Source organism: Luteibacter sp. P1_D3 (genome assembly GCF_056406135.1).
In genome coordinates this window covers 1-55712 of record NZ_JBFUAT010000003.1, presented here as the reverse complement: position 1 = coordinate 55712, position 55712 = coordinate 1, and the positions used below count along the sequence as shown (strand labels likewise).

Here is a 55712-nt window from a genome sequence, read left to right as displayed (position 1 = left end):
GCGTCGAGCGTCCGTACACCGCCGAAGACGTGATCCGTCTTCGTGGCACGGTGCAGATCGAATACACACTGGCCCGCCGCGGCGCCGAGCGCCTCTGGCGCTCGATCCACGACAAGCCGTACGTGAACGCGCTCGGTGCGCTCACGGGCAACCAAGCCATGCAGCAAGTGAAGGCCGGACTGCAGGCGATCTACCTCTCGGGCTGGCAGGTCGCCGCCGACGCGAACACGGCAGGCACGATGTATCCCGACCAGTCCCTGTATCCGGTCGACTCCGTGCCGAACGTGGTCCGCAAGATCAACAAGACCCTGCTTCGCGCCGACCAGATCCATCACGCTGAGGGCAAGGACAACATCGACTGGCTGGTCCCGATCGTGGCCGATGCCGAGGCCGGTTTCGGCGGCGTACTCAACGCGTACGAGCTGATGGCCCACATGATCGAATCGGGCGCCGCCGGCGTGCACTTCGAAGACCAGCTGGCCAGCGCCAAGAAGTGCGGGCACATGGGTGGCAAGGTGCTCGTGCCGACGCAGGAAGCCGTACAGAAGCTGATCGCTGCGCGCCTCGCTGCGGACGTCGCCGGCGTGCCGACCCTGATCGTCGCTCGCACGGACGCCATGGGCGCYGGCCTCGTCACGACGGACATCGATGACAACGACAAGCCCTTCCTCACCGGCAAGCGCACGGTCGAGGGCTTCTACGAATCGAAGCAGGGCATCGAACAGGCCATCAGCCGCGGCCTGTCCTACGCACCGTACGCCGACCTGATCTGGTGCGAAACGGCCACGCCCGACATGGAGCAGGCGCGCCGCTTCGCCGAGGCGATTCATGCGAAGTATCCGGGCAAGAAGCTGGCCTACAACTGTTCGCCGAGCTTCAACTGGAAGAAGAACCTCGACGAGAAGACCATCGCCACCTTCCAGAAACAGCTGGGCGAGATGGGCTACGCGTTCCAGTTCATCACGCTGGCCGGCTTCCATGCGCTGAACTACTCCATGTTCCAGCTGGCGCGTGGCTATCGCGATCGCCAGATGGCGGCTTACGTGGAACTGCAGGAGGCCGAGTTTGCCGCGGAGAAGGATGGCTACACCGCGGCGAAGCACCAGCGCGAGGTCGGCACGGGCTACTTCGACACGGTGAACCAGGTGATCTCGGGCTCGTTCAGTTCACTCTCGGCTTTGAGTGGCTCGACCGAAGAAGAACAGTTCCATCCTGCGTCGGCCGCCTGATTCAGACTCATCGCTGGCCGCGCCCGAGTCACCGGGCGCGGCCAACTCGATGCGTCGACGTACGGCGCCGCGCGACACTTCACGGCGCGCCACGTCGATGACGACGAAGTCCTCAGCGCGCCGCAGGTACCAGGGCAATGACGGTCCAACCCGGACGCGGCTCGAGCTCATGACGGCTCGAGGCGATACGCAGGTCGCCCTTCTCTTCCACGCCGAACAGCAGCACCGTGCGCGAGCCGTACTGCTCGATGAAGTGAGGCCAGTCGAAGGTTTCGGTCAGGCGCGTGGACTTGATCCGCCAGCCCTCGTGGAGCATCTCGACGAAACGGGCGTGGGTCATGTCATCGGCGAACAGCGCCGTCGCCAGCAGGCTGCCAGCAAGCGACGCGCGGCCATGACTCTCTTCCGGTGAAAGGTTGCGCAGGCGATACACCTTGTCGCGCCCGAACTCTTCGCGGTAATGCACGCAGGCCAGCGAATTGAGCTCGCGGTGCGTCGACATGGCCAGCAGGTTGCCGATACCCGCGAGGTCGAGGTTACGATCGGCGGCCTGTGAGTGCGGATTCCCGAAGAACGTTGTCAGACCCTCCATACGCGCGGTGCGGATGCCATTCCAGTCATCGTCGGCGACGACCACGCGCAGGCCATCGATCGCTGCGAGGGCACGGGCCACGTCGAGCGCCACCGTGTCGGAACCGTAGATCAGTACACCGCGTGGCTCCGGATCCGCGACCTTAAGCCAGCGTGCCAGCGGACGCGCCGTCRCACTCTGGAACACGACCGTACCGATGATCATCAGGAACACGAGCGGAACCATCCTGTCCGCGCCGGCCATGCCGATCTTCTCGAGCCGGATGGCAAAAAGCGCGGACACGGACGCTGCCACGATACCGCGCGGTGCGACCCAGGCGATCAGCGCACGCTCGCGCCAGGACAGTGCACTCCTGAAGCTCGACAACAGCACCGAAAGGGGCCGGATGAACAGCTGCGCGACGACGAAGATCAGGATGCCGGCAAGCAAGGCACCGTCGGGAAGCGGCCAGTCCAGTCGCGCCGCCAACAGGATGAACAAGGTTGACACCAGTAACGTCGTCAGGTGCTCCTTGAAGTCCATGATGTCGTCCATGTGCACGTCACGCATGTTGCCCAGCGCAATGCCCATCACGGTCACTGCCAGCAACCCGGACTCGTGGGCGACGGCGTTCGATGCACTGAAAGCGCCGAGCACGGCGGCCAGCGTGCCGTAGTTCTGCAGGTATTCCGGAATGATCTGCCGACGCAGCAGCCTGCCAAGCACGAAGGCGGCGATGCCGCCAACGATGACGCCACAGGCCACCGTGCCCAGGAATACCTGGATGGAATGCCCTTCGCGATGCGACACGATTCCTTCATAGACCAGCACCGCGAACAGCGCGCCGATCGGATCGATGACGATGCCTTCCCAGCGCAGCACGTTGGCGATGCGGGCGTTCGGCCGCACCGTGCGCAACATCGGCGCGATAACAGTGGGTCCCGTGACACACGTGAGCGCTCCAAAGAGAAAGGACAGGTCCCAGCTCAGCCCACCGATCCAGTGGGCGGCAGCGGCCAGCATCAACAAGGCCAGAACCGCGCCATAAGTCACCAAGCCGCGCACGGCCTGCCCGATGCCCTTCAGCTCGTGAAAGCGCAGCGTGAGGCTTCCCTCGAACAGGATCACCGCCACGGCCAGCGACACGATGGGAAAGAGAAGGTCACCCAGCACCTTGTCCGGGTGGAGCACCCCGGTCACCGGCCCGGCCACGATACCGGCCAGCAGGAGGAAAAGAATCGCCGGCAGCCGCACTCGCCAGGCGATCCATTGGCAGAGGAACCCGATGCCGAGCATCAGGGTCAGCAACATTCCAAGTTCGATACCCATGGTTTCCCTTGTCCCAAAAGAAAATCGGCCAACACCGTGAGGCGGGCCGAGAAAGGGACAGCTTAAGGATACTGAGGTGAAGAAAAGGCCGGGCCCCGGTGCTGGAGCGGGGGGAGGGAGGGGTATCCAGCACCGGAGCGGGGCGGGCAGCCCATTAGAGAACCGCCTGGTACAGAATTATCCGCTCGCCCCTGGTATTCGTCAACTACTCAGTACATGAAATAAGTATTAACTCTTTTGAGTCATCTTGGCCCGGGTATTGCTGTGTTCACCGGGTTGCGCAGGCAGGTCGATGTCAAAGGCGGGCGCACACGTCAGCGGCTCGATGCTCCCTTGACCATCGAACCGAAGCGGCTCCCAGTAGTGCGTCGCGTTGGTCTCGCTCGGATTGCCGTTGTCCCAGCGATCGGATTGATAGAGAAAGACCGGGCCACGCGGCCCCGGCAGCATCGCGACATCCGCTGGCTGGCCGCCGCAGGACGTATTGCTGATGGATACGCCGCGATGCTGTGTTTCGGATTCGCCCTGCGCCTGCTTGCCATGCCACGGCCCCAGTGGCGTCGTCGCGCGCAGGTAGGACGTCCCGGTGGTGCAATAGCCGCAGTTGGGATCGGAGAACGTCAGGTAATACGTCTCCCCGCGGCGAAACATCGAAGGGGCTTCGGTCGCCTTCAGGCCGACGCGTGCGTAGCGCCCGCTGCCGCTGAGATAGTCATCGTCAAGTTGTTCGATGACGATGTCGCCCTTCTGCCGCCAGTCCGTGTACGCGAGATACGCCTTGCCATCGCGATCGACGAAGACGTCGTGGTCGCCATGGTTGAGGCCAGGCGCCTGTCCGCGATTGATGGCGAGCTTCGGTAATGGGGCTTCCACGAACGGACCTGTTGGCGTCGCCGCGGTGAAGACGTGATAGCCGACCGCGACGTCGTAGCTGTTGATCCACAGAACGTATCGCTGCGTCCGCGTGTTGAAGACGACATGGGGACGGAAACACCCATACGTGGCTCCATTGCAACGCGCCTGCCAGACAGGTGTGGATGCGTCGAAGAGCGGTCCCTCCGCGTGCCAGTGTGCCAGGTCGGTAGATGAGTACGACACGAAACCGCAGAACGGTGACCTCTTGTCGTTCCACACGAAGCCACAACCGTAGCGCGTGCCGTAGAGAAAATAGCGATCGCCGAAGCGCTGGATCTGGCCATCATGCGCGTCGATGGGACGACCTTCGTCGTCTCTTCGCGCCACGCCCGACGAACCATTCTCGATGTGGATCGCCGACAGGCCGGCGCCACTGTCGCGCTGCCTCGCCATCGCAAGTCCCGGCATGGCCAGCAACAACGCAAGCGCGACGAGCAGGCATGAACGGAAGAAGGTGTGCGGCGTGTTCGCTGGCATGAGTCCGTGATGTTCCGACGGGAGAAGATCCGACCATAGCCCATCCGGTGACACCTGACCTTCTGCACATGTTCCGACCACCAGGCCGGCGCATGCTGGCCGCGCACCGCCTTGGGGGACTCATGGAATGATCGGATACTACGTCGAGCTGGCCTTTCACAGCCTAAGGCGCAACAAGGTACTTACCGCCTTGATGATCCTGGCGATCGCCGTCGGCATCGGCGCAAGCATGACGACGCTGACGATCATGCACCTGCTTTCGGGCGATCCCCTGCGTGGACGGAGCGGGCAGATCTTTTACCCGCAGCTCGACGCCAACCCCGATTCGAAGGGGCGACAGCCCTACGACATGCTGGACTATCAATCCGCAACCGACCTGTGGCATGCCCACCGTGCCGACCGCCAGGCCCTGGTCGTCAATAGCACCATCAAGCTTCAGGCTCCCGGAACACGCCTCCCTCCACTCATGCAGCCGATGCTGTCGACGACGGCGGATTTCTTTCCCATGTTCGCCGTGCCGTTCCGCTTCGGCCGGAGCTGGAGCGCCGAGGACGATGCAACGCACTCGCGTGTCGCCGTCATCTCCGCCGAGCTCAACGATCGCCTGTTCGCCGGTGAGAACAGTGTCGGCCGAACAGTGCGACTGAAGAACAGCGACGTACGCATCGTCGGCGTCCTTGCACCGTGGCGCCCTTCCCCGCTGTTCTACGACGTGCGTGGCGGTCGCTTTGCCAGCGGCGATACGGCGAGCTTCTATGGCAAGCCGGAAGGTGTCATCACCCCGTTCTCTACGGCGCTGGAAATCAACGACGGCAACTTCCAGCCGTTCACTTGCTGGACCGTTCCTAGTACACCGGGGCACCTGCAAAACGCGTCGTGCGTGTGGATCGCGCTCTGGGTGCAACTGGGCGACGCCGCCAAGGTCGCGGCGTACCGACACTTCCTCGATGGGTATGTCGCCCAGCAGCACGCACTCGGCCGGATCACGCGTACGGATAACACGCGGATGCGCAGCCTGACCGAATGGCTCGATTTCAACGGCGTCGTCCCCAGTGACGTAAAACTGCAGACGTCGCTTGCGTTCGCCTTCCTCGCCATCTGCCTGTGCAATGTCGTCGGCTTGCTGCTGGCGAAGTTTCTCCGTCGCGGCGGCGAGATCGGCTTGCGCCGTGCGATGGGCGCCACGCGGCGTGCGGTGTTCATGCAATGTCTGGTCGAAGCGGGCGTGATCGGCGTGCTTGGCGGGATAGGCGGTTTGCTCCTTACCGTGCTCGGGCTCTGGCTGGTGCGTCGACAGCCATTGCCGTACGCCGACTTCGTCCACCTCGACGTATCGATGTTCCTGGTGACGTTCCTGATTTCCGTGGGAGCGAGCCTGCTCGCGGGCCTTCTGCCCGCCGCGCGTGCAAGCCTCGTCGAACCCGCCCTGCAGCTGAAGGTGCTTTGACATGGGTAGCCTGCAGATCCAGCCCGTCCTCGCCGCGTTACGCCGGCACCGGATCGCGACGATCGTCATCGCACTGGAGATCGCACTCGCGTGCGCCGTGCTCTGCAACGCGTGCTTTCTGATCGCGGGGCGCGTGCAGGCCATGCACGTGCAGAGCGGCGTCGATGAACATGCGCTGGGCACGATCAAGATCGAAGGCTTCGAGGCGTCGCAAGCGAACGACCTCAACGCACGCGTGATGGCCGCCTTGCATGCGGTGCCAGGCGTGCAATCGGTCAGTTCGATTGGCGCGGTGCCTTTCGGCGAACCGGGTGTTATTGCCGGGGTGACGCTCGATGCGGCCGGACAGCGGTTTGGTGGCGTCGTCGACTTCTATCTTGCGGGGCCCGGTGCTGCCAAGGCGATGGGCGTCCGCCTGGTCGCCGGACGGCTACCGGCGCCGGACGACTTCATGCCGGTGACGCAGATCATGCCGAAGGAAGCGCCGATCCTGACCACGCGCGTCCTCGCCGAGCACTTCTGGCCGGGCGAGAACCCGCTCAACAAGACGCTATGGAGCATGGATACCCACTTCCGGGTGATCGGCATCGTCGATCATCTGTCGATCCCCCAGCCGGGTGCGGGTGAGGAAAAGGACGCCGACTGGTCCATCCTCGTGCCGGCCATGCCGGGCCCGCAGTTCGCCGGGAAGTATCTGCTGCGTGCCAGCCCAGAGGATCTTCCTCGCGTCATGCGCGACGCGCGAATGGCCGTCCTGAAGACGGCCCCGGATGCCGTCCTCGACCTAGAGCAGAGCCGGACCATCGACGAGTTGCGGGAGACGTTCTTCCTCAGCGACCGCGTGATGACGGGACTGCTGGTCGCGGTCATCGTCGCCTTGCTCGGGACCACGGCACTGGGCATCGTCGGTCTGGCCAGTTTCTGGGTGGCACAACGGCGTCGGCAGATTGGTGTGCGGCGTGCGTTGGGGGCAACGCGCGGGGACATCCTGCGTTACTTCCAGATCGAGAACTTTCTTATCGTCACGATCGGCATCGTCGCGGGGATGATCCTCGCGTATGCGATCAACCTGATGCTGATGACGATCTACGAGTTGCCGCGGCTGCCCGTCGGGTACCTGCCGATCGGTGCGGTCGTCCTGTGGGTACTTGGCCAGCTGGCCGTGTTGGCGCCGGCGTTGCGTGCGGCGGCGGTACCACCGGTGGCGGCGATCCGATCCTTGTAGCGATCAGAACCGCCGGTAGTGCAGCGCCTCGGCCAAGTGGTGCTGCTCGACACAGCCAGCCCCACCTTCGAGATCGGCGATGGTGCGCGCGACACGCAGGACACGATGGTAAGCACGCGCCGAGGCACCAAGCTTCTCGACCGCCGCTTCCAGCCACTCGCGCTCGGCCTGCGGTAGCGCACAGTCGCGCTCGAGGTTCACGACGCTCAGCTCGGCGTTCGGCTGGCCAGCGCGAAGCAAGGCCTTCTCGCGTGCGTTGATCACGCGACGGCGGACGGTGGCGCTGTCGTCGTCATGCGGACCGCGAGGCGCGGTGAGGTGGGTGATCGGCACGCGGGGAACGTCGACACAGAGGTCGATGCGATCCAGCAGCGGACCGGAAATACGTGCGCGGTAGCGCTGCACCTGGTCCGGCGTACATCGACAGTCGTGGGTGGGATCGCCGGCATAACCACACGGACAGGGATTCATCGCGGCAACCAGCTGGAACTCCGCCGGGAAGGTGGACTGCCTCGCGGCGCGGGAGATCACGATCTGGCCCGACTCGAGCGGCTCGCGCAGCACTTCCAGCACGTGACGGCTGAACTCGGGGAGCTCGTCGAGGAAGAGCACACCGTTATGCGCCAGCGAGATTTCGCCCGGACGCGGTGTCGACCCGCCGCCTACCAGGGCCACGCCCGACGCGGTGTGGTGCGGCGCTCGGAAAGGTCGGCGGCGCCAGCAAGCCGGATCGATAGCCTCACTGGAAAGCGAGCGGATAGCGCAGCTCTCCAGCGCCTCGGATTCGGTCATCGGCGGCAGGATGCCCGRCAGGCGCTCGGCGAGCATGGTCTTGCCGGTGCCGGGCGGACCGATCATCAGCAGGTGATGCCCGCCCGCTGCGGCGATTTCCAGAACACGGCGCGCCTGATACTGGCCGCGCACATCGCGCATGTCCGGGCCACAGGTGGGCAGGTCGTAGAAATCGGTCGCCGAGGCCGGCGCGCTGAGGCTGCCGTGACCACCCAACCAGGCGCATACCTCGGCCAGGCTGTCGGCAAGCAGGACATCGGCTTCGCCGACGAGGGCGGCTTCGGCCGCGTTGGCACGCGGCACGACGATGCGCCGACCGGCCCGGCGCGCGCGGATCAGGGCGGGAAGAATGCCGGGGACGGCCCGCAGTTCGCCCGACAGGGCCAGCTCGCCGAGGAATTCGCAGTCATCGAGTCGTTCGCGTGGCACCTGCGAGCCGGCGGCCAGGATGCCCAGGGCGATGGCGAGGTCGAACCGGCCACCGTCCTTCGGCAGCTCGGCGGGTGCCAGGTTCACGGTGACCCGGCGGTTCGGGTATTCGAAGGCAGTGTTCTGGATGGCGACGCGGACACGATCACGTGCTTCGCGTACCGCCGAATCAGGCAGCCCAACGATGGAGGTGGAAGGCAGTCCGCCGGACAGATGCACCTCGACGACGACCTGCGGCGCGGTGACACCTTCCTGCGCCCGCGAGAGAGTGACGGCGAGGCTCATGACAGTCGATATCGTAACCGGTTACGCATCCCAGTCGGTGGCGAACTACCGTGATCCTGTAGGGATCGGGCTCGCATACGCACTCCTTGCGTCGACTGGGAAAATAACCGCCCCCGACCGCTCTCGGGGTGAGGGTGACGGATCGGGGGCGGTCCCGGGACGGTCGGCCGTCCTTATTGGCCAGGAGCCGCAGCGCTGACTTCCAGGTCGGCGAGGCGCTTTTCCAAAACTTCGAGCCGTTCGCGCGTCCGCGCTAGAACCTGGCTCTGAACATCGAATTCTTCTCGAGTTACGAGATCGAGGCGGCGTAGTCCCTGCGCCAGAATATCTTTGAAGTTGGCGTGCATATCCTCACGCGCTTGCGCCAACCCTGGCGGAACCAACGATGCCAACCGCTGTGCGAGTTGATCGATACCCTGCACATCCATCTTGCGCACCCCGATGTCGTGAATGAAGTTTAGGTGATTGGTTTGTAAGCGCTATAGGCCTACGCCTACACGTAGTGTAGGGTTTTTCCTACAAACGCCCCAGAAGACGCCCCGGGACCCGGATGGCACAATGGCCGTCCGCGCGCCGGCAAGCGGCTGCGCCCTAGGAGTGATACATGAAGCTGGTGGTCGCCATCATCAAGCCTTTCAAGCTGGACGACGTCCGTGAGGCCCTCGCCGAGGTGGGCGTTCAGGGCGTCACGGTCACCGAAGTGAAGGGCTTTGGCCGGCAGAAGGGCCATACGGAGCTCTATCGGGGTGCCGAGTACGTGGTCGACTTCCTGCCGAAGATCAAGCTGGAAGTGGCTGTGGCCGACGATCAGATCGAGCGCGTCGTCGAGGCCATCCAGGCGGCGGCCCGCACGGGCAAGATCGGCGACGGCAAGATCTTCGTCAGCTCGCTCGAGCAAGTGGTGCGCATCCGCACCGGCGAACTGGACAACGACGCCCTCTGAGCGAGGGCGCCGTGGGGCTCAGGCCGCCTGGGCCAGCCGCTTGTGGCGGCGGTGATGAAACAGCACACCCGCGTAGTAGGCCATGTAATAGCCGAGGGTCAGGCCGATCACGAGCATGGTCAGCGGGCTGTTGCCCGGCGCCGGGGTATGGGCCGGTACGGCGGCGGCGCCGTCGTTGAACATCGGCGCCAGCACCAGGAAGCGCCAGGCCATGCGGCCTAGCAGCAACGCTGTCAGCGCGGCACCGATCCAGGGATTGGGCACGTAGAAGTCGGCGCCTTCGGCGTTCGACTCGAATCGGGTGAGGCGCAGACCGACCATGGCCAGCGCGGCGCCGACGATCAGGCCGCCCAGTGCGCCTTCAGCCAGACGAATGTCCTGCAGACCCGAGGTGAGCGTCAGGCAGGCGAAGAGCGCGAAGAGGCCGACGCGGATGCTCATCCGCTTCGTGCGGATCGGCTGGCGGCCGAAGCTGCCGCGGACACGGCGATAGACGGCGAAGGCCATCAGCGGAGCGACGATGAACGGGACGGCGGTTGGAGCCAGCATGGCGTAGGTCTCGGTGGGTTGCGGTGTGAGGCTAGGTTAGTTTCCGAGACGGGGCGGTTCGAGGGCGGGTTGTTAGGCGTTGGGGGTGACTGGTGTCACCCCCTGGGAGTCGGGCCTTCGGGCGCTTGGCTTCACCGCTTCGTTGGCTTTTCGCCGATGAATCGGCTCCCACATGTCCTTATCGCCGATGATCGGCTCCCACATTCCCCTGTTTACTTGGCTTTGCCCTGGTTGGCGACGGCGGCCATCTTGGCCTCGATCTCGGCCTGGTCGCCCAGGTAGTAATGCTTGACCGGCTTCATGTCGGCGTCGAATTCGTACACCAGCGGGATGCCGTTGGGGATGTTGAGCTCGGCGATGTCGTCGTCCGAGATGCCGTCGAAGTACTTCACCAGCGCGCGCATCGAATTGCCGTGGGCGGCCATGAGCACGTTATGGCCGGCGCGGATGGCCGGGGCCAGCACGTCGTGCCAGTAGGGCAACACGCGGGCGACGGTGTCCTTGAGGCATTCGGTCAGCGGGACGTCGATGCCCTTGTAACGGTCGTCCTCGGCGAACGAGGTCGTGCCCGCTTCGAGGGCCGGCGGCGGGGTATCGTAGCTGCGACGCCAGACATGCACCTGTTCGTTGCCGTACTTGGCGGCCGTCTCGGCCTTGTTGAGGCCGGTCAGGGCGCCGTAATGGCGCTCGTTGAGGCGCCAGTCGGTGACGACCGGGACCCACATCAGGTCCATTTCGTCCTGTACGTGCCACAGGGTGCGCACGGCACGCTTAAGGTAAGAGGTGTGGGCCAGGTTGAAGGTGAAGCCGGCCTCCTTGAGCAGGCGGCCGGCCTCGCGGGCTTCGGCCACGCCCTGCTCGCTGAGGTCGACATCGGCCCAGCCACTGAAGCGGTTTTCGAGGTTCCAGGCCGACTGGCCGTGGCGGATCATGACGAGCTTGTACATGGCGTCCAACGATGCGGAGGAAAAACCCATGGTGAAACCTGACCCCGGGGCAGTCAACTTGGCGATTCAGGTCGGCCGTGCCATCAGTCACGCTAAACCTTGCGGCTCGCGGGTGCATCCTAGGAGTCCTAGTCCATCCGTGGAGCAGCACACCATGCGTCGTACCCTGATCTCGCTTCTCATCGCCCTTTCCGTCTCCGGCGCCGCCCTGGCCGACGACGACATCAGCAAGGTCAACGGCACCGCCCAGGTCGAGGCCGGCCAGCATGCGGGCGACGTCCATTCGGTCAACGGCTCGGTCCGCATCGGCGACAACGCCGTGGTGCAGAAGGCCAGTACGGTCAACGGCGCCGTCGAACTCGGCAAGAGCGCCACCGCCACCGTCGTCAAGACCGTCAACGGCGGCGTCACCCTGCACGGCAACGCGCGCGTCGCGGACGAGGTGGAAACGGTGAACGGCCGTGTCGTGCTGGAGCGCGGTGCGGACGTTAAGGGCCAGCTCTCCAACGTCAATGGCGAGATCTCACTGGACGGCGCGCATGTCGGCGGTGGCATCGAGACGACCAACGCGGATGTCACCATCGGCGAAGGCTCGAAGGTCGAAGGCGGCTTGCTGGTGAAGAAGCCCAACAACTGGTTCCACGGCAACGACCGCAACCCGAAGATCGTGATCGGTCCTCATGCCGTGGTGCAGGGCAACCTCACCTTCGAGCGCGACGTGGATCTTTACGTGAGCGATTCGGCGACGGTCGGCAAGATCCAGGGCGCGACACCGAAGAAATTCTCGGGTAACGCTCCGTAAGTCGCCGCGCCCGGTAGGAGCCGATTCATCGGCGATCCCGCGCCAGCGGGCCAGGGTGCCGCTAGCACCCAATCGCCGATGAATCGGCTCCTACACGGTAGCGGCGGTCAGACCCAGTCGCGGGGTTTGAGGTATTCGGCGAGACGCGCCTCGGGGCTGTCCGCTTCGGGCGTGAAGCCGTATTCGAAGCGGACGCGTGGGGGCAGGCTCATCAGGATCGATTCGGTGCGTCCGCCCGATTGCAGGCCGAAAAGCGTGCCGCGGTCGTAGACGAGGTTGAACTCCACGTAGCGCCCGCGCCGATAGAGCTGGAACTCACGCTCCCGCTCGCCGTACGGCGTATCGCGACGGCGCTCGACGATCGGAAGATACGCGTCGAGGAAACCCTTGCCCACGTCGCGCATGAAGTTCATGCAGCGGTCGAAGCCGCCTTCGTTCTGGTCGTCGTAGAAGAGGCCGCCGACGCCGCGCGTTTCACCGCGGTGCTTGAGATAGAAATACTCGTCGCACCAGCGCTTGTAGCGATCGTAGACATCGTCGCCATACGGTTCGCACAGATCCCGGGCGACGGTGTGCCAGTGGCGCACGTCTTCGTCGAACGGATAGTAAGGCGTGAGATCGAAACCGCCGCCGAACCACCAGACCGGTTCGACACCGTCCTTCGATGCTTCGAAGTAACGCACGTTCGCGTGCGTGGTCGGGATATACGGGTTGCGAGGATGCAACACCAGCGACACGCCGGTGGCGACGAAGCTGCCGCCGACCAGGTCGGGACGGTGCGCCGTGGCGCTGGGCGGTAGCGGTGAACCCGATACCCGGGAGAAATTGACCCCCGCCTGTTCGAAGACGCCGCCCTCGCGCAGCACACGCGTACGACCACCGCCTCCCGCCGGCCGCGTCCAGGCGTCTTCCTCGAACGTCGCCTTGCCATCGATCGCTTCGACGGCGGCACAGATATGATCCTGCAGGCCGCGCAGGAACGACTCGGCAAGGTTGGCTTGTTCGGACATGCGGACGGGCATCCTTTCGGGGGCGATGGTGCAAAGCTTAGCAAGACGCCCCGGGCTGGCCGCTGCGGCACGCCGCCGCGCGCCGCTGACGCTCAGGAAATGCGGGATGCCATGCGGTGATTGCCGATCAAGGCGGCCCAGCGCATGCCCGTGTCGATCCACATCAGGTAGCCCGCCTCCATCAGCATGCGCGACACGTAACGGCGATCGAGCGACAAATGCGCTTCGGCGCCGATCGGTGAGGCATCGAAGCCCAGTCGGCGGGCCAGGTACATGCAACGGGCCAGGTGATAACGACTGGTGACCAGGCTGACGGCAGGAAGGTCGCTTCCCTCGCTCGGGCGCAACAGCTCGCGGGCATGGCGCAGGTTCTCGAGCGAGTCGATGGACAGCTGCTCGAGCAGCAGGGGCACCTCRTCCGGCCAGCCTTCGGCGACGAGCCAGCGGCGCCCCGCCTCCGCTTCGCTGACGGTCCCTCCGCTGAAACCCCCAAGAAGGAGCGCCCGGTCGGCACGGCCAGACCGGGCGTTGTCCCGGGCACAGGTAAGCCGGCTGATGAAGTCGCCTTCAGGGCGATCGGCGACAAGCCGCCTGCCGAAGACCAGCAGGGTGCCCCGACGGGGCGACATCGCCGGACTGTGCCGCGCCAGTCGCCACACGCGCACGGCATGCGCGACATAGACAAGGCCGAGGCTGCCGACGAACACGATCGCCGTCACCAGGGCGGCGAGCAGGATGTCGCGATCGCTGAGGTACCGCCAGACGCCTCGACGCAGGGGTTTGAGCAAGCCGGACATAAGAAAGGGGCCCCGGGAAGACCCGCAGTCTGTGCCATCCGCTCGCGGGCGCGCAATCGGCTGAACCGCCCCATGGCGTTCACGAGACGCTACCAGGCAAAAAGGATAGGCTCGCGCGTATGCCCCATCCCATGCCTCCGCTTTCCATTCGCGCGTATACCGCCACCTCCGCCCTCGGCCGCGGGCTCGATGCCCACGCCAACGCCTTGCTCGCCTCGCGTGGCGGTCTTGAACCCAACGACTTCAGTTCGGCGCCACTCGACTGCTGGATCGGCCGCGTTGGGGGTCTGGAAGAGGAACCCCTGCCGCCCGAACTGGCCGAATGGGAATGCCGCAACAACCGGCTGGCCTGGCTGGCCCTGCGCCAGGATGGATTCATCGACGCCGTTCGCGACGCGCGGGAACGGTATGGCGCATCGCGGGTGGCGGTGCTGCTGGGCACCTCCACCTCGAGCATCGGCGCCACCGAGGAAGGCTACCGGCGACTCGACCACGGTCGCATGCCGGCGGACCTCCATCGCCGTGTCCTGCATACGCCACACTCCCTGGCCGGCTTCGTCGCTACCGCGTTCGATCTCGAAGGCCCCTGCCTCACCGTCGCCACGGCCTGTTCGTCGAGCGCGAAAGTCTTCGGCAATGCCGAACGCATGATCCGCCTCGGCCTGATCGATGCTGCCGTGGTCGGTGGTACGGACACGCTGTGCGACAGCGTGTTGTTCGGCTTCAACTCGCTCGAACTGGTGTCCGGCGAACCCTGCCGCCCGTTCGACGCGAACCGTGGCGGCATCTCGATCGGTGAAGCCGCCGGCTTCGCCTTGCTCGAACGCGTGACGGAGGACACCACCGGACCGCTGCTGATCGGATACGGCGAAGCCAGCGACGCACACCACATGTCCACGCCGCATCCGGAGGGCCGGGGTGCGGAGATCGCGCTGCGCGATGCGCTCGCTCGCGCCGGCATCGACGCTGGCGATGTGGACTACATCAACCTGCATGGAACGGCGAGCCAGAAGAACGACGAGGTCGAAGCCGCCCTCGTCGCGCGCAGCTTCCCGGCAACGACACGCGCCAGTTCGACGAAGGGCTTTACCGGCCATACGCTCGGCGCTGCCGGCATCCTCGAAGCGGCGATCACCCTGCTCGCCATGCGCGACGGACGCATTCCAGGCAACCTCGGCGCGACCACACCGGACCCGTTGTGCGGACCACAGATGGCCTGGACCGCCGAGCAGCGTGAGGTGCGCATCGCCCTGAGCAACTCGTTCGGCTTCGGCGGCAACAACGCCTGTCTCGCGTTCGCCCAGGTAGGGGCGCCCGCATGAGCGCCGCACTCCGTGTCTGGATAAAGGGGATCGGTCTGTGGGCGCCCGGCGCGGCCAACTGGGACGCCTTCTGCGCCATCGTGGGCGGTCGCGAAGCTCCGGGCACCGAGGCCCGCCCCATGGCCGAGGTGCTTCCGCCGAACGAGCGACGGCGTGCGCCGGAGAGCGTGTTGCTGGCTGCCGCGGCCGCTGGCGAGGCCGTGCGGATGAGCGGACGCGATGCCGCCACCCTGCCCTGCGTCTTCGCCTCCGCGCATGGCGACCAGACCATCACCGATTACATGTGCGCCACGCTCGCTGGAACACCCACCGAGCTTTCCCCGACGAAATTCCATAACTCCGTGCATAACGCGCCCGTCGGTTACTGGACGATCGCGACGCACTGTCACGCTAGCTCGAGTGCCGTGTCCGGCGGCGAAACGAGCTTCGGTGCCGGTTTGCTCGAAGCGGCGACGCTCGCCGTCGCCGACGACCACGACGTGCTGCTCGCCAGCTACGACATCGCCGGTGCAGGCCCGTTGGGTGAGATGACCGCGACCACGGGGCCGTTCGCTGTCGCCCTCGTGCTCTCGCCTCACGCGGACGCCGGGGCCATACGCCTCGACATCACACCGTCGCCGGGCAACAGCGGCAACTCGCCTACCGGGAACGCCTGGCTGGATGGGGTTGCCACCAGCAATCCCTCTGCCCAGGCGATTCCCCTGGCTCACGCCCTCGCAATGGCGCGTTCCACGGCCCTGCGCGTGGCCGCTGCGCGCGAGCTCGACATCCACGTGGATGTAGAGGTCGCCTCATGAACGCGAGTACCGAACGCTGCTGCATCCTGATTCCCTGCCTCAACGAGGAAGGTGCCATCGGGCGCGTGGTCGGCGAAGCCCTCGCGCTCGGCCTTCCGGTCATCGTCGTCGATGATGGCTCGGACGACCGCACACCCGAGATCGTCGGCGCGCTGCCGGTCACCCTGCTTCGCCATGCGACGCGTCGGGGCAAGGGTGAAGCGCTGCGCACCGGCTTCCGCGAAGTGCTCCGCCAGGGCTTCGACGCGGTCGTGACGATGGACGGCGACGGCCAGCATCTGGCCTCCGACATTCCCGCCATCGTCTCCGCGAGCCGGCAGTATCCCGGAAGTATCGTCATCGGTGCACGCATCCTCGACCGCCACCAGCAACCGCCCGGTCGCCGCCGCGCCAACGCCGTCGCTGACTGGGGCATCTCGTGCGCCTGCGCGCAACCGATCGCCGACACACAGAGCGGCCAACGCCTTTATCCGCGCGCCGTGCTCGACCTGGTCGACATCCCCGCCGAGCACTTCGTTTTCGAGGCCGCCCTGCTGATCACCGCCTGCCGCGAACGCGGTACGCGCGTGGTCTCCGTGCCGATCGCATCGCGGTACGAAGGCGATTTCAGGGTGAGTCATTTCAACCCCGTACGCGATGTCACCCGGATCACGGTCTACACCGTCGGCCGGGTCTTCCATTACGGCAACTTCCTGGCGAGCTATCGACGCTCACGTTCGGCACCGACCATCGTCGGCGCCACCGAATCGAGTGAGCCACGCACCGCACACTGACACCGAGGTGGAACATGGATCGTAAACCGCACGACGCCATCATTCTGGGGGGAGGCCTTGCCGGACTCTCGCTCGCCATGCAACTGAAGGGCGAATACCCGGACATGGACATCCTGGTCCTCGAGCGGCAGGCGCGCCCGCTGCCCGAGGCCGCACACAAGGTCGGCGAATCGACCGTGGAAATCGCGGCGCATTACTTCGCCGACACGCTCGGCCTTCGCGACCATCTCGAGAGCTCGCACATCCGCAAGTTCGGCTTCCGGTTCTTCTTCTCCGAAGGGAAGGACGATCTCGCCGACGTGACCGAGCTCGGTGTCAGCGCCGTGTTACCGACGCCGAGCTACCAGATCGATCGCGGGATCCTCGAGAACTATCTTGGCGACGAAGCGCGTCGTCGCGGCATCGATTTTCGCGATGGCGTGACCGTCAAGGGTTTCGATATCGGCGCCGGCGAAGAGGTCCATACCGTCCGTGCCACCACGGCCGATGGCGACGCGAACGTTTTCCATGCGAGATGGTTGCTCGATGCCTCCGGTCGCGYCGGCATGATCCGACGCAAGTTCGACTTCACGCGGGACAACGGTCATCACGCCAACGCCGTCTGGTTCCGCATCGACGATCGGCTGGAGATCGACGGCTGGTGCGACGACGCGGAATGGAAGGAACGTTGCCATCCACCCGAACGCTGGCGGTCGACCAATCACCTCTGCGGCCCCGGCTACTGGGTGTGGCTGATACCCCTGTCGTCGGGCGCCCACTCGGTGGGTATCGTCGCCGACGCGGCGATGCACCCGATCGAAAAGATGAAGACCTTCGATCTTGCCGTACAGTGGCTGGAGGAGCATCAGCCCCTCGTCGCCCGCCAGGTGATCAAGCGTCGCGACAAGCTGCTGGATTTTGCCTTCTTCCGCCATTTCTCCTACAGCTGCTCGCGCATGTTCTCGTCCGATCGCTGGGCGCTGACTGGCGAAGCGGGCGCCTTCCTCGACCCCTTCTATTCTCCCGGCAGCGATTTCATCGCCATCGCCAACACCTACATCACGCTGCTGATCGGACACGATCGCCGTGGCGAGAATGTGGCCCCGCACGCGCGTCTTTACGAACGGCTGTTCTTCTCGTTCTACGAGGGGACGCTGAAGATGTACCGCGGCCAGTACAACCTCTTTGGCGACGCCGAAGTCCTGCCGATCAAGGTCATCTGGGACTACGCGTACTACTGGGGTGTGCTCTGCCAGATCGTGTTCCAGAAGCGGCTCGGCGATAGCGCGTTCATCTCACGGATGAGCGACGAACTCCTCGCCGCCACGGATCTGAATACGAAGGTGCAGGCCTTCTTCCAGCCCTGGCACGACGTGTCGGATGGACGTAACCGCAAAGTCATGCTCGACCAGCGCGACCTGGCCTGGTTTGCCGACATGAACAGCACGCTGCACGATGCACTGGACGACGAGACCCTGGCGGAAAGGCTGCGCGACAACGTCCGGATGATGCGCCTGCTGGCGGCGAGCATCGTTGAGCGCGCGGTGGACGATCATCCGTCGCTGCGCGAGGTGGCGGGCGATCTGCTCGACGTGGAAGGCGAACGCACCGAATTGTTCGCCCGGGTCGCCTGAGTCGCGGGTTCTGAGACGCCCCCCGGGCAGACTGCTCTGGTCGGCCCGGCGGGAGCGGTCAGGCTCCTCATCAGTCCCCTTTCGCAAGCCCCGCCGGGCCGGCGGCTTCTGTGCGACGCGTTACGTGCGAGGCATTACTGGCTGGCGGTAGCGCACACGGGGGCGTACTTATGATCGCCGTCGTAGCGATGCTTTCGGATCAACGTGTACCAACTGCGATCGGCTTCTGGAATGACGGCGTCAATTCTGGCCTCCGCCTCCTCAAGCTTCGCCGTGCCTGCCGACGCCGAGGGCCCGACGACCGCCGCGTCACGCTCCTTCAGGATGACCTTAATCTGTTCGATGGCAGCGACGGTCGCATCTTTGTGGCCCGCTTCGCTGTTTCGTTCCTTCTGCTCCATCGTGCCATAGAACTTGTCGCATACCGCCTGGGAGGAGGCCGGCACTTCGGCAGTCGCGGATACATCGGGAGCCAGCCCGTCAAGGCGACTACTGGCTGCGATGGCGCTACTGGATACGGTAGCGGCGACCATCCCGGTCGTGACCAGATACAAAACGATCCTGTTCATTGCATTTCTCCTGAAATGAAAGCGTTGCGTCCTTGTACCTGCCGGAGTATTCGTCGCACCTACGGTGTAAGCAATATATCTTTGGTTGTAGGCGAAGGATGGATGACCGCGGCGCGTCCAGACGCAATCTCTTTGTCGTTGTGCGCTACGCGAAACAGATATTGCGCTCCGTTAGCGTCCGCGATCAGGCACTCGGCGTAGACGTCGAGCACCCCATCCAGTTCATCGATGCGTTGCACGGCGAGCTTCACACCACGCAGGCTCACCAGCATGCCTGGCCGTGGCTCCGTCGCGCCCTGCTCACGCGCGCGCAGGGCGCCATGCACGGCCATGGCCTGGGCGCCATACTCGGCAAGATGCACGGCGTGCAATCCCTGCTCGCCGCGCAACGGATGCGTGGCGAGCACGTGACCGTGGCTCATCGCGTGAATCGTCGTGTCATCCCAGGCAATCACGCCGTCGAGCAGGCACATGTCGCCCGCGTGTGGAATGAGGTCGATGAAGTCAGTCTTGGCGAGCATGGGGTGCCATGAGGATCGAGAGACAGAAATGAAAGGCGACGCCGAGCGCAACGGTCAGGCCGATCGCGCGGAGCACGGGAATCGACGACCACGCGAGCATGCCGAACACCAGCAACGCGGAGATCACGCAGACCACCGTGGCATGCAGGGTACGCCGTTGTTCGGCCGGGTCGTCCGTGTCGCGCTCGAAGAACAGCGCGTAGTGCAGGCCGAGGCCAGCGGCAAGAATCAGCGCCACAAGATGAAAGAGGGACACCGGAATACCGGCCAGGCGCTCAACGGCGAGGACAAGGAAGGTCGCCAGTGTCATCGGCGCCAGGACGTGCCATGCGCGTCGCAGGCTGCGCAGGGCCAGCGTGATGGTAACGAGTAGCAGCACGGCGGCAGCCAGCACGGCGTGCAGGATCCGCGTGCGGTACTCGGCGACCAGGGACTCGGACGATGCCTTGAGATCGAGCAGGCGCGCCTCGACACCGACAGCGGCGACGGCGCGGTCGATGGCAGCGGCATCGTGTACTCCGCTCAGTGTCGACAAGCCGACCCAATGATCGCCGCGCCGAGCCAGCATCGCGGCGAGACGCTGGCCGAGCGGCGAGCGTGCGAAGACGTCCGGCGTGAGCAGGGGCGCCGTGCGTGCCGTCTCGACATCGTCAAGAAAAGGCACGAACAGGTCCTTGCGAAACGGCATGCCCTGCAACGCGCGATCGAGCGCAGCGTCCAACGCAGGACGGTCCGGCAGGCGCGCCTGCCTGGCGCGTTGTGTCGCCAGATCCGGCAGGTAAATCGAGGGCAGCTCGAAACCGTCGAGCGCTTTCTTCGCAACGAGATCACGCATCACCGGCTCGAGCCGTGTCGACGCACTGAGCACGCCGTCGGCAGTCGGCGCCTGCACGATGAGCAGGTAGCGTACATCCGGTGCGCCCAGCTCCCCACGTAGCCGCGCATCCGTCATGAGAAGATCGCGCGGCAGCGGTGTCAGTGCCGATAGATCGTTCTGCCAGAACGGGCCCGGCGCGAAGGCGAGCATGGCGACGATGGCCGCGACGACAGGCAGTGGCAACCAGCGCGGCCGGGGCAAGGCGTCAAGCCAGCGACGGAAATGCCCGAGGCCCGGCGTGTCGGCGACATCGCGCGCCTGCGTCGGCAGGAGATAGGGCAGCACATAACGCGTGCTGAAACCCGCGGCGAGCAGGCCGGCGATAGTGAACACGGCCAATTGCTTCAGGCCTCCGACGCCCGAGGCGTAGAACGCGAGATAGGCGATACAGGCCGAGGCGATCGCCGTGAGCAACAGCGGCCACAGGCCACGCACGCTCGCGACGGCGGACTCCCCCGCGCGACGATGACTCAGCAGACGAATCGGATATTCCTGCGCCACGCCGAGCAGGGTGAAGCCGAAGGCCAGCGTGATGCCATGCACCTGCGGAAAGAAAAGCAGCATCGCCGCTACGCCGGCGAGCGCACCGGTAGCGACCGGAAGTGCACCGAACAGCAGGCTGGCGACGCTTCGATACGCCGCGAGCATCAGGATGACGAAGCCGATCGTCGAGATGCCCCCGATCCAGTCGGCTTCATGGCGGGTCTGTGCATTCACGGTCACGGTGAAGTAACCGGGCCCGCTCAGCGTGAGGTGTGCACCCGCGCTATGCGGCAGGGCCGCGAACGCGGCGCGAAGCCGATCGATGGCCTCGCCCTGCGCGCCGGGATCGAAGCCGGCGCCGCGCGTTTGCGCCAGCAGCAAGGCTTCGCCTCGCGAGGAGAACCAGACGCCGTCGCGCACGTCCGGTGAGTGCGCCGGCGTCCAGCGGTCGGCGAGCTTCAGCACTTCGAGCGTGGGATCGCGTGGCAGCAGACCCTTGAGCAAGCCGGCCGCCGGTGAGCCAAGGTCGTCGAGGCGCTGCTGCAACTGATCGGCCAGGAAGGTCTCGTCCATGGCCGTGTCATCGAGCGTCGGGGAGAGCAGGTAGCGATAGGGTAGGAGGCGCGCATCGAGCATGCCCATGTCGAAGTCGCCGTTCACCACCTGGGTAAAGGCGACATCCTTGCGCAGGGCGGCAGCAAGGCCGCGACTCAGGGCGGCCTTGTCGGCTTCGTCGCCATCGTCGATAGCGACCAGGAGCAGACGCGAGCCGGGACCCTCGCCCACCTGATCCATCAGCAGCTGTTGATCCGGCGTGGTCGGCGCAGGCATGAAGCTGCGCAGGTCGGTGCTGATCCGTAGATGCGTGACCGCGAGCCAGCCCAGCAAGGCAAGGGCGCCCAGCCAGACGATGAGGATGCCGACGCGGGCTTTCGTCACATCGCGCCGCCGCACTGCGCGATGAGACCTTCGCGCGTGGGCGCATCGGGCATCGCCGCGGCGAGGTCGCCGAGCAGATCGAACGACGTGTCGCCGTCACCTTCATCCATGCGCAGGCAACGCGGTTGGTTGCCCCGGCCATAAACATGGATGGTCGCGATCTGTTTCGCGATGGCCGCATCGCGCGGAGTCAGCGTGAGCTGCCAGCGATCCGCGTCGCGACCGAGCACGACGTTGAACGAGTCACCCAGGCGCGTGGGATCGCCGGCCAGGAGGGCGACGAAGCTGTCCAGCAGGACCTTCAACTGCGGAGCGCGTTTGAGCGAAAAGCTGCGCGGCTTCTTCCCTTCCCGCTCCTGGGTCACCTCGCCATCGGCGATCGTCGAGGTCTCCCTGGTCGGCTTATCGACGCGACGCTGGAGGCGATCGCCACCGAGCCAGGCCAGTTCGCCGGAAACGATCAGGGGCTTGTCGAGTACTCGCATGAAACGCGCTTCGGCGAACGGTGTGCGCGCAGGAGCCGGACGATTGAGGCTGGCGATCAATGCCTTCGCGTCGTCGTGCTCAGGCGTCTGGGTGGCCAGACAGGTGAGCGGCAGCAGTGCCATCAGGCACGTCAGCATGGCCAGCTTCTTGCCAGAAGTCATAGAAATTGAACCAGTTGAAGGGATAGACGCGCGCGTAATGCTCCAGACGGGCGGCGTAACGCCCGATCACGGCGTCGAGTTCCGGTTTGCGGTTCGCACGCGGAATATCGATACCGTCGGAGAACGCTTCGAAGATCAGCTTGTAGCGGTTGCCACCGAGGTAGATGCCCATGCACAGCACGACGGGAATCTTCAGCGCCGACGCCAGCAGCCACGGGCCCGCGGGGAATGGGGCGGGCGTACCCAGGAACGAGACCATGCGCATGGCCTCGTTCTGGTGGCCGCGATCCGCCAGCAAGGCGACCATGGCGCCCTGCGCCGCGCTTTCGGCCATGGCCAGTGCCACCGAGGTTCCGCCATGGGCCGCATCGATCACAGCCGCACCGACATCAGGGGCCAAAGCCTCGAGCATGGCGGTCAGCGCGGGCGTTTTCTGTTTGTCGAGCACGACGCGCAAGGGCACGTCGGGACGCCGGCCACTGAGCGCGCGAAGCGCCTCGAAGCTGCCCTGGTGAGAACCGATCAGGAGGACACCCTGGCGTGCGTCGAGATGGCGATCGAGGATAGCCAGCCCTTCGACATCGACCACGAAGTCGCGTTCGCCACGCGCGAGGAAGAACAGGCGATCCAGCAGGGTCGCCGCGAACATGTGGATGAGATGGAACACATCCCACGACGTGACCGGACGATTCAGGACACGCGCCAGGTAGCGGCGCGACGAGGCCCGCTCCTCTGCACGGCGCAGGAAGAAATAAAAGGCGATTGGGTAAAGCAGCAGTCTCGCTACGGGCCGCCCGAGCCGCAGGGCGATCGTCCGGATCACCCAGATCGCGAACATGCCGCCGCCTTCGCGCTGCTTCCAGTGGCTCATTCGGCGGCTTCCAGTGTTCCGCGCAGCACGGTGTCGGCATGGCGGCGAACGGTGAAGCGGTAACGGCCTTCAGCGAACTCGACCAGTTCCAGCTCGGCATTCTCGTCGGGCAGCAGCGGCGCAAGAAATTTCGCGTCGATCACCTGCTGCACGCGTCTACCACGCCATTCACGCAATGCCTCGGCGGCCTGCTCGATCAGCAACACCCCGGCGACGATCGGCCGGCCGGGAAAGTGACCGGCAAAGCTCGGGTGCGCGGCATCGAAACGCAGCGGGCGGACGTAGCGAGCAAGGTCGTCGGTGTCGGTCAACGGCAGGCTCCGGGCCTCGGGCAGGAACGGCGGTGCGACAGGCGTGGCCCCGGCGTCTGCGCGAAGCAGAACACGCCGTGGGCAAGTGTCACCTGAACGAGGGTCAGGCGGCCGCGCGATGCTGTTCGATGTGCTCGGAGAGTGACCGAAGGTTGGTGAAAATGGTGCGGTTGTCCGGATTGTCGGACTTCAGCTGGAAGCCATAGCGCTTGGACACGGCCAGCGCGATCTCGAGGGCGTCGATCGAGTCCAGTCCCAGGTCGCTGCCGAACAGGGGCGCCTCGGGATCGATGTCAGCCGGCTTCACCGCCTCGAGATTAAGGCTCGTGACGATCAGCTCTGCCAGTTCTTTCTGTGCTTCGGTTTGCGTTGCCATGTAGTCGTTCCAGGTCCTGGATTTACCTGCCTCCCCCCGGATGGCAGCAGCCGCGGAGCTTATCACAGGGCCTTCTCACCACCCTTGCGCGCTATGGCTCTGCGTTCAGCGTCGTGAAGCCGTCGTCACCCACACGCCACGCAGACAACCGAACGATATGATGGCCATGACATTGGCTTTCGGAATGGCGATGCCCCCAGGCAGTGAATTGCGCGAGCGCTCGCCGCTCATCGCTCCCCCCGCACCGACCGTGACCTACCGGGTCAGCGCGGGCGCACCATCCACAGGCACCCTGGCCGCGTTCGGCTTCGGCCGCAACGCCGACTATCACGACGACCCGCGTTGGCTGCGTGTTGCCCTGGAGCCGCTGGGTCCGGGCTTCGACGAAGTCTGGGAAGTCGACGCCGAGGTGACGTTTGGACGCGACGGCGACCTACGCTGGTCGCGAGGCGGTGGCTGGCTGTTCGCCGCGGTGGAATGCCGGGAGGGCGATCACGGCGGCACGGAGGCAGCGGCGGATTACGCCTACGGCCTGCTTTCGCGCTTCGTTGCGGACAGCGAAGAACGGCATGTGCAGCGCATCTGGAATTATCTGGATGCCATCAACGACGGCAGCGGGGACGATGAACGCTACAAGCACTTCTGCACGGGACGCATCAGCGGCATGGGCGACGTCTTCGCCCAGGGGTTTCCGGCGGCCACGGCCATCGGGCATCACGGCGATCCCGGCCTGTTGCAAGTGTACCTACTCGCCACGGACCGGCCCGGAACGCGGGTAGAGAACCCACGCCAGATCAGCGCGTGGCGCTACCCGCGCCAGTACGGCCGTACGCCGCCGAGTTTTGCTCGTGCGACCCTGCTTCCCGCCGACGACGTCCTGGCGATTTCGGGGACGGCCGCGGTCGTTGGCCACGCCTCGGCCCATGCCGGGGATATCGCCGCGCAGCTCGGAGAAACCTTGCGCAACCTCGACACGTTGCTCGCGGCCGGCGGCCTGCCGCCGGGGTTCGATCGTCTGGCGCCGCTGAAGGTCTACGTGCGACACCCCCGGGACGAGCCTTTGATCCGCGCATTCGCCGCACGGCATCTGCGGGAGGCTCCCCTGCTCCTCGTGCACGGCGATATCTGCCGCGCGGAGCTGCTCGTGGAAATCGACGGCTGGCGTTACCGGACCTGATCGGGCCCAGCGTGCGTCGTCATCGAGAAGGCCTGATCAGGCCTTCTTCGTTGGCCGCTGCCAGCCGTCTATCACGGTCTGCCGAGCACGCGAGAGGGTCAACGCGTCCGCCGGCGCATCCTTGGTGATCACCGATCCGGCGCCGATCGTCGCGCCTTCGTGCAAGGTGACCGGCGCGACCAACGCACTGTTCGAACCGACGAACACGCCATCGCCGATGGTCGTGCGACTCTTGTTCACGCCGTCGTAGTTGCAGGTGATCGTGCCAGCGCCGATGTTCACCTTGCGGCCGATCACCGTGTCGCCGAGATAGCTGAGATGGTTGGCCTTCGAGCCTTCGGCGATCACCGCGTTCTTCGTCTCGACGAAGTTACCGATGTGCACACCGGCCGCGAGATCGGTGCCCGGACGCAGCCGCGCGAACGGTCCGATCGTGCAGGGGCCGTGCGTCACGACGCCATCGAGATCGCAATGCGCGAGGACAACGGTGCCGGCCGCGAGGGTCGCGTTGCGGATCCGCGTGAAAGGACCGACGCGCACGTCGTCGCCCAACACCACGTCGCCTTCGAGAATGACATTGACGTCGATCTCGACATCACGACCGGTGGTGATCTTGCCGCGCACGTCGAGTCGTGCGGGATCAGCGAGGCGTACACCTGCCAACGCGAGCTCCCGCGCCATACGCTCCCGGCAGAGGGCTTCGAGGCCGGCGAGCTGCCAGGGATCGTTCGCTCCCGACGCTTCCACCGGGTCGCAGTCGACGCAGGCCGCTGGCGTACCCTCGGTCGAGGCCATCTCGAAGACATCGGTGAGGTAGTACTCGCCCTGGGCGTTGCCGTTGCCCAGCCGCTGCGTCCACGCAAGCAGGCGTGTGGCATCGCCGGCAACAATGCCTGTATTGACGAGGTCGATCGCGCGTTGCGCGGCGCTCGCATCCTTCTCCTCGACGATGTGGCGGACATTCCCCGCCGCATCGAGAACGACCCGCCCGTAGCCGCGCGGATCCGCGAGCCGCGTGGCGAGCATGGCCAGGCCTGCGCCCGTCTGGGCGAGCGCCGCCAGCGTTTCGCCGCGAATCAGGGGCACGTCGCCGTAGAGGATGAGCACGCGCCCTTCCAGCTTGCCGGCCGACTGCAAGGCTTCAAGGGCGGTGCGCACGGCATGGCCCGTCCCGAGGCGCTCGCGTTGCTCGATCCAGCCCAACGAGGTGTCGGCGGCATAGGCGGCACGCACCTGTTCGCCGTTGTGGCCATAGACCACGTGAACGCCCGTGGGTCCCAGGGAACGCGCCGCGTCGATCACGTGGGAAAGCAGCGGCCGCCCGGCCAATGGCATGAGTACCTTGGCGGACGCGGACTTCATCCGCTTGCCTTCGCCCGCAGCGAGGATCAGGACATGGAGCGGCGTCGCGGTCATAGGCTCTTGCCTGACGTTAAGGAGAGGGCCGCACTTTCGCGCGTTTCGTCGCCCCTGCCAAGTCGGCTACTTGGTCTCGTCCGGCCGATGGGTCAGGTGTTCGAGGTTGGGCTTGTAGGCTTCGACAAAGGCGTTGTGCAGGATGCCGATGATGGCGTCGCCCGTGGACATGTTCTTCTCACCAATGGTGCCGGATATGGGCACGCGTGTCGCGAACTGGTCTTTCGACTGATTCTTAAAGACCTTGGCGACACCTTCGGCCAGCGCCTCGTACGCCAGCTTGACCGGTCCCTTGTGATCCTCCTCCACATCCTGCTTCCAGCTGAAGACCTGCAGGTCGTGGAAGAGCGGCTTCGCGTAGCCGTTGAGCTTGCGGTCTTTCGCCTGGAGCTCCATGACGAAATCGCCCTCGCCACCAGCGAAGTCCAGCCCCGAATACGCCCGGACGAGATCGTTCGCCTTCACCAGCTTGATGTTGCGAATGCGTAACTCGTAGTGGAAGTCGCCGAGGCGCTCCAGCGGATCGAATTCCGCCGTGGTCTCCAGGGGTGCGTCACCAAGCACCTTCGCCGTCGCATGCATGTGGGCGACGCGGGAGCCGCCTTCGCGCTGCACGTTCGTCAGGTTGGTGGCCGTTCCGTTGACGTCGGTCATCTTGAGGTCGACTTTCGGGCTCGACACGAAGTTGTGGAACGTCATGGTGCCGTTGGTGACGTTGACCTCTTCGAGGCGCGTCGGCACGAGTGCCTTCAGCGGTGTGCGCCAGGCGACGCCCTTACCTGTCTGCGTATCGCCCTCGCCTTTGCCGTCGACGAAGTTCACCACCGGATCGAAGAAGTCGATCTTGCCGCGCACGTAACCTTTGACCATCGCGGTGTAGCTCAGGGAGATCTCGGCACGCGCCGTCTCGAACAGCGGCACCGGAAGCTTGCCGTCGGTCTTGGTGATGGTCATGTGGTCGATCGAATACGCACCACGCCACAGATGAATGTCGATGTCGTCGATGTGGCCCGCGTAGTTGCCCATTTTCGCGAGGCGGCCGTTGAGGTAGTTGAGCACCACGTACGGCAGGGCAATCCGCGCGATGACCAGCACGACGACGATGGCGCCGATGATCCACAGGCTGCGGCGGTAGCGGGTGTGCATGGGAGCGGGTACCGGGAAGGACCGCGCCAGTGTGGCGCGTTTTCGGTCACGGGGGCATGAAGGGCGGACAAAAAAAAACCGGCGCTGTCGGGCGCCGGCTTTTCGTTGGAGAGCATCGCCGCTGAAGCGGCTCCCACAAGGGGAAGCTGTCCCTTCGGGCTGCTCTTAGTGCTTCAGGGTCTTGCGCATGCGCTCGAGGGCCTGGAGCTGGGCCAGGGCCTCGGCCAGCTTGGCCTGGGCTTCGGCGACGTCCAGCGTCTCGCCACGATTGGCCAGGGCGGCTTCGGCCTCACCCTTCGCTTTCAGGGCGGCGGCCTCGTCGAGGTCGGCCGCGCGGGCGGCCGTATCGGCGAGGATCGTCACGACCTGCGGCTGCACCTCGAGGATGCCGCCGGAGACGTAGAACTGCTGGCGCTCGCCGTTGGCGCCGACCACGTCCACGTGGCCGGGCTTGAGACGGGTGATCAGCGGCGCGTGACGCGGCGCGATACCCAGCTCGCCGAGCTCACCGGTGGCGACCACGAGCGTGGCTTCGCCGGAGTAGATCTCGGCTTCGGCGCTGACGATGTCGACGCGAATGGTGTGGGTCATGGGCTTGTCTTCCTAGGTAAGGAGTGGGGAAAGAAGGCGCTTACGCGGCCTTCTTCGCACCCATGTCCTCGCCCTTCTTGATGGCTTCGTCGATGCCGCCGACCATGTAGAAGGCCTGCTCCGGCAGATAGTCGAGCTCGCCGTCGAGGATCATCTTGAAGCCGCGGATCGTGTCCTTCAGTGCGACGTACTTGCCCGGCGAGCCGGTGAAGACTTCGGCCACGTGGAACGGCTGCGAGAAGAAGCGCTCGATCTTGCGGGCGCGCGACACCGAGGCCTTGTCTTCCGGCGACAGCTCGTCCATGCCGAGAATCGCGATGATGTCCTTCAGTTCCTTGTAGCGCTGCAGGGTGCCCTGCACGCGACGGGCGATGTCGTAGTGCTCCTGGCCGATCACCGCGGCATCGAGCTGACGGCTGCTGGAAGCCAGCGGATCGACGGCCGGGTAGATACCCAGCGAGGCGATATCGCGGCTCAGGGTGACCGTGGCATCGAGATGCGCGAAGGTCGTCGCCGGCGACGGATCGGTAAGGTCATCCGCGGGAACGTAGACGGCCTGGATCGAGGTGATCGAGCCGGTCTTGGTCGAGGTGATGCGCTCCTGCAGGACGCCCATTTCCTCGGCCAGCGTCGGCTGGTAGCCCACGGCCGACGGCATACGGCCGAGCAGCGCGGACACTTCGGTACCGGCCAGCGTGTAGCGGTAGATGTTGTCGACGAAGAGCAGGACGTCCTTGCCCTTGCCGGTCTCGTCCTTCTCGTCACGGAAGTACTCGGCCATGGTCAGGCCGGTCAGCGCGACGCGCAGACGGTTGCCCGGCGGCTCGTTCATCTGGCCGTAAACCATCGCGACCTTGTCGAGGACGTTGGAGTCCTTCATCTCGTGATAGAAGTCGTTACCTTCACGCGTACGCTCACCCACGCCGGCGAACACGGACAGACCCGAGTGCGCCTTGGCGATGTTGTTGATGAGCTCCATCATGTTGACCGTCTTGCCGACGCCGGCGCCGCCGAACAGGCCGACCTTGCCGCCCTTGGCGAACGGGCACATCAGGTCGATGACCTTGATGCCGGTTTCCAGCAGTTCGTTACCGGCAGCCTGCTCGTCGTAGGCCGGGGCTTCGCGGTGGATGACCCACTGCTCGTTCTCGCCGATCGGGCCGGCTTCGTCGATCGGCCGACCGAGCACGTCCATGATGCGACCGAGGGTGGCCTTGCCGACCGGCACCTTGATGCCTTCGCCGGTGTTGCGGGCGATCAGGTTGCGGCGCAGGCCGTCGGTCGAACCGAGCGCGATGCAGCGCACGATGCCGTCACCGAGCTGCTGCTGCACTTCGAGGGTGATCTCGGTGCCGTCGACCTTCAGTGCGTCGTAAATCTCCGGCACCTGGTCGCGCGCGAATTCGACGTCGACGACCGCGCCGATGATCTGAACAACTTTGCCCTGGCTCATGGAATGCTCCGGATGAATCTTCGTAAGGTTCTGTTTCGGCGCCGCATGATGCGTCGCCATCGCTTTGGGGTTTCGGTCAGACCGCGGCGGCGCCGCCGACGATTTCCGAGATTTCCTGGGTAATCGCCGCCTGACGTGCCTTGTTGTAGACCAGCGTCAGCTCGCCGATGACCTTGTTCGCGTTGTCCGATGCGGCCTTCATGGCGACCATGCGCGCAGCGTGTTCGCTGGCCAGGTTCTCCAGCGCGGCCTGGTACACCACGGACTCGATGTAGCGCGTCATCAGATGCTCGAGCACCGTGCGCGCGTCGGGTTCGTAGATGTAATCCCAGTCGTGGGTCTGCTCGACCTTCACGCCCTCGGAGGCCTTGCCTTCGGCGTTCTCGAGTTCCTGCGCAACCAGCGACACCGGCAGCAGCGCCTCGATGGTCGGCTTCTGCACGATGGTGTTCACGAAGTCGTTGTAGACCAGGAACACGCGGTCGAGCTTGTTATCGGAGTACGCGTCGAGGACGACCTTGATCACGCCGATGAGGTCTTCGAGCTTCGGCTTCTCACCCAGGTGCGTCGCCGTGCCGATCAGGTTCACGCCCTTGATGCGACGGAAGAAGCTGACGGCCTTCTGGCCGACGGCAACCACATCGATCTCGGCGCCCTTGCCCTGCCACTCGCGAATGGACGTGAGTGTGCGACGGAACAGGTTGGAGTTGAGGCCACCGGCAAGGCCGCGATCCGTCGACACCACGATGAAGCCGACGCGCGCGACGTTCTCGCGCTCGGTGAGGAACGGGTGCACGAAGTCCGTGCTGGCCTGGGCAACGTGAGCGATCACCTTGCGCATGAGGCGCGCATAGGGACGCGACGCCTTCATCAGGTCCTGCGCCTTGCGGATCTTCGATGCCGAGACCATTTCGAGCGCACGCGTCACCTTGCGCATGTTCTGCGTGCTCTTGATCTTGGTTTTGATTTCGCGGCCGCTTGCCATGGCTTACTCGTCTGTAAAGGGTGACGCCAGGTGTTCCACGAGGCGGGCTATGTCGCCCGCCCCGCGTGTCTCGCTCTTACCAGCTACCGGTCTTCTTGAACTCGTCGGTGGCCGACTTGAAGGTCGCCTCGATGTCCTTGTCCCAGTCACCCGTGGCGTCGATCTTGGTCATCAGATCGGCGTGGTTCTGGCGGAAGAAGGCATGCAGGCCCTTCTCGAACGGCAGCACCTTGTTGATCGGCAGGTCGTCGAGGTAGCCCTTTTCAGCGGCGAACACCGACACGCCCAACTCGGCGATCGACAGCGGCGAGTACTGCGGCTGCTTCATCAGTTCCGTCACGCGCTGACCGCGGTCCAGCTGCGCGCGCGTGGCGGCATCCAGGTCCGAAGCGAACTGCGCGAACGCAGCCAGCTCACGGTACTGCGCGAGGGCCAGCTTCACGCCGCCGGAGAGCTTCTTGATGATCTTGGTCTGGGCGGCACCACCGACACGCGAGACCGAGATACCGGCGTTGACGGGCGGACGGATACCGGCGTTGAACAGATCGGTCTCGAGGAAGATCTGGCCGTCGGTGATCGAAATCACGTTGGTCGGAACGAACGCGGAAACGTCGCCGGCCTGGGTCTCGATGATCGGCAGGGCGGTGAGCGAACCCGTCTTGCCGGTCACCTTGCCGTCGGTCATCTTCTCGACGTATTCGGCGCTGACGCGCGAGGCGCGCTCGAGCAGACGCGAGTGAAGATAGAAAACGTCGCCCGGATAGGCTTCGCGGCCCGGCGGACGCTTGAGCAGCAGCGAGATCTGGCGGTAGGCGACGGCCTGCTTGGAGAGATCGTCGTACACGATGAGCGCGTCTTCGCCGATGTCACGGRAGTACTCGCCCATGGCACAGCCGGAATACGGCGCGACATACTGCAGGGCGGCGGCTTCGGAGGCCGAAGCGACGACGACGATGGTGTTGGCCAGCGCGCCGTTCTCTTCGAGCTTGCGCACGACATTGGCGATCGAGCTGCGCTTCTGACCGATGGCGACGTAGATGCACTTAATGCCCGAGTGCTTCTGGTTGATGATCGCGTCGATCGCGACGGCGGTCTTGCCCGTCTGGCGGTCGCCGATGATCAGCTCGCGCTGGCCGCGGCCGATCGGGATCATCGAATCGATGGACTTGTAGCCCGTCTGCATCGGCTGGTCGACCGACTGGCGCCAGATGACGCCCGGCGCGACCTTCTCAACCGGGCTGGTGCCCACGGCGTCGATCGGGCCCTTGCCGTCGATCGGGTTACCCAGCGCGTCGACGACGCGACCGAGCAGGCCCGGGCCGACCGGCACTTCGAGAATGCGGCCGGTGGTCTTGGCGGCATCGCCTTCGCGCAGGTGCTGGTATTCACCGAGAACCACGGCGCCGACCGAGTCGCGCTCGAGGTTCAGCGCGAGGGCGAACGTGTTGTTCGGCAGTTCGATCATTTCGCCCTGCATCACATCGGCCAGGCCGTGGATGCGCACGATGCCGTCGGACACGCTGATGATCGTGCCTTCGTTGCGTGCCTCGGCGCCGAGCTTGAACTGCTCGATGCGGGTCTTGATCAGCTCGCTGATCTCGGACGGATTCAGTGTGGTGCTGGACATGGTCTGTTCCTTATCTCGTATCAGTGCGTCAGCGCGCTGGCGAGCCGCTGGAGGCGGCCGCGCGCGGAACCGTCGATGACCTGTTCGCCGGTGTCGATAACGACACCACCAAGCAAGGACGCATCGACATGCGTATCCAGTTCGATCTCGCGCTTGAAGCGGCGCTTCAGCGAGGCGCGCAGCAGGTCCGCCTGTGCCGTATCGAGATCCAGTGCGCTCGTGACCTTGACCTTGAGCGTCTGCTCCGACTCACGCTTGTAGTCGTCGTAGAGCGCCGCGATTTCCGGCAGGAGAACCAGGCGACCGTTGTCGGCCAGCTCCGCGAGGAAGCTCGCGAACGGCGTGTCGGTTGCCATGCCCTGCGGCAGATGCAGCGCGACCAGCTGGGCCGGCAACACACGCGGATCGTTGGTCAGGCCGGCAACACGCGAATCCGCCGCGACCACGGCCGCGAAGTTCAGCGCACGGGACCAGTCGGCGAGCGAACCCGACGCATGCGCCACTTCGAAAGCAGCGCGTGCGTAGGGACGAGCGAGGGTGAGCGCCTGGGCCATGATCAGATCTCGGCGGCGAGTTGGTCGAGCAGCGCCTTATGGGCCGCCGGATCGATTTCACGCTGCACGATCTTCTCCGCGCCACGCACGGCGAGGGCGCCGACCTGTTCGCGAAGCTGTTCACGGGCACGCTGGGCCATCGAGGCAATCTCGTCCTGGGCCTGGGCCTTCAGACGGTTGATCTCACCGGTGGCTTCGGCGCGGGCTTTCTCAAGAAGCTGGTTGGCCTGCTGCTGGGCCTTGTCGATGATCTCGGTCGCCTGGAGGCGAGCCTGCTTGATCTCGACAGCGACCTTGGCGTCGGCATCCTTCAGCTCGGCACGAGCACGCTCGGCCGCGGCGAGCCCTTCGGCCACCTTCTTCTGGCGTTCTTCGATGGCACCGTTGAGCTGGGGCCAGATGAACTTGGTGGTGAACCAGACCAGGATCGCAAAAGAGATCATCTGGCCCAGGAAGGTCATGTTAATTTCCATGATCTCTCCAAAGACTCCGAACGCTGGGGTACTGACGGTCGCCGTGGCGGGTTACGCCACGGCGACAAGACGAACACTCGCTTAGCCGCCGGCGGCGGTGCGCAGAACGCCGATCAGCGGGTTCGAGAAAGCGAGCAGCAGGGCGATCGCCAGGCCGATGATGAACGCCGCGTCGATCAGGCCGGCGAGCAGGAACATACGACCCTGGAGCAGCGGAACCAGTTCCGGCTGACGGGCGGCCGACTCGAGGAACTTCGAGCCCATGATGGCGATACCGAGACACGCACCGAGCGCGCCGAGGCCGATGATGACGCCGATGGCGATGGCGGTCATGCCCTGCACGTGTGCGAAGAGTGCGGTGAGTTCCATGGTGTTCTCCTGGGATTTCTTTGAAGTCGAAAGGGTGGTGTGAAACGAAACAGAATGGACTGGGTTTAACGTCGGTGCGGTGAGTTAGTGGTGTTCACGCGCCGTGGCGATATAGACGATCGTCAGCATCATGAAGATGAACGCCTGGAGGGCGATGATCAGGATGTGGAAGATCGCCCAGGCCGTGTTGAACACGACGCCAGGCACGAAGCCGATCCAGCTCACCATCAGGCCGGCGATCAGCATGAACACCAATTCGCCACCGTACATGTTGCCGAACAGTCGCATCGCGAGCGACACGGGTTTCGACAGTGTTTCGACGACGTTGAGAAGCAGGTTGGGAATCAGCAGGATGATCTTGGCCGGCATGCTTTCGGCATGGAATGGCGCCGTCAGCATTTCCTTGCCGTAACCGAAGCCACCCTTCGCCTTGATACCGTGGCCGATCACGATGAGGATCACCGCCAGCGACAGACCGATCGTGGTGTTGATGTCGGCGGTCGGCACCATGCGGAAGTACGTGTGGTGCGCAGTCTCCGCACCGGCGAACGTGTGCACCAGCCAGCCGGCGAGATCCACCGGGAGCAGGTCCATCGCGTTCATGAAGAACACCCACATGAAGATGGACAACGCCAGCGGCGTGACCGTGCGACGGTCGCCGTGGAAGGTGTCCTTCACCTGGGTGTCGACGAATTCGATCGCCAGTTCGACCAGTGCCTGACCCTTGGACGGAACGCCCGAAGTCGCCTTGCGGGCGAACAGCCAGAACCACAGGCAGAACACAGCACCCAGCACGAACGACACCGCAAGGGAGTCGACGCGCAGGTTCCAGAACGTCCCATGATCGGTGCTGAAATTCACCGTCATGTGGTTCAGGTGGTGCTGGATGTATTCGGTCAGACCGCCTTGCGGTTCGCTCGCCATGCCTTAACCCTTGAATCTGAATGCAAATACATTGACCGCGAAGGCTGCTACCAGGCCCGCCAGTGCGGGCAAGGGTGGCAGCTTCCACTGAACCAGAATGAGAGCCAGTCCGCCGATGAGGACGATCCAGCGAAGGATCATGCCCACGAGAAAGCGAACGAACGTTGCCCCCGCACCTCCCAGCGCACTGAACGCCCGCGCAGCGAGCAGCGCGGTGGCGATAGCGACGATCAGGGCACCCGCGAAGGCAGCCAGACCGGCCGGACGCCCCTGCAGGAGAAATGCCAGTCCGGCGAAAACGGCCACCACCAGCTGCGCGATAACGACGCGCATGGCGAGATGACGACCGGCTGCAAGACTGTTGAGCAACGCGAGGCTCCCGTGGTTTCGCTCGAAGGCGGCACCAGATGGTTCAACGGGCCACGGTTTAATCTGGAAAAGTATACCAGTGCCGTAAACAACGGGACAAGCGAAGAAAGGCCATAACCACCCGCCGGCGCGACATCCGTCGCGTCGTTGGCGAGGGAGCCGCGGTAGGTCAGGCCCGGGCGGGCTGACCTGCCAGTGCGCCGAGGGACGTTGCCGTCTCTACGGCCACGTCGAACATGTCGCCGGCGGCGGAGGCTGCGCGTTGCACGCCTTCACGTTGCAGATCCCCGCCACGCGCCATCAGCACGCGCACCGAAGCCTCATCCGTGGCCGACATGGCGTCCGCCATCAGGCCGCTCGCGGCGCGCGCGTGGCCCTCGAGCGCCTGGAGGTGCAGGTCGGCGAAACGCTCCATGCCACGCCAGGCCAGCGCCTGCGCGGCGGCAGCCTGTTCGACGAAACGGGCGAAATCGGCATAACCGCTTGCGTGTGACATCGATACGACCGTTGGGGAACGGGGAGGTGCCGGAGTGTAGACCCGTCTGCTGCAACGCGGCAACCGCGAATTCCTGCGTAGGCAGCTTTAGACCATGTCCGCTGAGAACTCGGCACCCGACGTACAGGTTTCATGGACGACGACACGGGCCAGACCGGGAACGTCGACGCGAAGACGCTCGAAGATCCAGCGCGCCAGGTTTTCGCTGGTGGGATTGTCCAGGCCGTCGATATCGTTGAGGTAATGATGGTCGAGACGATCGTAGAGCGGCTGGAAGCGCGCCTTGAGATCGCCGAAGTCCATGACCCATCCAAAGACGGGGTCGGTGGGGCCTTCGACATGCAATTCCACGCGGAACGAGTGCCCGTGCAACCGCGAACATTTATGCCCCTCGGGCACATTCGGCAGGCGATGGGCTGCCTCGATATTGAAGGTCTTGAAGATGCGCATCGGTTCGGGTCGCAAGTAGTGACCGTCTATTCTAACGTACAGCCATGCAAACGATTTCGGCCGGACCGCCTTCACGACCGGGTTCGCATTTTTACGGATGACACGGATGGTCCGGACCGATTTCATGGGATAACCGTTGCGTTCCAGACGACTTGCGCGGAGCCGGGGGGCTCCGCAGGCCACATTAACCGGGAGGCTTCATGGGCCTTGGACGTGGTTTGCCGGACAGTGCGCCCCTGTGCGGACTGGCCGAAGAAGTGCTCGCTGCCCTGCCCTGGCCCTGCGCGGTGTGGCAGCGTGACAACGGGCGCGTGGTCATGATCAACGGCGCCTTCCTGAGCGAGTTCGGCATTGGCCGAGGGCGCGCGGGGCCGACCTGGATCGACAACCATCTGGAGCCGCTCGGTGACACCGGCGATGTCATTTTCCGCGACAGGCAGGCCCCGGCGCGGCGCTTCCGGATGACCCGACAGGCCATCGACGCTAAGTCCGGTGCGTTCGAAGCCGTCTTCCTGATGCCCCTGCCTGACGACGATTTATCGGCCGATGAGCCGGCGGCGAGTCCACTGGCTTCGTTGCGGCCGGATGTCGGGCTGACCCGGCGCGAGTCCCAGGTGCTCGATGGGATCATGAACGGCAAGCTCAACAAGGTCATCGCCGGCGAGCTCAACATCAGCCCGAAGACTGTCGAACTGCACCGGGCCAACCTGATGACCAAGCTGCGGGTGCACAACGTGATCGAGCTGGCGCGGGCGGTGCTCGATAACCCGCCACGGGTCGAGGACATGACCGAGCCCGAGTCCTTGCGGGCGATCTGACACCCGCAAACGGGCAAGAAAAAAGCCGCGCCCATAGGGCGCGGCCTTCTTTTTTCTGGTGGCTAGAGGCGGGCTCGAACCGCCGACCTCAGCATTATGAGTGCCGCGCTCTGACCAGCTGAGCTACCTAGCCGTGGAACCTGGTCGTTCGTGAGACGGGCTCACGAAGGCCGGGCAGTTTAATCGGGGCGCGCCTTCCGTTCAAGTAGCGCCTTGTACACGCTTCTCGCGGTGTGGTTGAATCGGGCGTATCGCGGCACGTTCGCGGAGGGCGGATGATCGACGCTGATGGCTATCGACCGAATGTGGGGATTGTTCTCCTCAATGGGGACGGCCGCCTTTTCTGGGCGCGTCGGGTGAACCGTGACGGCTGGCAGTTTCCGCAGGGAGGCATGCGTAGCGACGAAACTCCCCTGGAGGCGATGTACCGCGAGCTGGAGGAAGAAACCGGCCTGCACGCCCACCACGTCGAAGTGCTGGCCGAGACCCGCGGCTGGCTGCGCTACCGCTTGCCCAGCCGCTTCGTCCGCCACCACCAGCGGCCCACCTGCATCGGCCAGAAGCAGGTCTGGTTCCTGCTCCGGCTGACCGGCAGCGAGGACGCCCTGAAGCTCGATGCCTGCGAAAAACCCGAGTTCGACTCCTGGCGCTGGGTGGATTTCTGGTACCCGGCCAACCACGTCGTGAACTTCAAGCGCCAGGTCTACGAGCGGGCCCTGCGCCAGTTCGCCCCGACGGTCGAGGTCACCTGCTCGGTCACCGTGGGCACCTGCCCCCAGCAGGCCGAGGCCTTGCGCCTGGCCCAGGGCGGCGAGTAGCCAACCCCGTCCTGGGCCGGCTTCACATTTGTGTAGTTGACAATCGTTCGCATTCGTATTCGAATGCGCACCCATGTACATCTGCATGTGCAACGCCGTCACCGACCACGCCATCCGCCGCGCCGCAGCCGAGGGTGTGGAGTCGTTCGCCCAGCTCCAGGCCCGCACGGGTTGCTCGGATTGCTGCGGCGCCTGTGAACCGGAAGCCCGCCAGTGCCTGCGTGACGCCGTCGAGCAGACCCGGTCGGTCCTGACCTTCCTGCCGACACCCGCCTGAGCGCATTCGTAGCGTTTTCGCGGACGCGAACCGTCTTCATTCTCGTTTCGTCATGCCCTTTCGCGGCGACGTATAGTCGTGCCCTGAACAGTCAGGGAGACCCCTCATGAAGGGCGACGCAAAGGTCATCGAATTCCTCAACAAGGTGCTCTACAACGAGCTCGCCGCGATCAACCAGTACTTCCTGCATTACAGGATGTTCAAGGACTGGGGCTACAACGAACTCGCCAAGCACGAGTACGAAGAGTCGATCGAGGAAATGAAGCACGCGGACAAGCTCATCGAGCGCATTCTCTTCCTCGACGGTCTGCCGAACCTTCAGCACCTGGGCAAGCTGCGCATCGGTGAGAACGTGGTCGAAGCCCTGCAGGGCGACCTCGACCTCGAGATGATCGCGACCAAGGACCTGCGCGAGGCCATCGCCTACAGCGAAGGCATCCACGATTTCGTCAGCCGTGACCTGTTCAAGTTCATCCTTGGCCAGGAAGAAGAGCACATCGACTGGCTCGAAACGCAGTTCAGCCTTATCTCGGACATCGGTCCGGAGCGGTACATGCTGAGCAAGGTGGGGAAGCTGTCGGATTGAGGTTCGCCTTTATCGCCTGAAGAAACAAGCCGCCGCGAGGCGGCTTTTTTTTGAGGTGGTCGCGAGATTCTTTCGCCGATGAATCGGCTCCCACATAGTGCGGCTGGTCCCAGTTTGGGGGGCTGTCGGTTGACCCTGGAGGGAGGGGCGGGCTATACCATCCGGCCTTCACGCCTCCTCCACGGAATCGCTCATGGCTTCCCGGCACCCGCCACGATTCGTCGTGCGCACCCTCGCCGACACGGCTCGCGAGGGCCGCAAGCGGGCGCTGTTGCTCGGCCTGTGGGCGGCCAGCCTGGTTGTTGTCGGGCTTTTTGTCTGGATGCTGGTCGGTCATGGGCCGGTCGCTGTCACGTCGCGGACGAGTGCTCGCGCGCTCGACGAGGAAAACGAGGACTTGCGCCAGCAGGTGGCTAACCTCCAGCGCGCCGATCAGGTCGCTGGCATCGCCGCAAAAGAACTCAAGCGAAACCTGGCTGAGCGCGACGAGGAAATCAGCGGCCTGCGCACCGACCTTGCGTTCTACTCGCGCCTTGTCGGCGGCAGTGGCCAGCGCGATGGCTTGAAAGTCCAGGGCGCCCGCACCGAGCCGGTCAAGGGATCGCCTAACGCCTGGAACGTCGTGATTACGCTCACCCAGAACGCGCGGCGCGGCGAGGTGCTGAAGGGCAACCTCACCCTGGCCGTCGAGGGTATCCAGGGCAGCAAGGTGACGACGCTCGAGGGGCCGGCGCTTGGCCAGCCTGCCGCCACCCAGGGGCCCGCCTTCGCGTTCAAATATTTCCAGCAGATCCAGGGAAGCTTCACTCTCCCCGCCGGGTTCAAACCGACGCGCCTGCGCGTCGCCGCCAACCCTGATGGCGATGAGCCCGTCACCCGTACGATTCCCTGGGAAGACGCCACCCGAAACGACGAGGTCAACGATGTTCAGCAGTAACCGGAAGAACCAGGCCCCCTCCGTCGGCGCCGCCGCCACCAGCCTGATCGCCCGCGGCGTCACCATCCGCGGTGACGTGCAGTTCAGCGGCACCCTGCATCTGGACGGCATCGTCGAGGGATCGGTACAGGCCGATCCGGGAAGCGATGGCGTACTCACGATCAGTGAGACCGGCCGGGTCATTGGTCGCATTGACGTGCCGCACGCGGTGATCAACGGTGGCGTCACCGGCGATATCGAGGTGTCGGAGCGGCTGGAACTGGCTCCACTGGCCCGCATCGAGGGTGATGTCCAGTATCAGGTGCTGGAAATGACGGCCGGCGCCCAGGTCAACGGCAAGATGATCCACCGCGCCCCGGCTACCGTCCGCCAGCTCGCCCAGGCCGCCATCGAGGCTGCCCCGGTGCCGGCCGAGGCTTGACCTGTCGCCGAACGGCGCCATTATGGGTGGCATGAACAACCCCTTTCCCATGGCGCCGTCCCCGGACTACCGTTCCGCTGGTGCGCCGCTGATCTTCACCGAAGCTGCTGCCCGCAAGGTGCACCAGCTGATCGAGGAAGAAGGCAACCCCGGCCTGAAGCTGCGCGTCTACATCAGCGGCGGCGGTTGCTCGGGCTTCCAGTACGGCTTCACGTTCGACGAGGACCAGGCCGAGGACGACCTCGCGGTCTCGCGCGAAGGTGTGACGCTGGTCGTCGATCCGCTCTCGTTGCAGTACCTCACCGGTGCCGAGATCGACTACGCGGAGTCCTTCAGTGGCTCCCAGTTCGTCATCCGCAATCCGAACGCGAAGACGACCTGCGGCTGCGGTTCGTCGTTCAGCGCATGAGCGGTCGCGCGGCGTGACGATCGACCAGGAGCGCGACCGGGCCGTCGCAGTGCGCGCCCGTGAGAATGTCTTCGCCGGCATCGATATCGATCGCATGGCCGAGCGCCGCGACGACCGCCTTTGGGTGGAAGACGTCGAGCGCGCTGCCAGCAGTCGCTTCCTGGTACTCGACAGTGACGGCCAGGCGTTCGCGCGGAGCGACGACGACGCGCCGGAGTGGATGTCGCCCACGATGCGTAACGAGCGCTTCGGTGACATTCCCGCCACTTTCCTCGGCCTCGCCGGGGACGCTGCCTGGTTCACGCTGGTCGTGGACGAAGCCCAGGCCGATATTTTCACCGCGCTGACCGGCTCACGCCGTGTGTCGCTGCGCGAAGCGGGCCTGGTCTTCACCGCGTTCGACGCCGGACTGTTCGCTTTCGCCAAGGGCATCACCCATTGGCAGCGCCAGACCCGGTTCTGCAGCCAGTGCGGCGCGCCGACACTCGTGGTCGCCGCAGGCCATCGCGTGCAATGCACCAACCCGGACGGCGCGCACATGCATTTCCCGCGCACGGATGCCGCGATCATCGTGATCGTGGAGGACGGTGACCGCTGCCTGCTCGGTCGCCAGCGAGGGTGGCCTGCTGGCCGCTACTCCACGCTCGCCGGATTCATCGAGCCGGGCGAATCGCTCGAAGACGCCGTGCGTCGCGAAGTACGCGAAGAGTCCGGCATCGAAGTGCTCCACGCGACGTATCACTCGTCCCAGCCCTGGCCGTTGCCTGCCTCGCTGATGGTCGGCTTCACCGCGACCGCGAAGACGCGCGAGATCCACCTGCGCGACGATGAGCTTGAAGATGCGCGCTGGTTCACGGTTGACGATATCGTCAACGGCATGGCCAGTGGCGAGCTTGGCGTGCCGCCGCCGCTTTCGGTGTCGTATCGACTGATCGAGCACTGGCTGGGCCTGCGCGGCGTCAGTCTCGACGAACTCATCGCGAGTGCGCCGCCCCGCGGCTGATCCCCTACAATCGGCGCATCGACCAGCGGATCGCGCTCGCCATGGCTCTACGTCTCCTCGCCGTTCTCATCGCCCTCGCCATCGTCTGGAGCGTGCCACAGCTCGCGCGGTGGCGTGACGACTGCTGGTTTCGCGGCTGGGTGAACCGACTGGGCGATACCTCGGGGCCCGGGCGCGTGGCCGTCGTCCTGCTCGTCCCAGTGATGGCCACGGCGATCTTCGCCACCTTGCTGGCCTCCCTCCCCTTCTTCGATCTGGCCTGGCTGATCTTCTCGATCGCCGTGCTGGTCTACGCCCTGGGTCCACGCGAAATCGAAACCGACATCGACGCCATCCTGCGCGCACCCGACACGCTCCGCCGTGACGAGGCGATGGTCGGCCTGCGTCACAACGAGGAGGCGCTGACGTGGTTCGCACCGGCGCTGGTCGAAGCCGCGTTCTACGGCGCGCTGCGTCGTCGCTTCGGCGTGCTGCTGTGGTTCCTGCTGCTGGGCCCTGCCGGAGGCCTCGGGTATCGCCTGGCGCAGATCCTCGGCCGCGATGCCTCACTGGCACTGGACAGCGCCACCCGCATCGCGGCGCAGCGCGTCGCCGATGCGCTGGACTGGATCCCCTCCCACCTCATGGTCTTCGCCATGGCCCTGGTCTCCGACTTCGACGCCGTCATCGGCGCCTGGAAGCACTGGCACCACACCTCGGGCAGCCCGCGTTCCCGCCTCGATCCGGACTTCCTCGGCGCGGTCGCCCGCGCAGGCGTCGATGCGGATGTCGAAGCCGGCGACGGCTATGTCCAGGACGTCAGCGATCCGGTGGCCGAACTCGAGGACGCGCGACGAGTGATCCGTCGCGTGCTCGTCGTCTGGCTTGCCGTCGTCGCGGTCATCGTCCTCGCCGCCTGGGTCGCCTGACTCGGGCGATCCACGCGACCTGGCTCAGGCCTTGTCGCCGCGCAGTTCGCTGACGCGCGCTTCCAGCACCGCCGCATTCGCATCGCTCGCCGCCAGCGGCGAGCCACCGACCAGCTCGATCTTCGACCAGAACCGGCGCGGCAGGCGCGACCGGTGCATGGCGCTGTCGCGTCGGCTGAAGATGCTGCCCCACATGCCGCGCAACGCCAGCGGCACGACCGGCACCGGACGCCGAGCGAGGATCTGGCCCACGCCCGGACGGAATGTCGCGATACCACCGTCCTTGGTGAGTCCACCTTCGGGAAAGATGCATACCACTTCGCCGGCGGCCAGTGCCGTGTCGATCAGCTCAAAGGCGCGGGCCAGCTGCGCAGGGTCTTCATTGCGCCCGGCGATAGGAATCGCTTTGGCGGTGCGGAAGACAAAGTTCAGCACCGGGATGTTGAAGATCTTGTAGTACATGACGAAGCGCATCGGCCGGCGCACGCTGGCCATCAGGATCAGCGGATCCATGAAACTCACATGATTGCAGACGACCAGCGCGGCGCCTTCGTCCGGCACGTTCTTCAGCCCATCCATGCGCACGCGGTAAAGCGAATGCACGAGGATCCAGGTGATGAACCGCATCATGAATTCGGGCACAAGCGTGAAGATGTACACCGCGACGGCGATGTTGATCAGCCCTGTGATGAGGAAGATCGTCGGAACGCTGAGCCCAAGGGCAGTCAGGCCGATGCCGAATCCCGATGCGATGCAGATCAACAACGCGTTGACGATGTTGTTGCCGGCGATAATGCGTGAGAGGCGCTCGCGTGGCGCGCGACTCTGCACGAAGGCGAACAGCGGCACGACGTAGAAGCCGGCGAACGCGCCGATCATCGTGAGGTCCAGGGCAACGCGCCATGCCCCCGGCACGGCCAGGAAAGCGGTCCAGCCTAGCGTTGTACCAGCCGTCACGGCCGGGTGCGCGAAGAACAGGTCGACCGCGAATACCGTCAGGCCAAAGGCACCGATCGGCACGAGACCGATTTCGACGCGCTTGCCGGAGAGACGCTCGCAAAGCAGGGAGCCCACACCGGTGCCAATCGAGAACAGCGTAAGCGCCAGCGTATTCACCGAGCCGTCGCCACCGAGCACGTGACGAGTGTAGTTCGGCAGCTGCGCGATCATCACCGTGCCGAAGAACCAGAACCACGAGATACCCAGCACCGCGTTGAAGATGGCGCGGTCTTCATGGGTGAGCTTGAGCACGCGCCAGGTTTCGCTCAGCGGATTCCAGTTGAATTTGAGTCCAGGCGCCGTGGCCGGCGCGGCGGGAATGGAGCGACTCACCAGGTAGCCGGTGACCGCGATCGCAATCGTCGTCAGCGACGCCGCGAGCGTGCCGTAACCGGCAATCAGCATCAGCGAGTTGCCGACGATCATGCCCACCAGCATGGCCAGCTGCGTGCCCATCTCGACCAGGGCGTTGCCGCCGACCAGCTCGTCGCGTTCGAGCGCCTGCGGGAGGATCGAATACTTGATGGGGCCGAACATCGTCGAGTGCATGCCCATCAGGAACAACACCACCAGCAACAAGGAAATGTGGTGGGTGAAGAAGCCGATCGCCGCGACGACCATCGCCGCGATCTCGAACAACTTCACGTAGCGGATGAGGCGGGTCTTCTCGAACTTCTCGGCAATCTGTCCGGCCGTTGCCGAGAACAGAAAATACGGAAGGATGAACAGCGCGGGCGCCAGGTTCGTGTAGAGCGAGACCTGGGCATCGGGCAAGGCCATCTGGAACGCGACGAGCATGACCATCGCGTTGCGGAAGGCATTGTCGTTGAACGCGCCAAGCGCCTGTGTCCAGAAGAAGGGTGCGAAGCGTCGCTTCGTCAACAGGGAGAACTGAGACATTCCATGTGCCACCGCCAGGAGATGGGTCGAGTGTATCCGACCCGCCTTCGTCAGCTGCGCTGCAGGGCCCGGTGGGCGATGTCGTGCCGGTAGAACGCGTCGCTCAGGTCGATCCGGCCGATGGCGGCATAGGCCCGGGAACGCGCCTGGACCAGATCCTCACCCAGGGCGCAAATGGTGAGCACGCGCCCGCCCGAACTCACGGCAGTGCCATTGGCATCCATCGTCGTCCCGGCGTGGAACACTTTCACGTCCGGCCCGAAATCCGCGTCCGCACCGATGATCTCGTCGCCCGTACGAATCTTGCCCGGATAGCCGCCTGCGGCAAGCACGATGCCGAGCGACGGCCGCGCATCCCACGACGCCTCCACACGGCGCACATCGCCATCGAGCGCCGCCTCGATCAGGTCGACCAGGTCCGAGCCCAGGCGCAGCATGATCGGCTGCGTCTCCGGATCGCCGAAGCGCACGTTGAACTCGATGACTTTGGCGGCGCCCGCTTTGTCGATCATCAGGCCAGCGTAGAGAAACCCGGTGAACGGTGCGCCGTCGGCGGTCATGCCATCGAGCGTGGGTTGAATGATCTCGCGCATGACCCGGGCGGAGACCTCGTCGGTCACCACCGGTGCGGGCGAGTAAGCGCCCATGCCGCCCGTATTCGGCCCGAGGTCGCCGTCATCGCGACGCTTGTGATCCTGGCTGGTCGCCATCGGCAGGGCGTGCTTGCCATCGGCGATGACGATGAAGCTGGCTTCCTCGCCGTCGAGGAATTCCTCGATAACCACGCGCGACGACGCGTCGCCAAAGGCTTGCTGGCCGAGCATGTCGTCCAGTGCCGCCTCGGCTTCCTCGAGCGTCATGGCCACGACGACGCCCTTGCCGGCGGCAAGGCCATCGGCCTTGATGACGATCGGCGCGCCGGTGACGCGCACGTGGGCCAGCGCGGGCGCCAGTTCGGTGAACACGGCGTAGTGCGCGGTGGGAATGTGGTGGCGGGCCAGGAAATCCTTTGCAAAGGCCTTGCTGCCTTCGAGCTGGGCAGCGCGGGCAGTGGGTCCGAAGCAGCGCAGGCCGGCGGCGGTGAAGCGATCCACGACGCCGGCGACCAGGGGCACCTCGGGGCCGACCACGGTGAGGCCGACGCCTTCGCTCTGCGCCAGTGCGAGGAGGCCGTCGATATCCGTCACCGCCACCAGCGCATTGCGCAGGCCGGGCTCGCGGGCTGTGCCCGCGTTACCCGGCGCCACGATGACCTCGTCGACGCGCCCGGACTGTGCAAGCTTCCAGGCGAGCGCGTGTTCGCGGCCACCGCCGCCGATAACGAGGACTTTCATGGGGTGTCTCCAGGCATTGAGCCCGGCATTCTACCCGGCGTCGGCTACCCGGGGGCGCAGGATCCGCTCAGCGCTGTCCGAGCAGTTCGATCAGTTGCGCGCGCGGCAGCTTGCCGGTTTCGTTGCGCGGCAACGCATCGACCAGGCGCAACGGCCGCGGCAGGAACACCGGATCCATCGCATGGCGGAGCGCGTTGAGAACGGCGTCGGTGGTGAGCGTGGGCGCAACCACGAGCCCGGCGATACGGCGGATGCCCGCGGCGTCCGCCTCGTCCAGCTGGAACAGCACGCCGTCGCTGACGCCATCGATGGCGAGCAGCCGGCGATTGAGGTCGCCCAGCGAGGCACGCTTGCCAGCGATCTCGAGCAGGTCGGTATTGCGTCCGCGAAGACGGAAGCGACGCCCCTCGTCATGCAGCGACACGATGTCGGCCAGTGCGATGGGCTCGGCCAACTGAGGCGCGTCGACCAGCGTGCCATCCGGCTGCGGATGCAGCACCACGCCGTCGTAGAGCGTCCAGTCGTCGTCCAACGCCGTGCGCCGGCTGGCGAACACGCAGGTCTCGGTGGAGCCAAACACTTCGTACAGCGGTGCGTCGAAGCGTGATTCCGCGGACCGTGCCACGTCAACCGGCATTGGCGCCGTGGCCGATACGAGCGCGGCCAGGGGTGGCAGGCTGACGCCGGATTCGATGAGGGCACGCAGATGCACCGGCGTCGTCACCAGCACGCGCGGCTCGGGCAGCGAGGCAAGTGCCGTGGCGACGTCCGCGGGGAAGAAGGGCCGGCCCGCATGCACGCTGACGTCGGAAAGCAGCGGCATGAGCACGGACATTTCCATGCCGTACATATGTTGGGGAGGAACGGTCGCGACGACATGGAACGCATGGCCGATCGCGCAGCCGAGCATGCTGGCGTTGCCTGCATTGCTGGCGACGAAGCTGCCCCACGTCTTCAGGTTGGGCTTCGGCTTGCCGGTCGATCCGGAGGTGTAGCCGATGGCGACCACCGCGTCAGCCGGGATCGAGGGCATGTCACCGTCAGTGGACAACCCATCGTCGAACACCGGCATGCGCAGGTAGCCCGGTGGGGCGGGCGACAGATCGAGCTCACCGATGGCGTAGGCGCCGGGATGATTCGCCATCACTTCGTCGACGGCATGGGCGGCCCGTGAAGGCGGCAGGAGATTCGTCTGGCCACGCAGGACCAACGCCGTAAACGCGACGAGGAAGGCGTAGCGATCTTCGCAGAGATTGACCGCGCTCTCGGCGTCGGGAAGCGATGCCGCAACCCGGCGCACGTGGGCGAGGAAGGTCGCCGCCGTCACGGCGTGGCCGTCGCGCCACGCAACGACGCGGGAGAGCGAGCCAACGAGCAGCGGCAGCGACGGTGCGCCTGGGCGCCCGGACATCTCGGAATGGACGATCGACAACGGCTGACTCCCCCTCTCAGGCGCGGATGATAGCGCCGCTAAGGGCGTCACGGATGGTGGTGGGTCGCTCCTGACCGCCCAGCGCAGCCTCGAGCGCGCCGTCCAGGCGGTCGCCGAAGTAGCGCTCGAGGGTGGCGACATCCCGGGCGGGCGGCTCGCCGTGGGGGTTGGCACTGGTCGAGACCAGCGGCGCGCCGAAGGCGCGGCACAGGGCCGCCGCCGGCACGTGCGCCGTCACGCGCAGGGCAATGCCCGCATGGGCGCCGGCGACCCATTCGGGGACCCGCTCACTGCGTGGAAAGATCCAGGTGTGCGGCCCGGGCCACGAGGCCCGAACGTCCGCGAGTACCGCGGGCGGGACGGCGGCAAGATCGATATAGGGCGCGATCTGGTCGAAGTCGGCGGCGATGAGCAGCACGCCTTGTGTCGCCGGACGCCCTTTCAGGGCGAACAGGCGATCGAAGGACGCGCGATCGTGCGGGTCGCAGCCGAGGCCATACACGGCCTCGGTGGGATAGGCGAGCACGCCGCCACCGCGCAGGAGCGCGGCGGCAGCGTCAACCGTAGCCGTGGTGAACCGACGCATGTCAGTCGACGGACGGGGATACCGCCTTGGCGGCTGCTGACTTGGCTGGCGCCTTCTTGGCAGCGGCTTTCTTCACGGCGGTCTTCTTCGCCGCCGTCTTCTTCGTCGCGGCTTTCTTCGTTGCCGTCTTCTTGACCGCGGTCTTCTTCACCGCCGTTTTCTTGGCCGTGGCGTCCTTCGGCGCGGCAGCCTTCTTGGTCGCCGCCTTCTTGGCCGCGGCCTTCTTGGTGGCCGTCTTCTTCGCCGCCTTGCCGCCACGCGGCTTCTTCACCGGCGCGGCCGCGAGGAGTTCGACGCACTCGGGCAGGGTCAGCGTCTTCGGCTCGCGATCCTTGGGGATGCGTGCGTTCTTCTCGCCGTCGGTGATGTACGGACCGTAGCGACCGTTGAGCACCTGAATGTCGTTGCCGAAGTCGGTGATGATGCGGTTGGCGATGGCCTCGAGCTTCTCCTGCACCAGCTGGAGCGCACGCGGCAGCTCGATGGTGTACGGATCGTCTTCGGGCTTGAGCGAGGCATACGTGCTGCCCTGCTTCACGAAGGGACCGAAACGACCGACGCCGACGGTGATGTCTTCGCCCGCTTCGGACTGACCGAGGTTGCGCGGCAGCTTGAACAGCTCCATCGCGTCCTCGAGCGTGATCGTGTGCATGCTCTGGCCGGGGCGCAGGCTGGCGTAGGTCGGCTTGGCCTCGTCATCCTTGCTGCCGATCTGCGCGTAGGCGCCGTAGCGACCCAGGCGTACCGAGACCGGCTTGCCGCTCTTCGGGTCTTCACCCAGTTCGCGCGCGCCAGTGGCCTCGTTGCGATCGACCGATTCGGTCTTGTCGTCCACCAGGGTCTTGAACGGCTGCCAGAAGCGCTCGAGCAGGGGAACCCAGGCTTCTTCGCCACGGCTGACAGCGTCCAGCTCGTCTTCGAGGCGGGCGGTGAAGTCGTAGTCCACGTACTGGGCGAAGTGGCCGGAAAGGAATTGGCTCACGGCCCGACCGACGTCGGTCGGCCGGAAGCGGCGGCTTTCCAGGAGCACGTACTCGCGGCTGAGCAGGACCTGGATGATGCTGGCGTAAGTCGACGGGCGGCCGATGCCGTATTCCTCGAGGGTCTTGACCAGGCTGGCTTCGGAGAAGCGCGGCGGCGGCTCGGTGAAGTGCTGGTCGGCCACGATGGCGGCGACGGGCACGACATCGCCCTGGGCCAGGCGCGGCAGGCGACGCTGCTCGTCGTCATCCTCGGTTTTCTGGTCCTTGCCTTCCTCGTAGACGGCGAGGAAGCCCGGATCGATCACCGTGGTACCGGTGGCGCGGAACGCCGAGTCGTCGACGGGGAATTCCACCGAAACGGTGTTGAGCGTGGCGTGGACCATCTGGCAGGCGACGGTGCGCTTCCAGATCAACTCGTAGAGCTTGCGCTGGTCGTCGTTGAGGAACGACGCCACGGTGCGCGGCATGTGCATGGCCGAGGTGGGGCGGATCGCCTCATGCGCTTCCTGGGCGTTCTTCGACTTGGACTTGTAGACCTGGACCGCGTCGGGCAAGGCGCCCTTGCCGTATTCGCGCGCGATCAGTTCTCGCAGCTCGGTCACGGCATCGTCAGACAGGGCCACCGAGTCGGTACGCATGTAGCTGATCAGGCCGACGTTGCCTTCGCTACCCAGCGACACGCCTTCGTAGAGGCCCTGGGCGACCCGCATGGTGCGGCTGGTCGAGAAGCCGAGCTTACGGGCGGCTTCCTGCTGCAGCGTGGACGTGGTGAACGGCGGTGCCGGACGGCGCTTGCGCTCGCGGCTGGTGACGTCGCCCACGGTGAACTTGCCGGCGGCGGCCTTCTCCAGCGCCGCCCGCGCGGCCGTCGCATCGGCCTCGTTGGTCAGGTCGAACTGTTCGAATTTCTTGCCGTCGAGCTTGACCAGGCGGGCATCGAAATCGCCCTGCGGGTGGGCCATGTTGGCCTGGATGGTCCAGTACTCGCGTGCCGTGAACGCTTCGATCTCGAGCTCGCGCTCGACGATCATGCGCAGGGCGGGCGACTGCACGCGGCCGGCGGACAGGCCGCGCTGCACCTTGCGCCAGAGCACCGGCGAGAGGTTGAAGCCAACGAGGTAGTCGAGGGCGCGGCGGGCCTGCTGGGCGTCCACGAGGTCGTGGGACAGCTTGCGCGGGTTGGCCACGGCTTCCTTGATGGCGCGCGGCGTGATCTCGCTGAAGACCACGCGCTGGACGTCCTTGCCCTCGAGCAGGCCGCGCTCACGGAGGATCTCGCTGATGTGCCAGGAGATCGCCTCACCTTCGCGATCCAAGTCGGTCGCGAGATAGATGCTGGACGCCGCTTTGGCGGCCTTGGCGATGGCGTCGACGTGTTTCTCGTTGCGGTCGATGACCTCGTAGGCCATGGCGAAACCGTTCTCGGGGTCGACCGCGCCCTCCTTCGGTCGCAGGTCGCGCACGTGGCCATACGACGCCAGTACCTGGAAGTCGGCTCCCAGGTACTTGTTGATCGTCTTGGCCTTGGCCGGCGATTCGACGATGAGGAGGTTCTTAGCCATGCGTTAGTCGGTTCCGAAGTCCGTCGGGGCGAGTGGACCCCAGCGTATGTATATATTTAGTTGGAAACATATCGCCGTGACGACTGTCAAGCGTCGGCGATCAGACCACACGCTGATAGCGGTTCCCGGGCAGGGAGGCAACCTCGCCCTCGAGCTCCAGCATCAGAAGCATCGAAGACAGCGCGCCGGCGGTGAAGCCCGTCGTACCGATCAGGGCGTCCAAAGAGGCGGGATCGTAACCCATGGCGTCGAGGAGGCGGCGATATTCCTCATCCTGGCGCCAGTCGAACGGGCCCGTCTTGCGCCGTCCGACTGCCGTGCCGGCCTCGGATCGCTCCAGGCGTGCCCGCAGTTCGGCACCCAGTTCGACCGCCGCAGGGGCCAGCACGCCTAGAATCTCATCGGCTCGCTGGACCAGGCGGGCGCCCTCGGCGATGAGAGCGTGACAGCCTTCGGCGAGCGCATTGTGAATGGATCCCGGCAGGGCGAAGACCTCACGCCCCTGCTCCCCAGCGACGCGGGCCGTGATCAGCGACCCCGATCGCAGCCCGGCTTCGATCACCAGGACGCCCAGGCTGAGACCGGCGATGATCCGGTTGCGTTGCGGGAAATGGGCCGCCCGCGAGCCCACACCGGGTGGATATTCGCTGACGAGGGCGCCATGGGCGGCGATACGCCGTGCCAGGGCATGATGCTTGCGTGGGTAGACCCGGTCGGGACCAGTACCGATGACGGCGATGGTCGGCTCGCCCGTATCCAGGGCCGCCTCGTGGGCCGCCCCATCGACGCCATCGGCCATCCCGCTGGTGACCAGCAGGCCACCCACGGCCAGGGCCTCGGCGAAGCGCCTGGCGTTGGCCAGGCCCGGCGCCTGGGCACGACGGGCACCGACGATGGCTATCTGGGGGCGCAGGAGCAGTGCCGCATCGCCTTTGACGAAGAGCGCGGCCGGCGGGTCGGGGATGGCCTCGAGCTGGGGCGGAAAGTCCTCGTCGGTACACCGCAGGAGTCGCTGGTCGTCGCCAGCCAGCCAGGCGAGATCGCCGGCCAGGACAGCTTCGTCCGGTGCGGCGATCCAGGTGCGTCCTTCCGCGCTGAGCGTGTCTTCGTGACGGCTCAGCCAGGCCAACAGGGGCACGGCACCGCCGCGGGTGATCAGGCCCTCGCGGAGGCGACGGGCATTCATGCCCGGGGTACGAAGGAGGATCAGCCACTCGCGGAGGTCGTCGGAATCGATCATCCGGCCAGTGTAGAGGCCTGACCGGCTGCCGGCGGAAGTGGAAACGGCCGCCCAGAGGGCGGCCGTTTCATCGTCATTGCCGGCAAGCGCGCTCCCACCGGAAGTAGGGGCGGGCCTAGGGCCTTACTCGGGAAGGGTGAGCTTGTCGCCCTTCTTGAGCGGACGCAGCGCGTCCATGACCAAGGCGTAGCTGACATGGTCGAAGGTGCGGAAGACCATGACATGACCGCCGTACTCGTCCGGCAGCTGAACCTTCGGCGAGGTATCGCGGCGCTCGTAGTTGCCGGACACTTCGTCGGGGACCTTGTCGCCCTGGCTCATGACCGTGAACGTCGTGCCGTTGTCGACGCCATCCGCCGTGCCGGCCGAAATGGAGACCACCTGGCGGCTGCCGACACCGTTGAGCGCATCGGTGAAGCCGATCAGACGGGCATCCGCCGGCATCGCCTTGGGTGCGTGCGGGTAGAAGTACGGATCGTACGGCTTGTCGTCGACCTGCATCAGGCGATCGCCCTTGCGGACTTCGAGTGTCGAGTCGACGAGGATCAGGCTGGCGACTTCGCCATTGGTAGCGATGACCTCGGCCGTACCAATGACGGAAACCTCGACGCCCTGGTCGGTGCCCCGGCCATTGTGGGTGTCGTGGCGAGCATCCTCGCGCCACGGGCCCGGCGCCATGGAGACGTCGCTGTCGAGTTCGTCGGCGACGAACGAGCCATGCTCACGGTTGTTGAGCATGTCGATGTTGCCGGGATCGCCGTCGTGGTCGCGGAACCGGTTGGTCGGACGAACGATGGCCCAGCGCTGGCCCGGCGTGGCCGAGTTCAGGTCCTTGGCGTAAATCTTGTTGCCCGGCGTGGCGCGCAGGCGGCTTTCTTCGAAGCCGACCAGGTACGGTGCCTGCTCGACCTCGTCCGCGTTCATCACGCGGAGTTCCTTGAGGAACATGCGCAGGTCCGCCAGCGGGATGGCCGTGACGGCATCGCCCTCGGTACGCACGCGCGGCTGCAGGCCGAGATGGGCGTTGCCGCCATTCATCGACAGGTTCAGTACGTCGCCCGGGTAGATCAGATGCGGGTTGCGCACCTGCGGGTTGGCCTGCCAGATCTCCGGCCAGAGCCACGGCTTGCTCAGAAAGCGCGCCGAAATGTCCCACAACGTGTCGCCCTTGCGCACCGTATAGGTGTCCGGGTGATCGGGACGGAGCTGGGCCGCCGCGGCATAAACAGCCACAGTGAAAAACATGCCGCCCAGCAGCATGGCGAACTTCTTGATCATGCGGGATTTCCCCCTTCCCCGGTGCTGTCGCGAGTGTAACTGAATCGTTAACGGGCACAATACGTCCGGACGCTCGCCCGGCCCCTGGTGCGCGCGTAGAATACGGGGCCATCCTACAGGGTCGCGCTGCTTGGATTTCGCCGACTTGCCCGCATTTTTCCAGGCACGACGCGCCACAGTGGCCCGTAAACGTTCAAGGTGACACCGTGTCCACCCTACCTATCCTGGAATTCCCCGACCCGCGCCTGCGCACCGTCGCCACGCCGGTCACCGTCTTCGACGACGAGCTGAAGCAGTTTGTCGCCGATATGTACGAAACCATGTACGCCGCCAATGGCGTCGGTCTGGCTGCCACCCAGGTGAACGTGCACAAGCGCGTCCTGGTGGCGGACATGAGTGATGACCGCAACGAGCCGATGGTGCTGATCAACCCCGAGATTCTCGAGAAGGACGGCCAGCAGGTCTATCAGGAAGGTTGCCTGTCGTTCCCGGGCATCTATGCCGATGTGACCCGCGCCTTGCACGTCAAGGTGCGCGCGCAGGACGCCTCGGGCGCCGAGATCATGGTGGACGTGGAAGGCCCTCTGGCCGTCTGCATCCAGCACGAGATGGATCACCTCGCCGGCAAGGTCTTCGTCGACTACCTCTCGCCGCTCAAGCGCGGGATGCTCCTGAAGCGCATGGACAAGCAGCGCAAGGCAAGCGCCTGAGCGCGCCGGTGCGTCCCTTGCGGGTGGTGTTCGCCGGAACGCCCGACTTCTCCGTTGCCTGCCTCGAGGCCTGCCGCGCCAGCGGCGCCGAGGTCGTGGCCGTGTATACCCAGCCCGATCGCCCGGCCGGACGGGGGCGCAAGCTCGCCGCCAGTCCGGTCAAGGCAGCGGCGCTTGCGGCCGGCATCCCCGTGGAGCAGCCGGCATCGTTCAAGGCGGAAGCCGACCGCGATCGCCTGGCGGCGTATGCACCCGACCTGATGGTCGTGGTGGCCTATGGCCTGATCCTGCCGCGCAAGGTGCTCGCCATTCCCCGGCTGGGCTGCTGGAACGTGCACGCCTCCCTGCTGCCGCGCTGGCGCGGAGCCGCGCCGATCCAGCGAGCCATCCTCGCCGGTGACGAGGAGTCCGGCGTCGAGCTCATGCAGATGGAGGCGGGCCTGGATACCGGCCCTGTCCTTATCGAACGACGCACCGCCATCACGGCCGACGAAACCGGCGGCAGCCTGCACGACCGCCTCTCCGCGTTGGGTGCGGACGCACTCGCGGAAGGGCTCCGTCGCACGATGGCCGGCGAGACGCTGGCTGTGTGCGCGCAGCCCGAAGCGGGCGTCGAATACGCCCACAAGCTCGACAAGGCCGAGGCGCGACTCGATTTCGAGCTTGCCGCCCTCGCCCTCGAGCGCAAGGTCCGGGCGTTCAATCCCTGGCCAGTGGCCGAGGCCGACGTCGCCGGCGAGCGCCTGCGCATCTGGTCCGCACGGGCGATCGACGTGTCGCATAACGTCGCCCCCGGGCAGGTCATCGCCGCCACGCGCGACGGCATCGACATCGCCTGCGCCGTCGGGGCGTTACGCCTCGCCACCGTGCAGCGCCCGGGCGGCCGCCCGATCGGTGCCGCCGACTACCTCAACGCCCGGCCGGAACTGAAGCAGGCCGTATCGTGAACAAGCCCATCTCGGTGCGCGCCCTGGCTGCCGAAGCGCTGGCCGATATCGCCCTGTCGGGCCACTCGCTGCGCGAGGTGGCCGACCGTGCCTTTCCTCGCCTTCCCGATTCCCGCGACCGCGCCCTGCTCACCGCCCTGCTCAACGAAGGCGCACGCTGGTGGCCGCGATACGACGCGGCGATCGACCGCCTTCTGGACAAGTCGATCCGGCGCAACGACCCGAAGATCCATGCGCTCCTCGTCATCGGCCTGATCCAGCTGGAAGTGCTCGAGTTGCCGGCCTACGCCGCGGTCGCGGCCACCGTCGAGGCCGTGCGCGAATTGCGCCGCCCGCGGCTCGCTGGCCTGGTCAATGCGGTATTGCGGCGCTGGCAGCGCGAGCGCGAGACGCTCAATGTCGCCCTGGACGCCACACCGGCGACGCGACATGCGCATCCCGCCTGGCTTGCCGCCGCGATCGCCCGCGACTGGCCCGGACAGGCGGAGGCGATCATGGCGGCGTCCAACGTGGAGCCACCGCTCATGCTTCGCGTCAATCGCAACCGTGCGACCCGCGAAGATGTCGTCGAGCGCCTGACGGGCGCTGACCAGGTCGTCGAGCTTCATCCCTGGCTCGCCGATGGCCTGGTGCTGCCACACAGTACCGATGTCACCCGGCTGCCCGGCTTTGCCCAGGGCGACTTTGCGGTTCAGGACGGCGCTGCCCAGGTGCCTGCCGATCTCCTCGGCCTGGCCAACGGCCAGCGTGTGCTCGATGCCTGCGCCGCGCCCGGCGGCAAGGCCTGCCATGCGCTGGAGCGGGCCAATGTCCACCTGGTCGCCGTGGAATCCGAAGCCAAGCGAGTACCGCGCATTCGCCAGAACCTCGAACGCCTCGGCCTGCGGGCGACGGTCATCACGGGCGACGCCGGCGACGCATCCGGTTGGTGGGATGGCAAACCGTTCGACCGGATCATGATCGACGCACCCTGCTCGGCGACGGGCGTGATCCGGCGTCGACCGGACGTTCGCCTGCACCGACGCGAGGCCGACATCCCTGCGCTGATCGCGCAGCAGGCACGCATCCTGGCCGCGTGCTGGGACCTGCTCGCTCCGGGCGGCAGCCTGCTGTATGTCACCTGCTCGATCCTCCGGGCCGAAAACGAAGGTGTGGTCGGTGCCTTTGTCGCCGAACGTGGCGATGTGGACCTCGTACCCCTTTCATTGCCCGTGGGTCAGGCGGCCGGCATCGGCTGGCAAATTCTTCCTGGCGAGGGCGACCTCGACGGCATGTACTACGCCTTGCTGCGCAAGCGGTGATGTAACATCTGAGCCAATTCGCATGGAAGTTATGCATGACCGCAGCCACCCCGGCCGCTGATCCCACACGTTCCTGGCGAGCGCTTCTGCTCAGTGCGCTCGTGGCGATCATCCCGATCGCCGTGTCCGTTCCCTGGAAGGCCAAGGCGCTGCCGATCCTGGCGCTGGTGATCACCGGCGCCGTCATGCTGTTCACGCGCGCAGAAACCCGTCTGCGTTACCGGATCGCCTGGGCGATCGTGACCATCTGCGTGCTGCGTTTCGCCTACGCAGTGTTCAATATCGCCTTCCATCGCCTGGGCTGGAACGAGCTCGATCTGCCCGCGCAGACGCTGGTCTTCCTCGTCACGGCGGCGGCATTCACCGGACGGCTGCACTGGCGTGCCA

The 55712-nt window shown here is 65.5% G+C and carries 57 protein-coding genes, 1 tRNA gene and 1 pseudogene (1 of these 59 running past the window's edge); 23 read left to right on the top strand and 36 right to left on the bottom strand.

The genetic code is table 11. The annotated features are described in order from the left end of the window. Positions 1-1229 carry the 3' portion of an isocitrate lyase gene (gene aceA / locus AC1DYM_RS03720; RefSeq protein ID WP_244465216.1) on the top strand. It extends 64 nt beyond the left edge of the window, so 1229 of the gene's 1293 nt are visible here — the last part of the coding sequence; its start codon lies off the left edge, out of view; the stop codon is at positions 1227-1229. A gap of 112 nt (positions 1230-1341) precedes the next feature. Here the strand turns inward: aceA and AC1DYM_RS03715 are convergent, their stop codons facing one another. Further along, the gene (locus AC1DYM_RS03715) at positions 1342-3129 is read right to left on the bottom strand and encodes a cation:proton antiporter (protein WP_477336058.1); all 1788 of its coding nucleotides are present in this window, start codon (positions 3127-3129) and stop codon (positions 1342-1344) included. A 228-nt stretch (positions 3130-3357) separates the two neighbouring features. Continuing rightward, a complete protein-coding gene (locus AC1DYM_RS03710) occupies positions 3358-4521 on the bottom strand; it encodes a family 43 glycosylhydrolase (RefSeq protein ID WP_477336056.1) in 1164 nt (387 codons plus the stop codon). 127 nt (positions 4522-4648) lie between these two features. Between AC1DYM_RS03710 and AC1DYM_RS03705 the strand changes: the two genes are divergently transcribed. Next, on the top strand, positions 4649-5968 hold the full coding sequence (locus AC1DYM_RS03705; RefSeq protein ID WP_477336054.1) for an ABC transporter permease: 1320 nt from the start codon (positions 4649-4651) through the stop codon (positions 5966-5968). Between the two features lie 10 nt (positions 5969-5978). Next, positions 5979-7193 carry an ABC transporter permease gene (locus AC1DYM_RS03700; protein WP_477336247.1) on the top strand — a complete coding sequence of 405 codons (1215 nt, stop codon included), beginning with the start codon at positions 5979-5981 and terminating at the stop codon, positions 7191-7193. Between the two features lie 3 nt (positions 7194-7196). Here AC1DYM_RS03700 and AC1DYM_RS03695 read toward each other — a convergent pair whose 3' ends face one another. After that, positions 7197-8699 (bottom strand): YifB family Mg chelatase-like AAA ATPase, encoded by a 1503-nt coding sequence (locus AC1DYM_RS03695; protein ID WP_477336052.1) that lies wholly within the window; start codon positions 8697-8699, stop codon positions 7197-7199. Positions 8700-8872: 173 nt separating this feature from the next. Next, positions 8873-9127: an accessory factor UbiK family protein gene (locus AC1DYM_RS03690; protein WP_046981909.1), complete on the bottom strand. Its 255-nt coding sequence runs from the start codon at positions 9125-9127 to the stop codon at positions 8873-8875. Positions 9128-9303: 176 nt separating this feature from the next. Here AC1DYM_RS03690 and glnK point away from each other — a divergent pair, with 176 nt between their 5' ends. Continuing rightward, positions 9304-9642, top strand: a complete 339-nt coding sequence (glnK, locus tag AC1DYM_RS03685) for a P-II family nitrogen regulator (protein ID WP_046981907.1) — start codon at positions 9304-9306, stop codon at positions 9640-9642. 18 nt (positions 9643-9660) lie between these two features. On the opposite strand, the gene AC1DYM_RS03680 is transcribed toward glnK, so the two are convergent. Further along, positions 9661-10191 (bottom strand): CcdC protein domain-containing protein, encoded by a 531-nt coding sequence (locus AC1DYM_RS03680; RefSeq protein WP_477336050.1) that lies wholly within the window; start codon positions 10189-10191, stop codon positions 9661-9663. A 212-nt stretch (positions 10192-10403) separates the two neighbouring features. Next, positions 10404-11138: a 2,3-diphosphoglycerate-dependent phosphoglycerate mutase gene (gpmA, locus tag AC1DYM_RS03675; protein ID WP_477336245.1), complete on the bottom strand. Its 735-nt coding sequence runs from the start codon at positions 11136-11138 to the stop codon at positions 10404-10406. Between the two features lie 154 nt (positions 11139-11292). Between gpmA and AC1DYM_RS03670 the strand changes: the two genes are divergently transcribed. Continuing rightward, the gene (locus tag AC1DYM_RS03670; protein ID WP_477336048.1) at positions 11293-11940 is read left to right on the top strand and encodes a DUF4097 family beta strand repeat-containing protein; all 648 of its coding nucleotides are present in this window, start codon (positions 11293-11295) and stop codon (positions 11938-11940) included. A gap of 107 nt (positions 11941-12047) precedes the next feature. Here the strand turns inward: AC1DYM_RS03670 and hemF are convergent, their stop codons facing one another. After that, positions 12048-12950: an oxygen-dependent coproporphyrinogen oxidase gene (gene hemF, locus AC1DYM_RS03665; protein ID WP_477336046.1), complete on the bottom strand. Its 903-nt coding sequence runs from the start codon at positions 12948-12950 to the stop codon at positions 12048-12050. Between the two features lie 92 nt (positions 12951-13042). After that, the gene (locus AC1DYM_RS03660; protein ID WP_477336044.1) at positions 13043-13747 is read right to left on the bottom strand and encodes a YdcF family protein; all 705 of its coding nucleotides are present in this window, start codon (positions 13745-13747) and stop codon (positions 13043-13045) included. 119 nt (positions 13748-13866) lie between these two features. Here AC1DYM_RS03660 and AC1DYM_RS03655 point away from each other — a divergent pair, with 119 nt between their 5' ends. Genes AC1DYM_RS03655 through AC1DYM_RS03640 form a run of 4 tightly spaced genes read left to right on the top strand, consistent with a single transcriptional unit; the run spans position 13867 to position 18252 of the window. Beyond that, entirely contained in the window at positions 13867-15069 is a 1203-nt protein-coding gene (locus AC1DYM_RS03655; protein WP_477336042.1) for a beta-ketoacyl-[acyl-carrier-protein] synthase family protein, read from the top strand. Next, positions 15066-15866, top strand: coding sequence for a beta-ketoacyl synthase chain length factor (locus tag AC1DYM_RS03650; RefSeq protein WP_477336040.1), 801 nt, complete (start codon positions 15066-15068; stop codon positions 15864-15866). The genes AC1DYM_RS03655 and AC1DYM_RS03650 overlap by 4 nt, the downstream gene beginning before the upstream one ends. Further along, entirely contained in the window at positions 15863-16639 is a 777-nt protein-coding gene (locus AC1DYM_RS03645) for a glycosyltransferase family 2 protein (protein ID WP_477336038.1), read from the top strand. The genes AC1DYM_RS03650 and AC1DYM_RS03645 overlap by 4 nt, the downstream gene beginning before the upstream one ends. A 14-nt stretch (positions 16640-16653) precedes the next feature. Continuing rightward, positions 16654-18252 (top strand): NAD(P)/FAD-dependent oxidoreductase, encoded by a 1599-nt coding sequence (locus AC1DYM_RS03640; RefSeq protein ID WP_477336036.1) that lies wholly within the window; start codon positions 16654-16656, stop codon positions 18250-18252. A gap of 134 nt (positions 18253-18386) precedes the next feature. Here AC1DYM_RS03640 and AC1DYM_RS03635 read toward each other — a convergent pair whose 3' ends face one another. The 7 genes from AC1DYM_RS03635 to AC1DYM_RS03605 form a co-directional block, all read right to left on the bottom strand. Continuing rightward, complete coding sequence (locus tag AC1DYM_RS03635; protein WP_477336034.1) at positions 18387-18821, bottom strand: hypothetical protein; 435 nt, start codon at positions 18819-18821, stop codon at positions 18387-18389. Positions 18822-18880: 59 nt separating this feature from the next. Continuing rightward, positions 18881-19342, bottom strand: coding sequence for a hotdog family protein (locus AC1DYM_RS03630; RefSeq protein ID WP_477336032.1), 462 nt, complete (start codon positions 19340-19342; stop codon positions 18881-18883). Continuing rightward, positions 19326-21641 carry an MMPL family transporter gene (locus AC1DYM_RS03625; protein WP_477336030.1) on the bottom strand — a complete coding sequence of 772 codons (2316 nt, stop codon included), beginning with the start codon at positions 21639-21641 and terminating at the stop codon, positions 19326-19328. Before AC1DYM_RS03625 ends, AC1DYM_RS03630 begins: the two co-directional genes overlap by 17 nt. Further along, the gene (locus AC1DYM_RS03620) at positions 21638-22264 is read right to left on the bottom strand and encodes a LolA-related protein (RefSeq protein ID WP_477336028.1); all 627 of its coding nucleotides are present in this window, start codon (positions 22262-22264) and stop codon (positions 21638-21640) included. Before AC1DYM_RS03620 ends, AC1DYM_RS03625 begins: the two co-directional genes overlap by 4 nt. Beyond that, entirely contained in the window at positions 22206-23159 is a 954-nt protein-coding gene (locus tag AC1DYM_RS03615) for an LpxL/LpxP family acyltransferase (protein WP_477336026.1), read from the bottom strand. Before AC1DYM_RS03615 ends, AC1DYM_RS03620 begins: the two co-directional genes overlap by 59 nt. Further along, the gene (locus AC1DYM_RS03610) at positions 23156-23470 is read right to left on the bottom strand and encodes an ApeI family dehydratase (RefSeq protein WP_477336024.1); all 315 of its coding nucleotides are present in this window, start codon (positions 23468-23470) and stop codon (positions 23156-23158) included. The genes AC1DYM_RS03615 and AC1DYM_RS03610 overlap by 4 nt, the downstream gene beginning before the upstream one ends. Before the next feature lie 103 nt (positions 23471-23573). After that, the gene (locus AC1DYM_RS03605) at positions 23574-23846 is read right to left on the bottom strand and encodes a phosphopantetheine-binding protein (RefSeq protein ID WP_046966959.1); all 273 of its coding nucleotides are present in this window, start codon (positions 23844-23846) and stop codon (positions 23574-23576) included. A gap of 190 nt (positions 23847-24036) precedes the next feature. On the opposite strand from AC1DYM_RS03605, the gene AC1DYM_RS03600 reads away from it, so the two are divergent. Further along, a complete protein-coding gene (locus AC1DYM_RS03600; RefSeq protein WP_477336022.1) occupies positions 24037-25023 on the top strand; it encodes a chorismate transformation FkbO/Hyg5 family protein in 987 nt (328 codons plus the stop codon). A 36-nt stretch (positions 25024-25059) separates the two neighbouring features. On the opposite strand, the gene glmU is transcribed toward AC1DYM_RS03600, so the two are convergent. From glmU to queD, 13 genes are all read right to left on the bottom strand, one after another. Continuing rightward, positions 25060-26439 carry a bifunctional UDP-N-acetylglucosamine diphosphorylase/glucosamine-1-phosphate N-acetyltransferase GlmU gene (glmU, locus tag AC1DYM_RS03595; protein WP_477336020.1) on the bottom strand — a complete coding sequence of 460 codons (1380 nt, stop codon included), beginning with the start codon at positions 26437-26439 and terminating at the stop codon, positions 25060-25062. Between the two features lie 66 nt (positions 26440-26505). Continuing rightward, complete coding sequence (locus tag AC1DYM_RS03590; protein WP_477336018.1) at positions 26506-27585, bottom strand: AsmA family protein; 1080 nt, start codon at positions 27583-27585, stop codon at positions 26506-26508. Positions 27586-27750: 165 nt separating this feature from the next. Further along, entirely contained in the window at positions 27751-28176 is a 426-nt protein-coding gene (locus tag AC1DYM_RS03585) for a F0F1 ATP synthase subunit epsilon (protein ID WP_046966956.1), read from the bottom strand. Positions 28177-28216: 40 nt separating this feature from the next. Then, on the bottom strand, positions 28217-29629 hold the full coding sequence (atpD, locus tag AC1DYM_RS03580; protein WP_046966976.1) for a F0F1 ATP synthase subunit beta: 1413 nt from the start codon (positions 29627-29629) through the stop codon (positions 28217-28219). Positions 29630-29705: 76 nt separating this feature from the next. Further along, the gene (gene atpG / locus AC1DYM_RS03575) at positions 29706-30614 is read right to left on the bottom strand and encodes a F0F1 ATP synthase subunit gamma (RefSeq protein ID WP_046966955.1); all 909 of its coding nucleotides are present in this window, start codon (positions 30612-30614) and stop codon (positions 29706-29708) included. 76 nt (positions 30615-30690) lie between these two features. Beyond that, positions 30691-32241 (bottom strand): F0F1 ATP synthase subunit alpha, encoded by a 1551-nt coding sequence (gene atpA / locus AC1DYM_RS03570; protein WP_477336015.1) that lies wholly within the window; start codon positions 32239-32241, stop codon positions 30691-30693. Positions 32242-32261: 20 nt separating this feature from the next. Beyond that, positions 32262-32795: a F0F1 ATP synthase subunit delta gene (locus AC1DYM_RS03565; RefSeq protein ID WP_046966953.1), complete on the bottom strand. Its 534-nt coding sequence runs from the start codon at positions 32793-32795 to the stop codon at positions 32262-32264. 2 nt (positions 32796-32797) lie between these two features. Continuing rightward, positions 32798-33268: a F0F1 ATP synthase subunit B gene (locus AC1DYM_RS03560; RefSeq protein WP_046966952.1), complete on the bottom strand. Its 471-nt coding sequence runs from the start codon at positions 33266-33268 to the stop codon at positions 32798-32800. An 81-nt stretch (positions 33269-33349) separates the two neighbouring features. Then, positions 33350-33637 carry a F0F1 ATP synthase subunit C gene (gene atpE / locus AC1DYM_RS03555; RefSeq protein ID WP_036109522.1) on the bottom strand — a complete coding sequence of 96 codons (288 nt, stop codon included), beginning with the start codon at positions 33635-33637 and terminating at the stop codon, positions 33350-33352. An 84-nt stretch (positions 33638-33721) separates the two neighbouring features. Further along, positions 33722-34561, bottom strand: coding sequence for a F0F1 ATP synthase subunit A (gene atpB, locus AC1DYM_RS03550; RefSeq protein WP_477336012.1), 840 nt, complete (start codon positions 34559-34561; stop codon positions 33722-33724). Between the two features lie 3 nt (positions 34562-34564). Further along, positions 34565-34930, bottom strand: a complete 366-nt coding sequence (locus AC1DYM_RS03545; protein WP_046966950.1) for an ATP synthase subunit I — start codon at positions 34928-34930, stop codon at positions 34565-34567. Between the two features lie 169 nt (positions 34931-35099). Continuing rightward, positions 35100-35426, bottom strand: coding sequence for a phasin family protein (locus AC1DYM_RS03540; RefSeq protein WP_477336010.1), 327 nt, complete (start codon positions 35424-35426; stop codon positions 35100-35102). Between the two features lie 87 nt (positions 35427-35513). Beyond that, the gene (gene queD, locus AC1DYM_RS03535) at positions 35514-35876 is read right to left on the bottom strand and encodes a 6-carboxytetrahydropterin synthase QueD (protein ID WP_477336008.1); all 363 of its coding nucleotides are present in this window, start codon (positions 35874-35876) and stop codon (positions 35514-35516) included. A gap of 200 nt (positions 35877-36076) precedes the next feature. Here queD and AC1DYM_RS03530 point away from each other — a divergent pair, with 200 nt between their 5' ends. Continuing rightward, entirely contained in the window at positions 36077-36694 is a 618-nt protein-coding gene (locus tag AC1DYM_RS03530) for a response regulator transcription factor (protein WP_477336006.1), read from the top strand. Between the two features lie 56 nt (positions 36695-36750). Here the strand turns inward: AC1DYM_RS03530 and AC1DYM_RS03525 are convergent. Next, positions 36751-36827, bottom strand: a tRNA-Met gene (locus AC1DYM_RS03525). 142 nt (positions 36828-36969) lie between these two features. Here AC1DYM_RS03525 and AC1DYM_RS03520 point away from each other — a divergent pair. From AC1DYM_RS03520 to AC1DYM_RS03485, 8 genes are all read left to right on the top strand, one after another. Further along, entirely contained in the window at positions 36970-37512 is a 543-nt protein-coding gene (locus AC1DYM_RS03520; RefSeq protein ID WP_046966947.1) for an RNA pyrophosphohydrolase, read from the top strand. A gap of 73 nt (positions 37513-37585) precedes the next feature. After that, positions 37586-37789, top strand: a complete 204-nt coding sequence (locus AC1DYM_RS03515; RefSeq protein ID WP_046966946.1) for a (2Fe-2S)-binding protein — start codon at positions 37586-37588, stop codon at positions 37787-37789. A 106-nt stretch (positions 37790-37895) separates the two neighbouring features. Continuing rightward, entirely contained in the window at positions 37896-38375 is a 480-nt protein-coding gene (gene bfr / locus AC1DYM_RS03510; RefSeq protein ID WP_046966945.1) for a bacterioferritin, read from the top strand. Between the two features lie 223 nt (positions 38376-38598). After that, complete coding sequence (locus tag AC1DYM_RS03505) at positions 38599-39312, top strand: DUF6776 family protein (RefSeq protein ID WP_477336003.1); 714 nt, start codon at positions 38599-38601, stop codon at positions 39310-39312. Then, on the top strand, positions 39299-39733 hold the full coding sequence (locus AC1DYM_RS03500) for a bactofilin family protein (RefSeq protein ID WP_477336001.1): 435 nt from the start codon (positions 39299-39301) through the stop codon (positions 39731-39733). The genes AC1DYM_RS03505 and AC1DYM_RS03500 overlap by 14 nt, the downstream gene beginning before the upstream one ends. A 22-nt stretch (positions 39734-39755) precedes the next feature. Further along, positions 39756-40142 carry an iron-sulfur cluster insertion protein ErpA gene (gene erpA / locus AC1DYM_RS03495; protein WP_046966942.1) on the top strand — a complete coding sequence of 129 codons (387 nt, stop codon included), beginning with the start codon at positions 39756-39758 and terminating at the stop codon, positions 40140-40142. A 13-nt stretch (positions 40143-40155) separates the two neighbouring features. Beyond that, entirely contained in the window at positions 40156-41145 is a 990-nt protein-coding gene (gene nudC, locus AC1DYM_RS03490; protein WP_477335999.1) for an NAD(+) diphosphatase, read from the top strand. Between the two features lie 41 nt (positions 41146-41186). Next, positions 41187-42053, top strand: a complete 867-nt coding sequence (locus tag AC1DYM_RS03485; RefSeq protein WP_477335997.1) for a beta-lactamase induction protein — start codon at positions 41187-41189, stop codon at positions 42051-42053. A gap of 24 nt (positions 42054-42077) precedes the next feature. On the opposite strand, the gene AC1DYM_RS03480 is transcribed toward AC1DYM_RS03485, so the two are convergent. From AC1DYM_RS03480 to AC1DYM_RS03450, 7 genes are all read right to left on the bottom strand, one after another. Beyond that, positions 42078-43952: an MFS transporter gene (locus tag AC1DYM_RS03480; protein ID WP_477335995.1), complete on the bottom strand. Its 1875-nt coding sequence runs from the start codon at positions 43950-43952 to the stop codon at positions 42078-42080. Between the two features lie 50 nt (positions 43953-44002). After that, positions 44003-45286, bottom strand: coding sequence for a phosphoribosylamine--glycine ligase (purD, locus tag AC1DYM_RS03475; protein ID WP_477335993.1), 1284 nt, complete (start codon positions 45284-45286; stop codon positions 44003-44005). Between the two features lie 67 nt (positions 45287-45353). Beyond that, positions 45354-46697: an AMP-binding protein gene (locus AC1DYM_RS03470; protein ID WP_477336243.1), complete on the bottom strand. Its 1344-nt coding sequence runs from the start codon at positions 46695-46697 to the stop codon at positions 45354-45356. A 37-nt stretch (positions 46698-46734) separates the two neighbouring features. Further along, on the bottom strand, positions 46735-47304 hold the full coding sequence (gene tsaC, locus AC1DYM_RS03465) for an L-threonylcarbamoyladenylate synthase type 1 TsaC (RefSeq protein WP_477335991.1): 570 nt from the start codon (positions 47302-47304) through the stop codon (positions 46735-46737). Between the two features lies 1 nt (position 47305). Beyond that, on the bottom strand, positions 47306-49849 hold the full coding sequence (locus AC1DYM_RS03460; protein WP_477335989.1) for a DNA topoisomerase I: 2544 nt from the start codon (positions 49847-49849) through the stop codon (positions 47306-47308). 100 nt (positions 49850-49949) lie between these two features. Beyond that, entirely contained in the window at positions 49950-51089 is a 1140-nt protein-coding gene (gene dprA, locus AC1DYM_RS03455; protein ID WP_477335987.1) for a DNA-processing protein DprA, read from the bottom strand. Between the two features lie 123 nt (positions 51090-51212). Continuing rightward, positions 51213-52367, bottom strand: coding sequence for a LysM peptidoglycan-binding domain-containing protein (locus AC1DYM_RS03450; protein WP_477335985.1), 1155 nt, complete (start codon positions 52365-52367; stop codon positions 51213-51215). Positions 52368-52573: 206 nt separating this feature from the next. Here AC1DYM_RS03450 and def point away from each other — a divergent pair, with 206 nt between their 5' ends. From def to AC1DYM_RS03430, 4 genes and pseudogenes are all read left to right on the top strand, one after another. After that, complete coding sequence (gene def / locus AC1DYM_RS03445; protein ID WP_477335983.1) at positions 52574-53077, top strand: peptide deformylase; 504 nt, start codon at positions 52574-52576, stop codon at positions 53075-53077. Between the two features lie 17 nt (positions 53078-53094). After that, positions 53095-54024 (top strand): methionyl-tRNA formyltransferase, encoded by a 930-nt coding sequence (gene fmt, locus AC1DYM_RS03440; RefSeq protein WP_477336241.1) that lies wholly within the window; start codon positions 53095-53097, stop codon positions 54022-54024. Continuing rightward, complete coding sequence (rsmB, locus tag AC1DYM_RS03435; protein ID WP_477335981.1) at positions 54021-55325, top strand: 16S rRNA (cytosine(967)-C(5))-methyltransferase RsmB; 1305 nt, start codon at positions 54021-54023, stop codon at positions 55323-55325. Before fmt ends, rsmB begins: the two co-directional genes overlap by 4 nt. A gap of 35 nt (positions 55326-55360) precedes the next feature. Continuing rightward, positions 55361-55712: pseudogene (locus AC1DYM_RS03430) on the top strand (O-antigen ligase family protein); the annotation flags it as partial.

Bases quoted from the DNA above. Each gene is read 5' to 3' on its own strand.
- bfr (WP_046966945.1), top strand. From the start codon at position 37,896: ATGAAGGGCGACGCAAAGGTCATCGAATTCCTCAACAAGGTGCTCTAC.
- AC1DYM_RS03655 (WP_477336042.1), top strand. From the start codon at position 13,867: ATGCCCCATCCCATGCCTCCGCTTTCCATTCGCGCGTATACCGCCACC.
- AC1DYM_RS03615 (WP_477336026.1), bottom strand. From the start codon at position 23,159: ATGAGCCACTGGAAGCAGCGCGAAGGCGGCGGCATGTTCGCGATCTGG.
- tsaC (WP_477335991.1), bottom strand. From the start codon at position 47,304: ATGCGTCGGTTCACCACGGCTACGGTTGACGCTGCCGCCGCGCTCCTG.
- AC1DYM_RS03480 (WP_477335995.1), bottom strand. From the start codon at position 43,952: ATGTCTCAGTTCTCCCTGTTGACGAAGCGACGCTTCGCACCCTTCTTC.
- AC1DYM_RS03515 (WP_046966946.1), top strand. From the start codon at position 37,586: ATGTACATCTGCATGTGCAACGCCGTCACCGACCACGCCATCCGCCGC.
- AC1DYM_RS03705 (WP_477336054.1), top strand. From the start codon at position 4,649: ATGATCGGATACTACGTCGAGCTGGCCTTTCACAGCCTAAGGCGCAAC.
- hemF (WP_477336046.1), bottom strand. From the start codon at position 12,950: ATGTCCGAACAAGCCAACCTTGCCGAGTCGTTCCTGCGCGGCCTGCAG.
- queD (WP_477336008.1), bottom strand. From the start codon at position 35,876: ATGCGCATCTTCAAGACCTTCAATATCGAGGCAGCCCATCGCCTGCCG.
- AC1DYM_RS03600 (WP_477336022.1), top strand. From the start codon at position 24,037: ATGCCCCCAGGCAGTGAATTGCGCGAGCGCTCGCCGCTCATCGCTCCC.
- dprA (WP_477335987.1), bottom strand. From the start codon at position 51,089: ATGATCGATTCCGACGACCTCCGCGAGTGGCTGATCCTCCTTCGTACC.
- atpG (WP_046966955.1), bottom strand. From the start codon at position 30,614: ATGGCAAGCGGCCGCGAAATCAAAACCAAGATCAAGAGCACGCAGAAC.
- AC1DYM_RS03470 (WP_477336243.1), bottom strand. From the start codon at position 46,697: ATGTCCGGGCGCCCAGGCGCACCGTCGCTGCCGCTGCTCGTTGGCTCG.
- purD (WP_477335993.1), bottom strand. From the start codon at position 45,286: ATGAAAGTCCTCGTTATCGGCGGCGGTGGCCGCGAACACGCGCTCGCC.
- AC1DYM_RS03680 (WP_477336050.1), bottom strand. From the start codon at position 10,191: ATGCTGGCTCCAACCGCCGTCCCGTTCATCGTCGCTCCGCTGATGGCC.
- AC1DYM_RS03485 (WP_477335997.1), top strand. From the start codon at position 41,187: ATGGCTCTACGTCTCCTCGCCGTTCTCATCGCCCTCGCCATCGTCTGG.
- AC1DYM_RS03590 (WP_477336018.1), bottom strand. From the start codon at position 27,585: ATGCACACCCGCTACCGCCGCAGCCTGTGGATCATCGGCGCCATCGTC.
- erpA (WP_046966942.1), top strand. From the start codon at position 39,756: ATGGGTGGCATGAACAACCCCTTTCCCATGGCGCCGTCCCCGGACTAC.
- AC1DYM_RS03620 (WP_477336028.1), bottom strand. From the start codon at position 22,264: ATGCTGACGTGCCTGATGGCACTGCTGCCGCTCACCTGTCTGGCCACC.
- glnK (WP_046981907.1), top strand. From the start codon at position 9,304: ATGAAGCTGGTGGTCGCCATCATCAAGCCTTTCAAGCTGGACGACGTC.
- AC1DYM_RS03710 (WP_477336056.1), bottom strand. From the start codon at position 4,521: ATGCCAGCGAACACGCCGCACACCTTCTTCCGTTCATGCCTGCTCGTC.
- atpD (WP_046966976.1), bottom strand. From the start codon at position 29,629: ATGAGCCAGGGCAAAGTTGTTCAGATCATCGGCGCGGTCGTCGACGTC.
- glmU (WP_477336020.1), bottom strand. From the start codon at position 26,439: ATGACCGCGACGCCGCTCCATGTCCTGATCCTCGCTGCGGGCGAAGGC.
- AC1DYM_RS03520 (WP_046966947.1), top strand. From the start codon at position 36,970: ATGATCGACGCTGATGGCTATCGACCGAATGTGGGGATTGTTCTCCTC.
- AC1DYM_RS03540 (WP_477336010.1), bottom strand. From the start codon at position 35,426: ATGTCACACGCAAGCGGTTATGCCGATTTCGCCCGTTTCGTCGAACAG.
- AC1DYM_RS03605 (WP_046966959.1), bottom strand. From the start codon at position 23,846: ATGGCAACGCAAACCGAAGCACAGAAAGAACTGGCAGAGCTGATCGTC.
- AC1DYM_RS03460 (WP_477335989.1), bottom strand. From the start codon at position 49,849: ATGGCTAAGAACCTCCTCATCGTCGAATCGCCGGCCAAGGCCAAGACG.
- AC1DYM_RS03630 (WP_477336032.1), bottom strand. From the start codon at position 19,342: ATGCTCGCCAAGACTGACTTCATCGACCTCATTCCACACGCGGGCGAC.
- AC1DYM_RS03645 (WP_477336038.1), top strand. From the start codon at position 15,863: ATGAACGCGAGTACCGAACGCTGCTGCATCCTGATTCCCTGCCTCAAC.
- AC1DYM_RS03560 (WP_046966952.1), bottom strand. From the start codon at position 33,268: ATGGAAATTAACATGACCTTCCTGGGCCAGATGATCTCTTTTGCGATC.
- AC1DYM_RS03530 (WP_477336006.1), top strand. From the start codon at position 36,077: ATGGGCCTTGGACGTGGTTTGCCGGACAGTGCGCCCCTGTGCGGACTG.
- AC1DYM_RS03650 (WP_477336040.1), top strand. From the start codon at position 15,066: ATGAGCGCCGCACTCCGTGTCTGGATAAAGGGGATCGGTCTGTGGGCG.
- AC1DYM_RS03565 (WP_046966953.1), bottom strand. From the start codon at position 32,795: ATGGCCCAGGCGCTCACCCTCGCTCGTCCCTACGCACGCGCTGCTTTC.
- AC1DYM_RS03585 (WP_046966956.1), bottom strand. From the start codon at position 28,176: ATGACCCACACCATTCGCGTCGACATCGTCAGCGCCGAAGCCGAGATC.
- atpB (WP_477336012.1), bottom strand. From the start codon at position 34,561: ATGGCGAGCGAACCGCAAGGCGGTCTGACCGAATACATCCAGCACCAC.
- AC1DYM_RS03670 (WP_477336048.1), top strand. From the start codon at position 11,293: ATGCGTCGTACCCTGATCTCGCTTCTCATCGCCCTTTCCGTCTCCGGC.
- atpE (WP_036109522.1), bottom strand. From the start codon at position 33,637: ATGGAACTCACCGCACTCTTCGCACACGTGCAGGGCATGACCGCCATC.
- AC1DYM_RS03500 (WP_477336001.1), top strand. From the start codon at position 39,299: ATGTTCAGCAGTAACCGGAAGAACCAGGCCCCCTCCGTCGGCGCCGCC.
- AC1DYM_RS03690 (WP_046981909.1), bottom strand. From the start codon at position 9,127: ATGGATGTGCAGGGTATCGATCAACTCGCACAGCGGTTGGCATCGTTG.
- AC1DYM_RS03450 (WP_477335985.1), bottom strand. From the start codon at position 52,367: ATGATCAAGAAGTTCGCCATGCTGCTGGGCGGCATGTTTTTCACTGTG.
- AC1DYM_RS03635 (WP_477336034.1), bottom strand. From the start codon at position 18,821: ATGAACAGGATCGTTTTGTATCTGGTCACGACCGGGATGGTCGCCGCT.
- gpmA (WP_477336245.1), bottom strand. From the start codon at position 11,138: ATGTACAAGCTCGTCATGATCCGCCACGGCCAGTCGGCCTGGAACCTC.